Origin of the sequence: Agrococcus sp. GCM10030265, assembly GCF_042666675.1 — a bacterium.
GTDB lineage: Bacteria > Actinomycetota > Actinomycetes > Actinomycetales > Microbacteriaceae > Agrococcus.
In genome coordinates, this window is record NZ_JBHTCZ010000004.1 from 279,322 (window position 1) to 335,774 (window position 56,453).

The 56,453-nt window shown below is 73.0% G+C and carries 53 protein-coding genes (2 of these 53 only partly in view); 38 read left to right on the forward strand and 15 right to left on the reverse strand.

The features are described 5' to 3' along the window. The 5 genes in view from ACFQPP_RS13035 to ACFQPP_RS13055 are tightly spaced (each overlapping or abutting the next) and all read left to right on the forward strand, a layout consistent with a single transcriptional unit that may run on beyond the window. Positions 1-58: the final stretch of an HtaA domain-containing protein gene (locus ACFQPP_RS13035; protein ID WP_376917070.1), read on the forward strand. 2,582 nt of this gene lie to the left of the window's left edge; the window shows 58 of its 2,640 coding nt (coding positions 2,583-2,640); the start codon falls outside the window, past its left edge; the stop codon is at positions 56-58. Further along, a complete protein-coding gene (locus ACFQPP_RS13040) occupies positions 55-1,125 on the forward strand; it encodes a hemin ABC transporter substrate-binding protein (RefSeq protein WP_376917071.1) in 1,071 nt (356 codons plus the stop codon). Before ACFQPP_RS13035 ends, ACFQPP_RS13040 begins: the two co-directional genes overlap by 4 nt. Further along, on the forward strand, positions 1,122-2,264 hold the full coding sequence (locus tag ACFQPP_RS13045) for a FecCD family ABC transporter permease (RefSeq protein WP_376917072.1): 1,143 nt from the start codon (positions 1,122-1,124) through the stop codon (positions 2,262-2,264). The genes ACFQPP_RS13040 and ACFQPP_RS13045 overlap by 4 nt, the downstream gene beginning before the upstream one ends. Further along, positions 2,261-3,070: an ABC transporter ATP-binding protein gene (locus tag ACFQPP_RS13050; RefSeq protein WP_376917073.1), complete on the forward strand. Its 810-nt coding sequence runs from the start codon at positions 2,261-2,263 to the stop codon at positions 3,068-3,070. Before ACFQPP_RS13045 ends, ACFQPP_RS13050 begins: the two co-directional genes overlap by 4 nt. Next, entirely contained in the window at positions 3,060-3,713 is a 654-nt protein-coding gene (locus ACFQPP_RS13055; protein ID WP_376917074.1) for a heme oxygenase (biliverdin-producing), read from the forward strand. The genes ACFQPP_RS13050 and ACFQPP_RS13055 overlap by 11 nt, the downstream gene beginning before the upstream one ends. 58 nt (positions 3,714-3,771) lie before the next feature. Here ACFQPP_RS13055 and ACFQPP_RS13060 read toward each other — a convergent pair whose 3' ends face one another. Next, positions 3,772-4,341, reverse strand: a complete 570-nt coding sequence (locus tag ACFQPP_RS13060) for an ArsR/SmtB family transcription factor (RefSeq protein ID WP_376917075.1) — start codon at positions 4,339-4,341, stop codon at positions 3,772-3,774. Between the two features lie 66 nt (positions 4,342-4,407). Here ACFQPP_RS13060 and ACFQPP_RS13065 point away from each other — a divergent pair, with 66 nt between their 5' ends. The 8 genes from ACFQPP_RS13065 (at position 4,408) to ACFQPP_RS13100 (ending at position 14,606) form a co-directional block, all read left to right on the forward strand. Next, positions 4,408-5,673 (forward strand): MFS transporter, encoded by a 1,266-nt coding sequence (locus tag ACFQPP_RS13065; RefSeq protein WP_376917076.1) that lies wholly within the window; start codon positions 4,408-4,410, stop codon positions 5,671-5,673. Positions 5,674-5,723: 50 nt separating this feature from the next. Then, entirely contained in the window at positions 5,724-6,404 is a 681-nt protein-coding gene (gene mtrA / locus ACFQPP_RS13070) for an MtrAB system response regulator MtrA (protein ID WP_376917077.1), read from the forward strand. 9 nt (positions 6,405-6,413) lie between these two features. Continuing rightward, positions 6,414-8,018, forward strand: a complete 1,605-nt coding sequence (gene mtrB, locus ACFQPP_RS13075; RefSeq protein ID WP_376917078.1) for an MtrAB system histidine kinase MtrB — start codon at positions 6,414-6,416, stop codon at positions 8,016-8,018. Next, positions 8,015-9,667, forward strand: a complete 1,653-nt coding sequence (locus tag ACFQPP_RS13080) for an LpqB family beta-propeller domain-containing protein (protein ID WP_376917079.1) — start codon at positions 8,015-8,017, stop codon at positions 9,665-9,667. The genes mtrB and ACFQPP_RS13080 overlap by 4 nt, the downstream gene beginning before the upstream one ends. Positions 9,668-9,758: 91 nt before the next feature. Then, a complete protein-coding gene (locus ACFQPP_RS13085) occupies positions 9,759-10,415 on the forward strand; it encodes a ComF family protein (protein WP_376917080.1) in 657 nt (218 codons plus the stop codon). Between the two features lie 89 nt (positions 10,416-10,504). Next, a complete protein-coding gene (gene hpf / locus ACFQPP_RS13090) occupies positions 10,505-11,137 on the forward strand; it encodes a ribosome hibernation-promoting factor, HPF/YfiA family (protein ID WP_376917081.1) in 633 nt (210 codons plus the stop codon). A gap of 126 nt (positions 11,138-11,263) precedes the next feature. Beyond that, positions 11,264-14,128 (forward strand): preprotein translocase subunit SecA, encoded by a 2,865-nt coding sequence (secA, locus tag ACFQPP_RS13095; RefSeq protein ID WP_376917082.1) that lies wholly within the window; start codon positions 11,264-11,266, stop codon positions 14,126-14,128. Between the two features lies 1 nt (position 14,129). Next, complete coding sequence (locus ACFQPP_RS13100; RefSeq protein ID WP_376917083.1) at positions 14,130-14,606, forward strand: FBP domain-containing protein; 477 nt, start codon at positions 14,130-14,132, stop codon at positions 14,604-14,606. Positions 14,607-14,622: 16 nt separating this feature from the next. Here ACFQPP_RS13100 and ACFQPP_RS13105 read toward each other — a convergent pair whose 3' ends face one another. Next, complete coding sequence (locus ACFQPP_RS13105; protein ID WP_376917084.1) at positions 14,623-15,714, reverse strand: trypsin-like serine peptidase; 1,092 nt, start codon at positions 15,712-15,714, stop codon at positions 14,623-14,625. A 107-nt stretch (positions 15,715-15,821) separates the two neighbouring features. Continuing rightward, positions 15,822-16,565, reverse strand: a complete 744-nt coding sequence (locus ACFQPP_RS13110) for a hemolysin III family protein (protein WP_376917085.1) — start codon at positions 16,563-16,565, stop codon at positions 15,822-15,824. 72 nt (positions 16,566-16,637) lie between these two features. Between ACFQPP_RS13110 and uppS the strand changes: the two genes are divergently transcribed. From uppS to ACFQPP_RS13140, 6 genes are all read left to right on the forward strand, one after another. Next, complete coding sequence (gene uppS, locus ACFQPP_RS13115) at positions 16,638-17,408, forward strand: polyprenyl diphosphate synthase (protein ID WP_376917086.1); 771 nt, start codon at positions 16,638-16,640, stop codon at positions 17,406-17,408. Positions 17,409-17,645: 237 nt separating this feature from the next. After that, positions 17,646-18,971 (forward strand): PhoH family protein, encoded by a 1,326-nt coding sequence (locus ACFQPP_RS13120; RefSeq protein ID WP_376917087.1) that lies wholly within the window; start codon positions 17,646-17,648, stop codon positions 18,969-18,971. Between the two features lie 260 nt (positions 18,972-19,231). Beyond that, positions 19,232-19,786, forward strand: coding sequence for a prepilin peptidase (locus tag ACFQPP_RS13125; protein ID WP_376917088.1), 555 nt, complete (start codon positions 19,232-19,234; stop codon positions 19,784-19,786). 100 nt (positions 19,787-19,886) lie between these two features. Next, positions 19,887-20,792 (forward strand): MetQ/NlpA family ABC transporter substrate-binding protein, encoded by a 906-nt coding sequence (locus tag ACFQPP_RS13130; protein ID WP_376917089.1) that lies wholly within the window; start codon positions 19,887-19,889, stop codon positions 20,790-20,792. A gap of 64 nt (positions 20,793-20,856) precedes the next feature. Continuing rightward, positions 20,857-21,888: a methionine ABC transporter ATP-binding protein gene (locus tag ACFQPP_RS13135; RefSeq protein WP_376917090.1), complete on the forward strand. Its 1,032-nt coding sequence runs from the start codon at positions 20,857-20,859 to the stop codon at positions 21,886-21,888. Next, positions 21,885-22,556: a methionine ABC transporter permease gene (locus tag ACFQPP_RS13140; protein ID WP_376917091.1), complete on the forward strand. Its 672-nt coding sequence runs from the start codon at positions 21,885-21,887 to the stop codon at positions 22,554-22,556. Before ACFQPP_RS13135 ends, ACFQPP_RS13140 begins: the two co-directional genes overlap by 4 nt. Before the next feature lie 81 nt (positions 22,557-22,637). Here ACFQPP_RS13140 and ACFQPP_RS13145 read toward each other — a convergent pair whose 3' ends face one another. Together ACFQPP_RS13145 and ACFQPP_RS13150 are read right to left on the reverse strand one after the other, a co-directional pair. Next, a complete protein-coding gene (locus ACFQPP_RS13145; protein ID WP_376917092.1) occupies positions 22,638-25,109 on the reverse strand; it encodes a DUF4073 domain-containing protein in 2,472 nt (823 codons plus the stop codon). A gap of 202 nt (positions 25,110-25,311) precedes the next feature. Beyond that, positions 25,312-26,085 (reverse strand): GntR family transcriptional regulator, encoded by a 774-nt coding sequence (locus tag ACFQPP_RS13150; protein WP_376917093.1) that lies wholly within the window; start codon positions 26,083-26,085, stop codon positions 25,312-25,314. Positions 26,086-26,200: 115 nt separating this feature from the next. Between ACFQPP_RS13150 and ACFQPP_RS13155 the strand changes: the two genes are divergently transcribed. Both ACFQPP_RS13155 and ACFQPP_RS13160 read left to right on the forward strand, forming a co-directional pair. Next, positions 26,201-28,435 carry a carbon starvation CstA family protein gene (locus ACFQPP_RS13155; protein WP_376917094.1) on the forward strand — a complete coding sequence of 745 codons (2,235 nt, stop codon included), beginning with the start codon at positions 26,201-26,203 and terminating at the stop codon, positions 28,433-28,435. Next, entirely contained in the window at positions 28,435-28,650 is a 216-nt protein-coding gene (locus ACFQPP_RS13160; RefSeq protein ID WP_376917095.1) for a YbdD/YjiX family protein, read from the forward strand. Before ACFQPP_RS13155 ends, ACFQPP_RS13160 begins: the two co-directional genes overlap by 1 nt. Before the next feature lie 126 nt (positions 28,651-28,776). Here ACFQPP_RS13160 and ACFQPP_RS13165 read toward each other — a convergent pair whose 3' ends face one another. The 6 genes from ACFQPP_RS13165 to ACFQPP_RS13190 form a co-directional block, all read right to left on the reverse strand. Continuing rightward, positions 28,777-31,128, reverse strand: a complete 2,352-nt coding sequence (locus ACFQPP_RS13165) for a PhoX family protein (protein WP_376917096.1) — start codon at positions 31,126-31,128, stop codon at positions 28,777-28,779. A 199-nt stretch (positions 31,129-31,327) separates the two neighbouring features. Next, entirely contained in the window at positions 31,328-31,819 is a 492-nt protein-coding gene (locus tag ACFQPP_RS13170; RefSeq protein ID WP_376917097.1) for a tetratricopeptide repeat protein, read from the reverse strand. Next, complete coding sequence (locus ACFQPP_RS13175) at positions 31,816-33,861, reverse strand: prolyl oligopeptidase family protein (protein WP_376917098.1); 2,046 nt, start codon at positions 33,859-33,861, stop codon at positions 31,816-31,818. The genes ACFQPP_RS13170 and ACFQPP_RS13175 overlap by 4 nt, the downstream gene beginning before the upstream one ends. A gap of 104 nt (positions 33,862-33,965) precedes the next feature. Continuing rightward, positions 33,966-35,369 (reverse strand): class II fumarate hydratase, encoded by a 1,404-nt coding sequence (locus ACFQPP_RS13180; protein WP_376917099.1) that lies wholly within the window; start codon positions 35,367-35,369, stop codon positions 33,966-33,968. Between the two features lie 58 nt (positions 35,370-35,427). After that, complete coding sequence (locus tag ACFQPP_RS13185; RefSeq protein WP_376917100.1) at positions 35,428-36,054, reverse strand: DUF4245 family protein; 627 nt, start codon at positions 36,052-36,054, stop codon at positions 35,428-35,430. Further along, positions 36,054-36,359 (reverse strand): exodeoxyribonuclease VII small subunit, encoded by a 306-nt coding sequence (locus tag ACFQPP_RS13190; protein WP_376917101.1) that lies wholly within the window; start codon positions 36,357-36,359, stop codon positions 36,054-36,056. Before ACFQPP_RS13190 ends, ACFQPP_RS13185 begins: the two co-directional genes overlap by 1 nt. A 22-nt stretch (positions 36,360-36,381) precedes the next feature. Between ACFQPP_RS13190 and argE the strand changes: the two genes are divergently transcribed. Beyond that, positions 36,382-37,551, forward strand: a complete 1,170-nt coding sequence (gene argE / locus ACFQPP_RS13195) for an acetylornithine deacetylase (RefSeq protein WP_376917102.1) — start codon at positions 36,382-36,384, stop codon at positions 37,549-37,551. 26 nt (positions 37,552-37,577) lie between these two features. Further along, on the forward strand, positions 37,578-38,864 hold the full coding sequence (locus ACFQPP_RS13200; protein WP_376917103.1) for an MFS transporter: 1,287 nt from the start codon (positions 37,578-37,580) through the stop codon (positions 38,862-38,864). Between the two features lie 160 nt (positions 38,865-39,024). Here ACFQPP_RS13200 and xseA read toward each other — a convergent pair whose 3' ends face one another. Continuing rightward, positions 39,025-40,242, reverse strand: a complete 1,218-nt coding sequence (gene xseA / locus ACFQPP_RS13205; RefSeq protein ID WP_376917104.1) for an exodeoxyribonuclease VII large subunit — start codon at positions 40,240-40,242, stop codon at positions 39,025-39,027. Between the two features lie 26 nt (positions 40,243-40,268). On the opposite strand from xseA, the gene ACFQPP_RS13210 reads away from it, so the two are divergent. The 3 genes from ACFQPP_RS13210 (at position 40,269) to ACFQPP_RS13220 (ending at position 42,415) form a co-directional block, all read left to right on the forward strand. After that, positions 40,269-41,294, forward strand: a complete 1,026-nt coding sequence (locus ACFQPP_RS13210) for a 4-hydroxy-3-methylbut-2-enyl diphosphate reductase (RefSeq protein ID WP_376917105.1) — start codon at positions 40,269-40,271, stop codon at positions 41,292-41,294. 122 nt (positions 41,295-41,416) lie between these two features. Next, positions 41,417-41,752 carry a hypothetical protein gene (locus tag ACFQPP_RS13215; RefSeq protein WP_376917106.1) on the forward strand — a complete coding sequence of 112 codons (336 nt, stop codon included), beginning with the start codon at positions 41,417-41,419 and terminating at the stop codon, positions 41,750-41,752. Between the two features lie 129 nt (positions 41,753-41,881). Then, positions 41,882-42,415, forward strand: coding sequence for a hypothetical protein (locus ACFQPP_RS13220; RefSeq protein WP_376917107.1), 534 nt, complete (start codon positions 41,882-41,884; stop codon positions 42,413-42,415). A 10-nt stretch (positions 42,416-42,425) separates the two neighbouring features. Here ACFQPP_RS13220 and ACFQPP_RS13225 read toward each other — a convergent pair whose 3' ends face one another. Together ACFQPP_RS13225 and ACFQPP_RS13230 are read right to left on the reverse strand one after the other, a co-directional pair. Continuing rightward, positions 42,426-43,409 (reverse strand): hypothetical protein, encoded by a 984-nt coding sequence (locus ACFQPP_RS13225; protein ID WP_376917108.1) that lies wholly within the window; start codon positions 43,407-43,409, stop codon positions 42,426-42,428. Then, a complete protein-coding gene (locus ACFQPP_RS13230; RefSeq protein WP_376917109.1) occupies positions 43,406-44,044 on the reverse strand; it encodes a MerR family transcriptional regulator in 639 nt (212 codons plus the stop codon). Before ACFQPP_RS13230 ends, ACFQPP_RS13225 begins: the two co-directional genes overlap by 4 nt. A 65-nt stretch (positions 44,045-44,109) precedes the next feature. On the opposite strand from ACFQPP_RS13230, the gene ACFQPP_RS13235 reads away from it, so the two are divergent. After that, positions 44,110-44,469 (forward strand): DUF2834 domain-containing protein, encoded by a 360-nt coding sequence (locus tag ACFQPP_RS13235; protein ID WP_376917110.1) that lies wholly within the window; start codon positions 44,110-44,112, stop codon positions 44,467-44,469. Positions 44,470-44,521: 52 nt separating this feature from the next. On the opposite strand, the gene fbaA is transcribed toward ACFQPP_RS13235, so the two are convergent. Further along, positions 44,522-45,550 (reverse strand): class II fructose-bisphosphate aldolase, encoded by a 1,029-nt coding sequence (gene fbaA / locus ACFQPP_RS13240; protein ID WP_376917111.1) that lies wholly within the window; start codon positions 45,548-45,550, stop codon positions 44,522-44,524. 141 nt (positions 45,551-45,691) lie between these two features. On the opposite strand from fbaA, the gene ACFQPP_RS13245 reads away from it, so the two are divergent. The 11 genes from ACFQPP_RS13245 to ACFQPP_RS13295 form a co-directional block, all read left to right on the forward strand. Then, positions 45,692-47,428, forward strand: a complete 1,737-nt coding sequence (locus tag ACFQPP_RS13245) for a dihydroxyacetone kinase family protein (RefSeq protein ID WP_376917112.1) — start codon at positions 45,692-45,694, stop codon at positions 47,426-47,428. Continuing rightward, the gene (locus ACFQPP_RS13250; protein ID WP_376917113.1) at positions 47,425-47,883 is read left to right on the forward strand and encodes a ribose-5-phosphate isomerase; all 459 of its coding nucleotides are present in this window, start codon (positions 47,425-47,427) and stop codon (positions 47,881-47,883) included. Before ACFQPP_RS13245 ends, ACFQPP_RS13250 begins: the two co-directional genes overlap by 4 nt. Then, positions 47,883-48,647: a triose-phosphate isomerase family protein gene (locus tag ACFQPP_RS13255; protein ID WP_376917114.1), complete on the forward strand. Its 765-nt coding sequence runs from the start codon at positions 47,883-47,885 to the stop codon at positions 48,645-48,647. The genes ACFQPP_RS13250 and ACFQPP_RS13255 overlap by 1 nt, the downstream gene beginning before the upstream one ends. Then, positions 48,644-49,339: a GntR family transcriptional regulator gene (locus tag ACFQPP_RS13260; protein ID WP_376917115.1), complete on the forward strand. Its 696-nt coding sequence runs from the start codon at positions 48,644-48,646 to the stop codon at positions 49,337-49,339. Before ACFQPP_RS13255 ends, ACFQPP_RS13260 begins: the two co-directional genes overlap by 4 nt. A gap of 261 nt (positions 49,340-49,600) precedes the next feature. After that, positions 49,601-50,545: a sugar phosphate isomerase/epimerase family protein gene (locus tag ACFQPP_RS13265; RefSeq protein WP_376917116.1), complete on the forward strand. Its 945-nt coding sequence runs from the start codon at positions 49,601-49,603 to the stop codon at positions 50,543-50,545. Further along, positions 50,542-51,522 carry a 3-hydroxyacyl-CoA dehydrogenase family protein gene (locus tag ACFQPP_RS13270; protein WP_376917117.1) on the forward strand — a complete coding sequence of 327 codons (981 nt, stop codon included), beginning with the start codon at positions 50,542-50,544 and terminating at the stop codon, positions 51,520-51,522. The genes ACFQPP_RS13265 and ACFQPP_RS13270 overlap by 4 nt, the downstream gene beginning before the upstream one ends. After that, positions 51,519-52,286, forward strand: coding sequence for an SDR family NAD(P)-dependent oxidoreductase (locus ACFQPP_RS13275; RefSeq protein WP_376917118.1), 768 nt, complete (start codon positions 51,519-51,521; stop codon positions 52,284-52,286). Before ACFQPP_RS13270 ends, ACFQPP_RS13275 begins: the two co-directional genes overlap by 4 nt. A 153-nt stretch (positions 52,287-52,439) precedes the next feature. After that, positions 52,440-53,804, forward strand: a complete 1,365-nt coding sequence (locus tag ACFQPP_RS13280; RefSeq protein WP_376917119.1) for an MFS transporter — start codon at positions 52,440-52,442, stop codon at positions 53,802-53,804. A 133-nt stretch (positions 53,805-53,937) separates the two neighbouring features. Further along, a complete protein-coding gene (glpX, locus tag ACFQPP_RS13285) occupies positions 53,938-54,936 on the forward strand; it encodes a class II fructose-bisphosphatase (RefSeq protein ID WP_376917120.1) in 999 nt (332 codons plus the stop codon). A gap of 185 nt (positions 54,937-55,121) precedes the next feature. Further along, positions 55,122-55,787, forward strand: a complete 666-nt coding sequence (locus ACFQPP_RS13290; protein ID WP_376917121.1) for a SipW-dependent-type signal peptide-containing protein — start codon at positions 55,122-55,124, stop codon at positions 55,785-55,787. Positions 55,788-55,798: 11 nt separating this feature from the next. Beyond that, on the forward strand, positions 55,799-56,453 hold the 5' portion of the coding sequence (locus tag ACFQPP_RS13295; protein ID WP_376917122.1) for a SipW-dependent-type signal peptide-containing protein. 11 nt of this gene lie beyond the right edge of the window; only the first 655 of its 666 coding nucleotides appear in the window; the start codon lies at positions 55,799-55,801; its stop codon lies beyond the right edge, outside the window.

Sequence of the window (56,453 nt, forward strand, 5' to 3'; positions counted from 1 at the left end):
CGCCTCGCTCCTCATGGCGGGCGGCCTCGTGCTGCGTCGGAGGATCGCCCGCCCATGAGGCGCCTCGCCGCAGGCGCCGCCCTGCTCGCCGTCCTGCTCTCCGGCTGCGCCGCAGCCGGAGGGCAGGGCGCCGCCCCCGCATCCTCCACGGCCGCGCCTGCGACGTCGGCCGCCGCCGAGCCGCAGCCGACCACGGTCGATCCGCGCACGCTCACGGGCCCGTCGACGGCGCACGCCGTCGCCGAGCCCGCGCCGATCGCCGATCCCGAGCCGCAGCTGCCCGTGACCGCGACGGGCGTCGACGGCGTCACGGTCGAGGTCGCCGACGTCTCGCGCACCCTCGCGCTCGACCTGCACGGCACCCTCACCGAGACCGTCATCGCCCTCGGGCTCGCCGACGTGCTCGTCGGCCGCGCGAACACGAGCACCGAGGCGGCCGTCGCGAGCCTGCCGGTCGTGACCCAGAACGGTCACGAGCTGCAGGCCGAGGCGATCCTCGGCCTCGCGCCGACCTTCGTCATCATGGACGACACCATGGGGCCTCCCGAGGTGCCCGAGCAGCTGCGCGCATCCGGCGTGCCCGTGCTCGTCGTGTCGTCCGAGCGGGGCGTCGACCGCATCGCCGAGCAGATCCTCGTCGTCGCCGGCGCCTTCGGCGTGCCCGACGCCGGCCAGGCGCTCGTCGACGACTTCCAGGAGCGCCTCGGCGCGGCCGAGCGTCGCGTGTCGGCGCTCGCGGGCGAGTGGGAGCCGCTGCGCATGGCCTTCCTCTACGTGCGCGGCACGGGATCCGTGTTCTTCGTCATGGGCGAGGGGTCGGGCGCCGACGACCTCATCGCCGCGATCGGCGGCGTCGATGCCGCGACGGGCGCGGGCGTGCAGGACATCGCGCCCGCGACGGCGGAGGCCGTGCTGTCGATCGACCCGGAGGTCATCCTCACGATGACGGGCGGGCTCGCCTCGACGGGTGGCGTCGAGGGCTTCGTCGGCCGCCCGGGCGTCTCCGACACCGTCGCGGGGCAGGCGCAGCGCATCGTCGACATGGCCGACGGCGACGTGCTGTCGTTCGGCCCGTCGTACCCCGAGGTGCTCGTCGCGCTCGCCGAGGCGGTGTACGCGCCGTGACGACCCACGCGACGACGGATGCCGTGCGCCGCACGGGGCAGGCGGGCGCACCGCTCGGGCGCTACGGGCACGTGGCGGCCGAGCCGCGCGCCGCACGCGTGCCGCGCTCGCGCGCCGCGATCACGGCGGTCGCGCTCGTGGTGCTCCTCGTCGTCGCGGTCGTCGCCTCGATGCTCCTCGGCCAGTTCTCGATGAGCCCCGCCGAGGTCGCGGGCTCGTTCGCCCGCCGCGTCGGCGCGCTGCTCGGCGGCGCGCCCGACGCATCCGCCGCCCGCACCGACGGTGCGCTGTGGAACGTGCGGCTGCCGCGCATCGCCGCGGCCCTCGTCGTCGGCGCGGCCCTCGCGACGGCGGGCGCCATCACGCAGGGGCTCTTCGGCAACCCGCTCGCCGAGCCCGGCGTCATCGGCATCACGTCGGGCGCCGCCGTCGGCGCCGCGACCGCGATCATCGCGTCGAGCGCCGCCGTCGTCGCGTGGACGGTGCCCGCCGCGGCCTTCGCGAGCGGCATCCTCACGACGCTGCTCGTGCTCGCGCTCTCGTCGCGGCTCGGGGGCTCTGCGACGCTCGTGCTCGTGCTCGTCGGCATCGCCGTCAACGCCGTCGCGGGCGCCGCATCCGCCCTCATGATCTTCCTCGCCGAGACCACGAGCCGCGAGGCGATCGTCTTCTGGCAGATGGGCTCGCTCAACGGCACGACGTGGGCGGGGCTCGCACCCGCCGCGGTCGTCGTCGCGCTCGGCCTCCTCGTGGCGCAGCCCCTCGCGCACGGGCTCGACGCGCTCGCCCTCGGCGAGACGGATGCGCGGCGCTCGGGCCTCGACCTGCGTGCGTTCCGCGCCGTGGCCGTGCTGTGCGCGGCGCTGCTCGCTGCGGGAGCCGTCGCCATCGGGGGCATCATCGGCTTCGTCGGGCTCATCGTGCCGCACGTGCTGCGGCTCGTCGTCGGGCCACGGCAACGCGTCGTGCTGCCGCTGTCGGCCGCCGCGGGCGCCCTGCTGCTCGTCGGCGCCGACCTCGGCGCCCGCACGCTCGTGCCGTTCGTCGACCTGCCGATCGGCGTGCTCACCGCGGTCGTCGGCGGCCCGCTCTTCCTCGTGCTCGTCCGCGCACGCCTGCGCACGGCGGTGCCCGCATGAGCGTCGTCGTGCAGGGGGTGCGCGTCGAGCTCGCGGGGCGCGCGGTGCTCGACGACGTGTCGATGGTCGCCGAGCCCGGTGCGGTCACGGTGCTCGTCGGCCCGAACGGCTCGGGCAAGTCGACGCTGCTCGCCGCCATCGCGGGCGACGTCCCCGTCGCAGCCGGCAGCATCCGCATCGGCGGTGCCGAGGCGTCGTCGCTCCCGCCGTCCGCTGCCGCGCGAGCCCGCGCCGTGCTCTCGCAGCACCACGGCGTCGCGTTCGACTACCCGGCGCGCGAGGTCGTCGCGCTCGGCAGGCACGCGTGGCGCGGCGAGGAGACGTCGGCGACCCGCGACGCCGTCGCGCTCGCGGCGCTCGCGGACACCGAGGCGCACGCGTACGCCGACCAGGGCGTGCTCTCGCTCTCGGGCGGGGAGCGCTCGCGCGTGCAGCTCGCGCGCGTCCTCGCGCAGGACGCGCCCGCGCTGCTGCTCGACGAGCCCACGGCCGCGCTCGACCTGCGCCACCAGGACGCCGCGCTGCGCCTCGCACGCGACGTCGCGGCGCACGGTGGCACCGTCGTGCTCGTGCTGCACGACCTCGACGCGGCGCTCGCGATCGGCGACGCCGTCGTGCTGCTCGAGGCCGGGCGCGTGCGCCGCGCCGGCCATCCCCACGACATCGACGAGGGGGTGCTCAGCGACGTCTACCGGCATCCCGTCGAGATCGTCGAGCACCCTCGCAGCGGCAGGCGCATGGTCGTGCCGCTCAGGACGGGCGCCGACGCGCCCCGATCACGAAGGGAGGCGTCGGATGCACGCTGACCACGCCACCGAGACGCCGTCCACCCTCGCGACGCGTCTGCGCGAGGCGACCGCCGTCGTGCACGAGGAGGCGGAGCACCGCGGCTTCGTCACGGCGCTCATGAGCGGCGAGCTGAGCCTCGGCGACTACCGTCTCTACCTCGCGCAGCTCGAGCCCGTGTACCGGGCGATGGAGTCCCGCATGCCGCAGGCGGACGACCCCGCATTCCTCGCCGACCGGGCGCTCGACCGCGCGGACGCCATCCGCGCCGACCTCGACGCGCTCGGCGGCACGGCGGGCGTGCCGATCCTGCCTGCGACGCAGGCGTACGTCGCGCGCGTGCTCGCCGTGCGCGACGACGTGCCCGCCTTCACGGCGCACCACTACACGCGCTACCTCGGCGACGTCTCGGGCGGGCAGGTCATCGCGACGATGCTCAAGCGGCACTACGGCGCCGGGGACGAGCACGTGTCGTTCTACGACTTCGCGTCGGCGGGCGGACCCGTGCCCATCCGCCGCGCGTACCGCGCCGCGCTCGACGCGATGCCGTGGGGAGCGGAGGCCGAGGCGCGGCTCGTCGACGAGGCGAGGGCGGCGTTCGCGCTCAACGCGGGCATCTTCGACGCCCTGTGGGCGGTCACGTCGGCGCGCGACGCGGCGTAGCGCGTCGAGATGCGCACGGGCGCGGGCCGGCGCGGCGCATGCGTGCCCGCCGCCGCGCTCAGGCGTGCGGCTCGCCGTGTCGGTCGGACGGTCCGTCCTGCTGGCGATCGGGGTGCACCGCGAGGAAGACGCCCCACGAGGAGCGCTCGACGTGGGGCTCGGCCTCGCGCCGCGCCATGAGGTCGCGCACGATCTCCTCGGTGCGCGCCCAGTACTCGTGCAGCTCGTCCTGCGAGAGGCGCAGGCCCGCGCGCATGATGCCGACCTCGTCGGGTCGCAGCCCCTCGATCTCGTCGAGGAAGGTGCGCACGAGCACGTCCGACGTCGACGTCTGCTCGTCCTCCTCCCACGTGAGCCGCGTCGCGAGGTAGGGGATCTCGCGCGCGCCTCGCGTGCCGCGGCGCGCCTCCTGCGGAGCGAGGTAGCCCGCGTCGACGAGCGTGCGCACGTGGTGCAGCATCGTCGCGGGGTTGCGGTCGAGGAGCGCCGCGAGCTCGCGGTTCGTGCGCGGCTCGTGCAGGCACAGGCGCAGGATGCGCCAGCGGATGGGGGAGCCGAGCGCCTTCGCGCGCGCCTCGAGGCTCGCGGCCGCGCCGCGTGCTCCCTGGGTGGTCACCGGCTCGCTCACCCGCCCATCGTCGCACGCGACGGCGAGTCATTGGGAGAAGCCAATCGGTGTGCCATCATCGACGGCATGGGACGAAGCGTGTGGGGGCAGCCGGGATTCGCGCGGCTGTGGGTGGGCGAGGGCACGAGCCAGCTCGGCGCGCAGCTCGCGGGGCTCGCGATGCCGATCGTCGCCGTCACGCTGCTGCAGGCCACCGACGCCGAGATGGGCTACCTCGCCGCGGCGCAGACCGCGGCGTTCCTCGTCGTCGGCCTGCCGGCGGGCGCGTGGCTCGACCGCATGCGCAAGCGGCACGTCATGATCGCCGCCGACCTCGTGCGCGCCGCCGCCGTCGCCGTCATCCCGCTGCTCGCCATCCTCGGCCATCTCGAGCTGTGGCACCTCGTCGTCGTCGGCGCGGTCGTGGGCGTCGCGACCGTGTTCTTCGACGTCGGCTACCAGTCGTTCGTGCCCGTGCTGGTCGACGACGAGCACGTCGGCGACGCGAACGGCGTGCTCGAGGCGACGGCGCAGACGATGCGCCTCGGCGGCCCGGCGCTCGCGGGCGTGCTGCTCTCGGTGCTCTCGGCGCCCTTCGTGCTGCTCGCGAACGTCGCAGGCTTCCTCGTGAGCGTGCTCGCGCTCTCGGGCATCCGCGACCGCGAGGTCGTGCGCCCTCGCGCCGAGCGCAGGCACCTCCTCGTCGAGATCGGCGAGGGCCTGCGCTTCGTCGCCGCGAGCGACCTGCTGCGCCGCATCGTCGCGACCGTGGCGCTGTCGAACCTCGGCTCGACCATCGTCTTCACGCTGCTGCCCATCGCGATCCTCCGCATCCTCGAGATCGACCCCGCGGTGTACGGCGTCATCCTCTCCATCGGCGCCGTCGGGGGACTTCTCGGCTCGCTCGCTGCGTCGCGCATCGCACGATGGATCGGCGAGGGCCCCGCGATCACGTGGTCGACCGTCGTCTTCGCCGTGTCGGCCGTGCTGCTGCCGCTCGCGGTGCTCGTGCCCGAGGCGTCGGTCGCGCTCCTGATCGCCGGCGAGGCGATCTTCGGCTTCACGGTGCTCGTGTTCAACATCGTGCAGGTCACCGCCCGTCAGCGGCTCTGCCCGAAGCCGCTGCTCGGGCGCATGAACGCATCCATCCGCACCGTCGTGTGGGGCGTCATGCCCATCGGCGCGCTCGTGGCGGGAGCGCTCGGCACGGCCTTCGGCACCGTCGCCGCCATGTGGGTGGGCGTCGCGATCGGCGCGCTCGCCGTGCCGCCGTTCCTGCTCAGTCGCTTCCGCACCATGCGAGCGCTGCCCACCCGGCCGCAGGACGCGGATGCGGAGGCGGCCCCGGTCTGAGCGAGCGCTGAGGTGCGCTCGGGTATCGTGGCGGCGGCGAGAGGAGCCCGATGCCCACGATCCTGGTCGTCGACGACGACACCGCCCTGGCGGAGATGATCGGCATCGTGCTGCGCGCCGAGGGCTTCGACCTCGAGTTCTGCCCCGATGGCTCCGACGCGCTCGACCGCTTCCACGCGGTGCAGCCCGACCTCGTGCTGCTCGACCTCATGCTCCCCGGCATGGACGGCATCCAGATCTGCCAGCTCATCCGCGCCGAGTCGGGCACGCCCATCATCATGCTCACGGCGAAGGGCGAGACGACCGACGTCGTGCGCGGCCTCGAGTCCGGCGCCGACGACTACATCGTGAAGCCCTTCAACCCGAAGGAGCTCGTCGCACGCATCCGCACGCGCCTGCGCCCCGGCCGCGAGCCCGACCAGTCGATGCTGCAGGTCGCCGACATCACGATCGACGTGCCCGGCCACGAGGTGCGGCGCGGCGAGGCCCGCATCCAGCTCACCCCGCTCGAGTTCGACCTGCTCGTGACGCTCGCGTCGAAGCCCGCGCAGGTCTTCAGCCGCGAGATGCTCCTCGAGCAGGTGTGGGGCTACCAGTACAAGGCCGACACGCGGCTCGTCAACGTGCACGTGCAGCGCCTCCGCTCGAAGATCGAGCTCGATCCCGACGAGCCGCGCGTCGTCACGACCGTGCGCGGCGTCGGCTACCGCGCCGGCGCGGTCGCAGCCTAGGGCGTCGGGATGCAGGCGGTGGGGCAGTCGCTGCCGCAGCGCCTCGCCGGCACGTGGCGGCGGTCGCTGCAGCTGCGCATCGTCGCGACGAGCGTGCTGCTGTCGCTGCTCGCGATGGCGATCGTCGGCGGGTACATGTCGATCTCGATCGGCGCGAGCATCTTCGAGCAGCGCCGCGACGAGGCCGTGCTCGAGTCGGTGCGAGCCACCGAGGCGGCGCAGCAGGTGTTCACGGATGCCGCCGGCTCGTCGACCACGGGCGAGCTCGCCCAGCTGCAGGAGAGCGCGCTGCGCGCCGCATCCGGCTTCATCTCGAACCCGGCGCTCGCCGCCTACGCCATGCTGCGCACGACCGACCAGGCGCAGTCGGCCGTCGACCTCGGCGACACGCGCGTGCAGGGCTTCGACGACACGCTGCTGACCGACGACCTCGTCGCGCGCGTCGCGGCGTCGGAGGGCACGCCGTTCTACCAGTCGGTGCAGCTCGCCACCGTCGACGGCACCGCGCCCGGCCTCATCGTGGGCACGCTGCTCGAGGTGCCGAGCGCCGGGCAGTACGAGTTCTACATCGTGCACAGCCTCGAGGAGGCGCAGGTCACGCTGCAGCGCATGCAGACGACGATGGTCATCGGCGGCGTCGCGCTGCTCGCCCTCGTGGCGCTCGTGACGCTCGTCGTCGTGCGCATGGTGGTCGCGCCGGTCGAGCAGGCGGCGGCGACGAGCGCGCTGCTCGCGAGCGGCAGGCTCGACGAGCGCATGGCGGTCCGCGGCGACGACGTGCTCGCCCGGCTGGGGCGCTCGTTCAACGACATGGCCGACTCGATCTCGACCCAGATCACGCGCCTCGCCGCGCTGTCCAACCTGCAGCAGCGCTTCGTGTCCGACGTGAGCCACGAGCTGCGCACGCCGCTCACGACGATCCGGCTCGCCGGCGACGTGCTCTACGACCGGCGCGCGAGCCTCGACCCCGTCGCGGCGCGCACCGCCGAGCTGCTGCACACGCAGATCGACCGCTTCGAGGTCATGCTCGCCGACCTGCTCGAGATGTCGCGCTTCGACGCGGGCGCCGCGACGCTCGAGATCGAGCCGACGAACGTCGTGCGCCTCGCCGAGACCGAGATCGAGTCGGTGCGGCTGCTCGCCGAGGAGCGCGGCTCGGCGGTGCGGCTCGTCGCGCCCGGCGGCCACTTCGACGCCGAGGTCGACCCTCGCCGCATCCGCCGCATCCTGCAGAACCTGCTCGGCAACGCCATCGACCACGGTGAGGGCCGCCCGATCGTCGTGACGGTCGACTCGAACCGCGACGCCGTGGGCTTCGCGGTGCGCGACCACGGCGTCGGCATGAGCGAGGAGGAGACGAGCCGCGTGTTCGACCGCTTCTGGCGCGCCGACCCGTCGCGGCAGCGGCGCACGGGCGGCACGGGGCTCGGCCTCGCCATCAGCCAGGAGGACGCGGCGCTGCACGGCGGCGTGCTCGACGTGTGGTCGAGGCAGGGCGAGGGCACGGCGGTGAGGCTCACGATCCCGCGCGGCGGGGCGATCGACGTGACGCCGCCCATCGAGCTGCCCCCCGTCGACACGGGCGCCATCGAGATCGTGGAGGGTCGGGCATGAGGATGCGCATGGCCGTCGTCGCCGTCGTCGCGGCGCTGGGCCTCGTGGGGTGCGTGGGCCTGCCCACGTCCGGGCCCGTGTCCGCTGGCGAGGTCGAGGAGGGCGTCGACCTCGGCGACGTCGAGTTCATCGCGGAGGGACCGACGCCCGGTGCGTCGCAGGAGGAGATCGTGCAGGGCTTCCTGCAGGCGGCGCTGAGCCCGGCCGACGACTTCTCGATCGCCCGCGACTACCTCGCGGACGGCGCCGAGTGGGATCCCTCCGCAGGCGTGACGCTGCGCTCGGGGCAGCCGCAGCTCACGTCTGCCGACCAGGCCACGGTGGAGGCCGCGGTCGACGTCGTCGGCTCGGTCGACGAGCACGGCGCGTTCTCCTCGGTGGCAGGCGAGGCCGCGAGGCGCACGTACGTGCTCATCGAGCAGCGCGGCGAGTGGCGCATCGCCGACGCCCCGGACGGCCTCGTGCTGAGCAGGTACTCGTTCGAGCGCCTGTTCGACTCGCAGACGCTCGCCTGGTACACCGAGGACCGCGCGGGGTTCGTGCCCGAGGTGCGCTGGTTCCAGCGCACGACGGAGGCGCTGCCGGGGTCGATCGTCGACGCCGTGCTCGCGGGACCCGTCGCGTGGCTCGCGCCCGCGGTGTGGTCGGCTGCCGACGCCGATGCCGAGCGCGTCGGCGACGTCGCCCTCGACGATGCGGTCGCCGAGGTCACGGTGTCGTTCGAGCAGGTGCAGGAGTCGTCGAGCGTCGAGCTGAGCATGCTCGCGATGCAGGTGCAGCAGTCGATGTCGCGGCTCGGCGTCACCGAGGTCGTCATCGGCATCGACGGCGTCGACGGCTACTCGGCGTCGTCGCGCGACGCGCCCGACACGACGCCACCGTCGGTCGACGCCCGCCCCATCGTGGTCGCGGATGGCGAGCTGACCTACGTGGGGCAGGGCGCGGCGCTCGACGTCGACCTCGGCCTCGACCTCGAGGCGGCCGACGCCACGTCGCTCACGATCCGCGAGGACGACGGGCTCGCCGTCGCGCTCGCCGCAGGTCAGGTGCTGCGGCTCGTGCCCGGCATCGCGCCCACGGTGCTCGACGCCGGCGTGACGGTGGCGCCCTCGCTCGATCGCGCGGGCTGGGCCTGGTGGGTGCCGGATCCGGCGACGCAGGCGATCGTGGCTTCCGACGGCCAGCGCGAGGTCGTGCTGGGGCTGCCCGACCTGCAGGGCTCCATCCGCGACGTCGAGGTCTCGCGCGACGGCGCCCGCATCGCGATCGTCACCGAGACCGCGGGCGGCACGGCGGCGTGGGTCGCGGGCATCGTGCGCGAGGGCGGCGCCCCGGTCGCGGTCGCGCCGCCGCAGCGCATGCCGCAGGTGACGGGCACGCCGACCGACGTGGCGTGGGCGAGCCCCACGTCGGTCGCGGTGCTCACGACCGCGGGCGACGGGCAGCAGCTCGTGCTGCTGACAGTCGGCGGCGCGACGCAGCAGCTGCCCACGCCGCAGGATGCCATCACGCAGCTCGCGGGTGGCATCGGCGGGTCGGCGGTGCTGCGGGCGCGCTCGGCCGTCGGCGACCTGCTCGTGCTGCGTGGCACGCAGTGGCAGCCCGCGAGCGGCGTCGACGACGTGCGGCTCGTCGCCGTGCAGCTCTGACGCGGCGCCCCGATCCCTCCCAGGCCGCCTCACTCCCCAGGCGGTCTCGTGGGTCGCGGAGGCACGGGGCCGATGCGGCAGCCTCGCGCTCGTGCATCCCACGATCCGCGAGGCCCTCGGCGTGCTGTGGCCGCGCGAGTGCGCCGGCTGCGGCAGGCCCGACCACGGCGTGTGCGCGCGATGCGCCGCAGCGTTCGCGACGAGCAGCGCGGGCGTGCTCGGTCGAGACGACGACACGCCGGTCGTGTGGGCCGCGACGTACGAGGGGGTCGCGCGCGACGTCGTGCTCGCCGCGAAGGAGCACGGGCGCCGCTGTGCGCTGCGCGTGCTGGGCTCCGCGCTGCGACGACTCGTCGACGAGACGTGGGCGTGCGAGGCGGCGCCCGTGCTCGCCGTGCTCGTGCCCGCGAGCCGCGAGGGCACGCGCCGCAGGGGCTTCGTGCCCCTGCGCGTGCTGGCTCGACGGGCGCGCCTGCCGTGCGTCGAGCTCGTGCAGACGGGTGGTGGGCAGCAGAAGCGGCGGGGCCGCGGCGAGCGGATGCGCCGCGCGGCGCTGCGCACGCGACCCGGCGACGCGGGCAGGCTCGTGGGGGCCCGCGTCGTCGTGCTCGACGACGTCGCCACGACGGGTGCGACGCTGCGAGAGGCGGTGCGGGCGACGCGCGCGGGCGGCGCGCACGTCGTGGCGGCCGTCGTCGTCGCACGAGTGCCGCGACATGCCCGAGCCGCGGGCGGGGCCTGGACATGAGCCGCCCGAGGGCCGCTAGGCTGGCCCGCACCCAAGGCGCCGTCCGCCACCGACCGGGGGCGGATCGCCGGATCAGGTTGGAGGTCACCGTGGACATCGAGATCACCGCCCGAGGGGCACGCATCACCGATCGCTTCGAGTCGTACGCCGAGGAGAAGCTCGAGAAGATCGGGCTGCTGCTGCCCCGTGCCACCGCGATCGCGATGCGAGTCTCGCGTCATGCCGATCCCAACGCGACCGCAGGCGGTCGCGTCGAGATCACCGTGCTGGTGCCGGGGAGCGTGATCCGGTCGGAGTCCGAGGGCCCCGACAAGTACATGGCCTTCGACGCCGCGTTCCACAAGCTCATGGAGCGCGCGCGCCGCATGCACGACAAGCGCACCGACCGCACGACGAAGCGCGCCTCGGTGCGCGAGGTCGCGGCGGGTGCGGGCGGGCTCGACGTGACGCCCGCGGACGCCTCCGTGCTCACGGCCGTCGCGACGGGCGAGGTGCCGATCGCCGACGACGAGCAGGAGTGGTCGCCGGTCGTCATCCGGCGCAAGCAGTTCCCGTCGAAGCGCATGTCGACCCGCGAGGCCGTCGACCAGATGGAGCTCGTCGGCCACCCGTTCTACCTCTTCGTCGACGCCGAGACCGACCAGTGCGCCGTCGTGTACCGCCGCAAGGGGTGGTCGTACGGCGTCATCACGCTCGACGGCGAGGACGACTCGAGCGACTGAGCCCAGCAGCATCGGCGCCGGCGTTCCGCCCATGGCGGACGCCGGCGCCGGTGCGTGCAGCACGACCGGGGTAGCATGGACCCTCGGTTATCGAACCGTTACATCGATCGAACGGGAGAGACATCCGTGGCCAACGTCTTCGAGCGAGTCCTGCGCGCAGGCGAGGGGAAGATCCTGCGACGGCTCACGAGGCTCGCGCGGGACGTCGACGCCCTCGAGTCCGGGTTCGCCGACCTCACCGACGAGGAGCTCGCGGAGGAGACCGTCGAGTTCCGCGCCCGCTACGAGATGGGCGAGTCGCTCGACTCGATGCTGCCCGAGGCGTTCGCCGCGGTGCGCGAGGCGGCGAGCCGCACGCTCGGCATGCGCCCCTACCCGGTGCAGATCATGGGTGCGGCGGCGCTGCACCTCGGCAACATCGCCGAGATGAAGACGGGTGAGGGCAAGACGCTCGTCGCCGTCGTCGCCGCGTACCTCAACGCGATCCCCGGCAAGGGCGTGCACGTCGTCACCGTCAACGACTACCTCGCGAGCTACCAGGCCGAGCTCATGGGTCGCGTGCTGCGCGCCCTCGGCATGACGACGGGATGCATCGTCGCGGGGCAGACGCCCGACGTGCGCCGCGAGCAGTACGCCGCCGACGTCACCTACGGCACGAACAACGAGTTCGGCTTCGACTACCTGCGCGACAACATGGCCCACCAGAAGGAGGCCATGGTGCAGCGCGGGCACCACTTCGTCGTCGTCGACGAGGTCGACTCGATCCTCATCGACGAGGCGCGCACGCCGCTCATCATCTCCGGCCCCGCCGCGGGCGAGGCCAACAAGTGGTTCGGCGAGTTCGCCCGCATCGTCAAGCGCCTGAAGCCCGACGTCGACTACGAGGTCGACGAGAAGAAGCGCACGGTGGGCGTGCTCGAGCCCGGCATCGAGAGGGTCGAGGACACCCTCGGCATCGAGAGCCTGTACGAGTCGGCGAACACGCCGCTCATCTCGTTCCTCAACACCGCCCTCAAGGCGAAGGCGCTGTTCAAGAAGGACACCGACTACGTCGTGCTGAACGGCGAGGTGCTCATCGTCGACGAGCACACGGGCCGCATCATGCAGGGCCGCCGCTTCAACGAGGGCATCCACCAGGCGATCGAGGCGAAGGAGGGCGTGCAGATCAAGGCCGAGAACCAGACGGTCGCGACGGTCACGCTGCAGAACTACTTCCGCCTCTACGAGAAGCTCTCGGGCATGACGGGCACGGCCGAGACCGAGGCCGCCGAGTTCATGTCGACCTACAGGCTCGGCGTCGTCCCGATCCCGACGAACAAGCCCATGCTCCGCAAGGACAACCCGGACCTCGTGTACGCGACGGTCGAGGGCAAGTTCCGGCACGTCGTCGACGACATCGTCGAGCGGCACGAGAAGGGGCAGCCGGTGCTCGTCGGCACGACGAGCGTCGAGAAGAGCGAGTACCTCTCGACCCAGCTGAAGAAGCGGGGCGTGCGGCACGAGGTGCTGAACGCCAAGAACCACGCGCGCGAGGCTGCGATCGTCGCGCAGGCCGGCCGCGTCGGCGCCGTGACGGTCGCGACGAACATGGCGGGCCGAGGCACCGACATCATGCTCGGCGGCAACGCCGAGCACCTCGCGGTGCAGGCGATGGACGAGCGCGGGCTCAGCCCCGTCGACACCCCCGACGAGTACGAGGCCGTCTGGGACGAGGTCTTCGAGCAGGTCAAGGCCGAGGTCGCCGAGGAGGCCGCGAAGGTCCTCGAGGTCGGCGGTCTCTACGTGCTCGGCACCGAGCGTCACGAGTCGCGCCGCATCGACAACCAGCTGCGCGGTCGCTCCGGCCGTCAGGGAGACCCCGGCGAGTCGCGCTTCTACCTGTCGATGCAGGACGACCTCATGCGCCTGTTCGGCGGCCCCGTCGCGCAGCGCTTCCTCTCGATCGGTGCCGACGAGGACGACGACGTGCCCCTCGAGTCGAAGGTGTTCTCGCGGGCGATCCGCTCGGCGCAGGGCCAGATCGAGGCGCGCAACGCCGAGATGCGCAAGAACGTCCTCAAGTACGACGACGTCATGAACCGCCAGCGCGAGTCGATCTACGCCGACCGCCGCCACATCCTCGACGGCGACGACCTGCAGGGACGGGTGCAGGGGTTCCTCGAGGTCGCCATCAAGGAGCTCGTCGACGAGCACACGGCCGCCGGCCACTCGGACGACTGGGATCTCGAGGCGCTCTGGACCGAGCTGCGCACCATGTACCCGGTGGGCATCACGATCGACGAGGTCATCGCCGAGGCCGGTCCGCGCCTCACGTCGTCGTTCATCGCCGACGAGCTGCTGGCCGACGCCCGCCTGGCCTACGCACGTCGCGAGGAGGCCCTCACCCCGGCAGCCATGCGCATGCTCGAGCGCCGCGTCGTGCTGAGCGTCATCGACCGCAAGTGGCGCGACCACCTGTACGAGATGGACTACCTCCGCGAGGGCATCGGCCTGCGCTCGATGGCGCAGCGCGACCCGGTCATCGAGTACCAGAACGAGGGCTACTCGCTGTACCAGCAGATGATGGCCGCGATCCGCGAGGAGTCGGTCGGCTTCCTGTTCAACCTCGACGTCAAGGTGCAGCAGGGCACGGGCGGCACGCCGGCCGCCGTCGAGGGCGGCGGTCTCGACGAGGCCGAGGACGACCAGTCGAGCCTGACCTACTCGGCGCCCGACGAGGGCGGCGAGGTGGCCGTCTCCGACGAGCGCGGTCGCACGCTGCAGGGCGCCACGAACCTCGCGAAGCAGAAGTCCGGCAACCCGGCGACGGCTGCGGCCGCGCAGGCGCAGGGGCAGTCGCGGCAGCAGCGCAGGCAGGCCCCGCGGCCCGCTCCCACGCGGCCGCAGCAGCCCGCGCAGAAGGGCGCGTTCGGGCAGGCCGAGGCTGCGGATGCGGCGACGCAGCAGGCGTCGGCCAACCGCGAGCAGCGACGGAAGCAGAAGAAGCGCTGACGTGCGGCCGCTGACCGAGGAGCAGATCCGCTCGTCCTTCGTCAACGCGACCGAGCAGCAGCTCGCCCAGCTGACGATGCCGGGCCTCCACGAGACGATCTGGGAGGAGCGCGAGTACCTGGGGTGGCGCAGCCCGCACTCCGCCAGGCTCGGGTACATCGTGCAGTGGCTCGGCGACGAGCCCGTCGGCATCGTGGTGCGCTCGTCGACCGCGACGCTGCGGCCGGGCATCGCGGCGATGTGCACCCTGTGCCACTCGACGCAGCCCGCGACGCAGGTGCGCCTGTTCACGGCGCCGCGCGCGGGCGACGCCGGTCGCGCGGGCGACTCGCTGGGCACCTACATCTGCGAGTCGCTGTCGTGCTCGCACTCGATCCGCATCGTGCCGCCGTACCTCGCGAGCCCTGCGCGCATCCAGGAGCGCGGCGCCGCGATGCTCGAGCGGCTCGGCGCCTTCACGCGCCGCGTGATGGCCTGAGCGGCGCCTGGGGCGCCTAGCCCTGGATGGCCAGGAGGCCGTTGTAGGCGGTGACGCCGAGCGGCGGTCCGTACGCGTCGACGGTGCCGCCGTTCGAGTAGATGGCCGTCACGAGCCCGGCCCCCGTGGCGGGGTCGACGTTCGACACCCATCCGCTGCCCGAGGCGCCGCCGCCCATCGTGCAGTCGACGCCGAGGTTCGGGTCGCCGCCGTCGCCGTACGTCACGCTCGAGTCCGAGCACCAGCGCTGCAGCTCGCCGTCCATCGGCTCGGGCTCGGCGGGGTAGCCGACGAGCACGACGCCGTTCGTCTCGGCCTGGAAGCTGATGCCCTGGCCGCCGACGACGTCCTCGATCTCGCGCCCGTCGGCGTCGGGCGCGAGGCGCAGGTAGCCGAAGTCGAAGCCCATCCAGCCGTCGTCGTCGAGCCCGTCGAGCCAGCGGTCGTTGGCGGTGACGTACTGCTCGGGGTACCACCAGTCCTCGGCCTCCCACACCCCGAAGGGGGCGGCGCCGTCGTCGTAGGCGGGTGTGAAGGTGATGGACGTCATCTCGCTGCGGGTGTCGTCGCTGAACACGCAGTGCGCGGCGGTGATGACGACGTCCTGCGTGGCGGAGTTGATGACGGTGCCCGAGCACGTGTACTGGCCGCCGTCCTCGTCGGTCATCTCGAGGCGTCCGACCGTCGACTGCAGCAGGTCGCCGGAGGGCGATGGCGCGACGTCGGTCAGGTACTCGTCGCCCGCGTCCGACTCGGGCAGGCCGGCGGCGGGCTGCACGAGGGGCGTGCCGCGGGTCGGCTGCAGCACGACGTCGGTCGCGGCGTCGGGGGAGTAGCCGTCGCTCGTGATGGGGCTCTCGCCCGCGTAGTACTCGCCGACGTCCTCGGGCGTGGGGTCGGTGGGCGCGACGGGCTCGTCGGGCTGCACGAACTGGGCGGGATCGACGGTCTCGGTGGGCTGCGCCGTCTGCGTCGGCTGCGGCTGCGGCTGCGCGGTGGGCGGCGGGGCGGGCTGCGCGAGCGGCGGCGGCAGGATGACGCAGCCTCCGAGGGCGAGCGCGGCGAGGCTCGCGATCACGGCGACGCGGGCGCGACGAGCGTTCGACATCCTGGGGCTCCCATCCGAGACGGACGGATGCATCGTACGTCCGTGCGGTCGGGAGTCGGCCGGGTGCCTCGCGGCGTCGCGCCGCACGTCACCCGTCCGAGCGCGCGTCAGATCGCGACGAGCAGGATCGCCGTCCAGTGGCAGAGGAAGGCGATGACGGTGCACGCGTGGAAGAGCTCGTGGAAGCCGAAGTGGCCGGGGATGGGGTTCGGTCGCTTGAGGCCGTAGAAGACGGCGCCGACCGTGTAGGCGAGGCCGCCGACGCCGATGAGGATCGCGGTGGCGGGGCTCACGGCCCAGATGGCGGGCAGGTACATGACGGCAGCCCAGCCGAGGGCGATGTACAGCGGCACGTAGAGCCAGCGCGGCGCCGTCACCCAGAGCACGCGGAACGCGATGCCGAGCGCCGCGCCGCCCCACACGATCGACAGCAGGATGGTCGCCTGCTCGGTCGAGAGCGTCAGCACCGCGAGCGGCGTGTAGGTGCCTGCGATGAGCAGGAAGATGTTGGAGTGGTCGAGGCGCTTCAGCGTGATGCGCACGCGGTCGCTCCAGTGGAAGCGGTGGTACGTCGCCGAGATGCCGAAGAGCAGCAGGCTCGAGGCCATGAAGACGGCCGACGAGACCCGGCCCGCCGTCGTGTCGGCGAGCGTGAGGAGCACGACGCCCGCGATGAGCGCGAGCGGCGCCATGACGAGGTGGATCCAGCCGCGCCAGGAGGGCTTCTCGTCGTGGGCCGACGCCGAGGCGGCGTCGCCTGCGGCTGCGACGAACGGCAGGTGGGGGAGCGCCTCCGCGTCGGCGTCCGCCTCGGCGGTCGCCGGATCCCGGCGCGAGGAGTCGGTCTGCATGCTCTTAGCGTACGACGTACGCAATGCGGGGGCCAGCATGGATGCGGGGCACGAGGGTCGTACATTGGAGGGATGGCGATCAGGCGAGGCGGCACCGGCATCCTCTACCGGGCCTACGAACGCCAGCTGCGACGCGAGCTGGCCGGCCAGCCCGTGCCGACCCACATCGCCATGATCATCGACGGCAACCGCCGGTGGGCTCGGCTCAACGCGCTCGACTCCGTCGGGCACGGCCACCGCGCGGGCGCGGCGAAGATGCACGAGTTCCTCGAGTGGTGCGACGAGCTCGGGGTCGAGGTCGTCACGCTGTACCTGCTCTCGAACGACAACCTCGCCGGCCGCGACGCCGACGAGCTCGTCGAGCTCTGCGCCATCATCGCCGACCTCGCCGACGCGCTCTCGACGGGCACGGGGTGGCGCATCCGCCACGTCGGCTCGGCGAAGGCCCTGCCGGATGCGCTCGCCGACGCCGTCGCCGGAGCCGTCGAGCGATCGCGCGACGCGCCGGGGATGCAGGTGAACCTCGCCGTCGGCTACGGCGGCCGCCACGAGGTCGTCGAGGCCATCCGCCGCATCCTCGAGAGCCACGAGGGCACCACGCAGGAGCTCGCCGAGCGCCTGAGCCCCGAGCTCATCGGCGAGCACCTCTACACGACGGGCCAGCCCGACCCCGACCTCGTCATCCGCACCTCCGGCGAGCAGCGGCTCAGCGACTTCATGCTGTGGCAGTCGGCACGCAGCGAGCTGTACTTCATGGAGGCGCTCGGGCCCGACATGCGCGAGGTCGACTTCCTGCGGGCCGTGCGCGACTACGGCCAGCGCTCGCGGCGCTTCGGCCGCTGAGGCCCCGGCGCGCGCCGTCGCAGCGCCGTGCGATCCGCAGGGCGATGGGGCGTCCTGCGGCATCCGCATGACGCTCGTGTGAACACGCCGAACGCGCCGCGTGTCGTTGCGCGCCCTCTCGGAGGCCGGGCGTAGCGTCAGCCTCAGTCGGGCACATGCCCGACGACCCACCGCGGCCGCGACGCCGTGAAGGGAGGCGGCCGCCTGAGTTCCCGACCGAGTCGGTGAGGAGCCCACGTGCCCGAGGCCATCCACGCCCCCGAGATCGACGACCGGCTGCAGACCGCGCAGCGCACCTACGTGCTCGACACGTCCGTGCTGCTGTCCGATCCCGGCGCGATCCATCGGTTCGCCGAGCATGCCGTCGTCATCCCGGTCGTCGTCATCGCAGAGCTCGAGAAGAAGCGCCACGATCCCGAGATCGGGTACTTCGCTCGCACGGCGCTCCGCAACCTCGACGACCTGCGCGTCGCGCACGAGCGACTCGACTTCCCCGTGCCCACCGAGGGCGGCGGCTCGCTGCGCGTCGAGCTCAACCACTCGAACCAGCAGGTGCTGCCCTCCGGCCTGCAGCTCGGCGACAACGACTCGCGCATCCTCGCGGTCGCGTGCAACCTCGCGGGCGACGGCCTCGACGTGTGCGTCGTCTCGAAGGACATGCCGATGCGCGTGAAGGCCGCGTCGATCGGCCTCGCCGCCGAGGAGTACCTCGCCGAGCAGGCCGTGGAGTCGGGGTGGACGGGCACGGCCGAGATCGCGCTCTCGGGCGAGGAGATGGCCGCGCTCTACGAGTCCGAGCGGCTGACGACGCAGCTCGTCGACGGCCTGCCGATCAACACGGGCCTCGTCATCACCTCCGAGCGCGGCTCGGCGCTCGGCCGCGTCACCGCGCCCGGCGTGCTGACGCTCGTGCGCGGCGACCGCGACGTGTTCGGCGTGCACGGGCGCTCGGCCGAGCAGCGGCTCGCGATCGACCTCCTGCTCGACGACGAGGTCGGCATCGTCTCGCTCGGCGGCTCGGCGGGCACGGGCAAGTCGGCGCTCGCGCTCGCCGCGGGCCTCGAGGCCGTGCTCGAGCGCCGCCTGCACAAGAAGGTCATCGTCTTCCGCCCCCTGTACGCCGTGGGCGGCCAGGAGCTCGGCTACCTGCCGGGCGACAAGGACGAGAAGATGAACCCCTGGGGCCAGGCGATCTACGACACGCTCGGCGCCCTCGTGAGCGACAACGTGCTCGAGGAGGTCGCAGCGCGCGGCATGCTCGAGATCCTGCCGCTCACGCACATCCGCGGGCGATCGCTGCACGACGCGTTCGTGATCGTCGACGAGGCGCAGTCGCTCGAGCGGGGCGTGCTGCTCACCGTGCTCAGCCGCATCGGGCAGAACTCGCGCGTCGTGCTCACGCACGACGTCGCGCAGCGCGACAACCTGCGCGTCGGCCGCCACGACGGCGTCGCGAGCGTCATCGAGACGCTGAAGGGCAACGCGCTGTTCGGCCACGTCACGCTCATGCGCAGCGAGCGCAGCCGCATCGCCGCGCTCGTCACGAGCCTGCTCGACCGCTAGGTCGCGCGTCCGAGCCGTCCGCCACCGCCGACCTCACGCACGGGAGCCCGCATCCGCCACGGATGCGGGCTCCCGCGCGTCGGCCCGTGGATGCGCGCCAGCCCGTGGATGCGCACCGGCCTGTGGATGCGCGTCGGCCTGTGGATGCGCGTCGGCCTGTGGACGCGCGCCGGCCCGTGGATGCGCGTCGGCCCGTGGATGCGCGCCGGCCTGTGGACGCTCGCGGCCGCCGGGGGATGGCGCGCGGCTAGCGTCTCCGCGTGCTCGTCGACGCCCGCATCCCCGCCCCGCCACCGCGGGCACGCCCGTCGGATGCCGTGCTGGGGGCGGTGCTCGCCGCGGGCGTCGTCGCGCTCGCGCTCGGGGAGGGGTGGCACGAGTCGCTCGGCGCTGCCTGCCTCGGCGTCGTCGCGGCGGCGCTCACGGCACCTGCCCTGCGTCGCATCGACGTCGCCGAGCATCGCCTGCCGAACGCGCTCACGGTGCCGCTGCTCGCGATCGGCCTGGTCTGCGCGGCGCTCGCAGCAGCCCGCGGCGCGTGGCTCGGTGCGGGGCTCGCGCTCGTCGTCGCGGTGCTGCTCGGGAGCCTGTGGTGGCTCGGCGGCATGGGCGCGGGCGACGTCAAGCTCGGCACGGCGCTCGCGCTCGCCGCCGCACCCATCGCATGGTGGCTGCCGCTCGCGGGCCTCGCGGCGGCATTCGTGCTCGGCGGCATCGCCGGGCTCGTCGCGCGTGCCGGTGGCGCCCGCTCGGTGCCGTTCGGGCCGTGGCTCCTCGCCGGGGCGGGTGTCGCGCTCGTGCTCGCCGCCGCGTGACGCCGTGCGTTGCGTCATGTGACGACGCGATTCGTCGCGCGGGGACCGCGCTTCCTAGCGTGAGGTGCACACCCACGGATCCCTCTCCAGGAGCACCAGCATGTCGACCCTCGCTCGATCCCTCGCAGCGGCCGCAGCCGCATCCACCCTCCTGCTCGCCGGCTGCGCCTCGGGCGGCTCCGGCAGCGACGCCGAGGCCGAGCTCGGCACCGAGGGCAACCCCGTGCGCCTCGGCGTCGTCGGCGAGTCCGACCCGTACTGGGCGGTGTACGCCGACGCGGTCGCCGAGGCCGGCATCGAGCTCGAGATCGTCGACTTCACCGAGTACACGCAGCCGAACCCGGCGCTCAGCGCCGGCGACCTCGACCTCAACCAGTTCCAGCACATCCAGTACCTCGCCGACTACAACGTGTCGTCGGACGACGACCTGCAGCCGATCGGCGCGACGGCGATCTACCCGCTGGGCCTGTACTCGACGCAGTACGACTCGGCCGACGACATCCCCGACGGCGAGACGGTCATCGTGCCGAACGACACCGTGAACCAGGCGCGCGGCCTGCTCGTGCTGCAGTCGGCGGGCCTCATCGAGCTCGAGGACGGCGGCTCGCCCTTCTCGACCCTCGAGGACATCGTCGAGGACGGCTCGCGCGTCGAGGTGCAGGCGGTCGACGCCGCCATCACGGCCGGCTCGCTCGGCGAGGCAGCCGCGGCGATCGTCAACAACGACTTCCTCGAGGCCGCGAACCTCACGGAGGACGAGGAGATCGCCGCCGACGACCCGTCGGACCCCTCTGCGCTGCCCTACGTCAACATCTTCGCCGCGCGCGCCGACGACGCCGACGACGAGGTGCTGCAGCAGCTCGTCGAGATCTACCAGACGACGCAGGACGTCACCGACGGCGTCGTCGAGCACTCGGGCGGCACGGCCGTGCTCGCCACCACCCCCGCCGACGAGCTGCAGGCGTCGCTCGCCGACGTCGAGCAGTCGATCCGCGATCAGCAGTAGCGACCCACGCGTGCGCGGGCGTCGAGATCCGACGCCCGCGCTCACGCGTGTCGAGAGGAGCAGCATGCCGCACATCGCGATCCGCGACGTGACGAAGACCTATCCGGGCAGGCGACGAACGGATGCGCCCATCACGGCCGTCGACGGCGTGAGCCTCGACGTCGAGCGCGGCGACGTGTTCGGCGTCATCGGCTACTCCGGCGCCGGCAAGTCGACGCTCGTGCGGCTCGTCAACGGCCTCGAGCCCGTGACGAGCGGCGCGATCGAGATCGACGGCGTCGACGTCACGCGGCTCGACGCGAAGTCGCTGCGCGAGGTGCGGCAGGGGATCGGCATGATCTTCCAGCGCTTCAACCTGCTGCGGTCGCGCACGGTGCGCGCCAACGTGGCCTACCCGCTCGAGGTCACGGGCACGCCTCGCGCCGAGCGGCGAGCGCGCGTCGACGAGCTGCTGCGCTTCGTCGGCCTCGACGACAAGGCCGACGCCTACCCCGAGCAGCTCTCCGGCGGCCAGCAGCAGCGCGTGGGCATCGCCCGCGCGCTCGCGGCGAACCCCGGCATCCTGCTCGCGGACGAGGCGACGAGCGCCCTCGACCCCGAGACGACCGACGAGGTGCTCGACCTCCTCGCGCGCGTGAATCGCGAGCTCGGCGTGACGATCGTCGTCATCACGCACGAGATGGACGTCATCGCCCGCATCGCGACGAAGGTCGCCGTCATGGAGCGCGGCCGGGTCGTGGAGTCGGGGCCGACGTACGACGTCTTCACCCGCCCGCAGACGGACACGGCGCGCCGCTTCGTGCGCACCGTGGTGCGCGCGCTGCCGGACGGGGATGCGCTGACGGCGCTCCGCGCGCAGCACGATGGCCGCCTGCTCACGATCTCGTTCACCGACGAGGGTGCGAGCGAGGCGCGCGTGTTCGGCTCGCTCGCCCGCGCCGGCGTCGACTTCCACCTCGTGCACGGCGGCGTCGACGACATCCAGGGCCGCGTCTACGGCCTGCTCACCATCGCGGTGCGCGGCGACGACGCGGCCGTCGCCGACGCGCTCGCCGGCATCGGCCCGGGCGTGACGATCACGGAGGTGACGGCATGAGCGACCTCGTCCAGCAGATCCAGCAGCTGCTGCCCGCGCTGCTCGAGCAGACGGGCATCACGCTGTGGCTCGTCGCGGCGTCGCTCGTCATCGGCGGGTTCGCGGGACTCGTGCTCGGCACGGCCGTCTACGTCACGCGTCGCGGCGGCGTCCTCGAGCAGCCCCTCGTGTACTGGGTGCTCAACATCGTGGTGAACACGTTCCGACCGGTGCCGTTCATCATCCTGCTGGCAGCGCTGCAGCCCGTGGCGCGAGCGACGATCGGCACGGGCCTCGGCAACGACATGGCGATCTTCGCCATCTCGATCGCCGCGACGTTCGGCATCGCCCGCATCGTCGAGCAGAACCTCGTGTCGGTCGACCCCGGCGTCGTCGAGGCTGCGCGCGCGATGGGCGCGGGCCCGTGGCGCATCATCGCGACCGTCATCCTGCCCGAGGCGTTCGGGCCGCTCGTCCTCGGCTACACGTTCGCGGTCGTCGCGATCATCGACATGTCGGCCGTCGCCGGCATCATCGGTGGCGAGGGCGTCGGCAACTACGCGATCGCGTACGGCTTCCGGCAGTTCGACCCCGTCGTCACGTGGAGCGCGCTGGTCATCATCGTCATCGTCGTGCAGATCGTGCAGGCGCTCGGCAACCTGCTGGCTCGCCGCATCCTGCGGCGCTGACGCAGGATGCCGCGCGAGGCGCTCGCGCACGCGACGAGGCCCGGCCGTGCGATGCACGACCGGGCCTCGTCGCGTGGAGCGCTACGCGCGGCGGCCGCGGCGCCGCGTCAGCAGCCCGCCGCCGATCGCGGCGAGGGCCGCAGCCGCGAGCGCGACGAGCCACGCGACGTCGGCACCCGTGCGCGGCAGCGAGCCGGACGAGCCGCCTGCCGCATCCGCCTCGTCGACCGGCGTCGGGGTCGACGTCGGCTGCGGCTGGTCGGAGGGCGCGGGCTCGTCGGTCGGCTGCGGGTCGACCGGAGGCTCCGGCGACGGCACGACGTCGGCGACCTGCTCGTCGAACGGCACGAGCGGGTTCGGGATCGTCACCTGCTGCAGCTGGGCATCGGCGGCGAAGTCGTACGCCGTGACGACGAGGCGGTCGTCGTGCACCTCGAGCACGCTGCCGCGGTTGACGTCGCCCGTCGTGACCTCGGTGCGCGTCGCGGTGTCCTCGCCGACGGCATCCCACTCGACGTGCATCGCCATGGTGTTGATCGACCAGAAGCCGTCGGCGTGGCCGTCGTCGGTGCGACGCTGCATCGCCCAGTCGCCCTGCTCGGCCGGGTAGTGCGTGTGGCCGGAGAGGACGACGGCGTTCGGGTGGTTGCCGAGGATGCTCGTGAGGCGGTCGTCCATCTGGTGATGCTCCGAGTAGTTCGGCGCCCACGTGCCCGACGTCGTCTCGCCGAGCGGGAAGTGGGTGAGGACGACGACCTGGCGGTCGAGCGCGGTCCAGTGCGCGAGGCGCTCCTCGAGGAACGCGACCTGCGCGTCGCTCATCGCGACGTCGGTCGGCTCCGCCAGCTCCTGGCCGAGCACGATGACGGGCACCTGCCCGCCCGCTCCCTCGAGCACGTACTCGTCGTAGACGCGGTCGCGCTCGGCGAATGCGAGGAAGCGGTCGCGGTTGGCCTCGAAGCCGCCCGCGGCATACCGCTCGTGGTTGCCGATCGCGGCGATCGTCTGCTCGGGTCGCACGGCGGCCGTCGCATCCATGACGTCGTGCACCTCCTGCCACTCGGCGACGGTGCCCGAGTGCACGATGTCGCCGACCATGAGCAGCCCCTCGGCGCCGGGCGCGAGCTGCGCGAGGTCGCCGATGCCGTGCTGCAGGTCGGCGGGGTGCCCCTGGATGTCCGAGACCACCCACGCCTGCGTCGGCGCGCCCTGCACCTCCTGCTGCACCTGGTGCACCGTCGCCGAGTCGATCGCCCAGTAGCGACCGCCCTCGCCCGCCGTGAGCGTCCATGTGAACGCGACCTCGCTCGCACCGGCGGGCACGTCGAGCACGACGTCCTGACGCGCGTTCATCTGCGTCTCGTCGTAGCCGCTGACGACCGTGGTCTCGTCGAGGCGCAGCACCTCGGTCGGCTCGCCGCCGTCGAAGCTCGCGAGCACGACGCCCGCCTGGCCGGCCGCGCCGCGGTAGTGGCTGTCGAACGTGAGGCGCACGGCTGCGAGCCCCGAGACGTCGACGGGAGCGAGGCCGAGCGTCGCCGAGAAGGCGATGCCGCCGGCCTGCTGCGCGTCGGCGACGGCGATGTCGCCGTGCGCGCGCGAGAAGCGCCCGCGCATCTGGTCGACCTCCGCCGTCCACTCGCCGCGGGTCATCGTGGCCCAGCCGTCGGCGAGCGCGGCCGTGGCGTCGGATGCGGGCGCGTCGAAGCCCTCGCGTGCGAGCACGCCGTCGGTCGACACGTCGGTCGCGACGGGATCGATCGTCACGGGCGCGTTCGGATCGCCCGCGACGGGCGCCGCGGGGTCTGCGACGACGGAGATCGCGACGGGGCCGGCGAGGACGTCGTAGCCGTCCTGCGCCAGGTAGAAGAGCTCGTAGTCGCCGGGCGCGAGGTCGAGCACGAGCGCGAGCGTGCCGCTCGCACCCGGCGCGTAGTCCCAGACGCGCGACGGCACGGGGCCGGGCGTCTGGCCGGCGACGTAGACGCCGATCCAGTTCCGCTCGTGCGGGGCGTCCGTCGAGTACGCGACCGAGAGCGTCTCGCCTGCCTGCACCGCGTCGGCGCTCGGCGCGAGCGCCGACTCGGTCACCCCCTCGGCCTCCTCGATCGTGAACGCGACGGGGGCCGCCAGCTGCTCGTAGCCGCCTGCGTGCAGGTAGTGCAGCTCGTAGTCGCCGGGTGCGAGGCGCGCGTCGCTCGCGAGGTCGAAGACGTGCTCGCCGGTCGCGCCGGGGGTCGTCGACCAGATGATCGACGGCGTGCCGCCCGCGCCGCCGCTCGGGGTCTGTCCGGGCCGGTAGATGCCGATCCAGTTCTCGGCGTGGTCGCGATCGGTCGCGTACTGCACGGCGAGCGAGCCGCCGTGCGTCACGGCGGGCTGCGCGACGGCGAGCGACGATCCGGCGGCGGCGACGTCGACGGCCGCGAGGGGCGCGGGGGCAGCGGATGCGGGGGTCGTCGCGACCGTCGGCACGGCGACGAGGGCGGCGAGCAGCGCGCCCACCCCGAGGAGCCTGCCGGCGCGACGCGCGCCGGGGGTGCTCTGATGCATGGGGGATTCCTCTCTCGCGCACGCCCCACGGCGCGCGCATGCCGAGCGTCGCCGGTGCCGGCCAACCGCAGGTGAACGGTGGGCGACGCGACGGCGCCCGGGCATCCGCTCGCCGCGACTCGAGGCGGACGGCTGCGCGCACCTGTCCACGCGCCGGCGCTCGGGTGCGTGCAGCGCGCCCGCCGTGGGCAGCCCGAGCGCGTCAGCGCTGGGATGCGTCGGCGTGCGCCTGCACCTCGAAGACGACGGTGCCCGGCACGTAGCGGTCCTCGCTGACGTCGAGCGTGCGGCCGTCGCGGGCGAGCGCGTGCCGGTCGACGAGCAGCAACGGGCTGGAGCGGGGGACGCCCAGCAGGCGTGCGTCGTCGCTCGACGCGGCGACGGCGTCGAGCCGGTGCGTCCCCGAGGCCTCGCGGTGGCCGGCGTCGGCGAGCACCGCGGCGATCGACGGCACGTCGTCGGGCAGGTCGCGCAGCAGGGGCGCGACCCACGACGGGTAGATGGAGCGCTCGACCATGACGCGTTGTCCGTCGAGCGTGCGCACGCGCGTGAGGCGCAGCACGACGTCGCCCGCCGGGATGCGCATGCGGCGTGCCAGGGGAGCCTCCGCGGGCCCCTCGGCGCGGGCGACGACGAGCCCACCCGGCTCCATGCCGCGAGCCCGCGCCCACTGCGCGAACGTGCGGAATCCGACGAGCCCCTGCGCACGCACGGGCGACTGCACGATCCAGCCCGATCCGCGCTGCGGTGCGACGACGCCGCGGCGATGGAGCGTGGCGAGCGCACGGCGCACCGTGCCGCGCGCGGCGCGGTACCGAGTCGCGAGCGACTGCTCCGACGGCAGGCGGACGCCGGCGGGGAACTCGCCGGCCGCGATGCGGCGATCCAGGTCGGCGGCGACCTCGCGGTAGCGCAGCCTGCTCGTCTCGGAGCCGGCGATCGGCGGCGTCGTCGCCCTCGCGTCCGCCTCGCCCACGGCCCCCATCCTCCCATCGCGACGTGCCGCCTCGAGCGTGGGCGCACGCCCATGACGTCCCCCGGTCCCGATGCGTAGGCTGTGCATCGGCCAACGACGTCATAGGAGACCTCGCATGAGCACCGACGCCTCGCACACCAAGGACCGCCAGCTGCCACCGGTCGCCGCACCCGTGACGCGCACGCGGTGGACGCCCGCGACGATCGCGCTGTGGGCGGGCATCGCCCTGCTGGGCGGCGTGGCCTGGGTCATGCTCGCCGTGGTGCGCGGCGAGACGGTGAATGCGATCTGGTTCGTGTTCGCGGCGGTGTGCACGTACCTGATCGGGTATCGGTTCTACTCGAAGGTGATCGAGCGGCGCATCGCGAGGCCGGACGATCTGCGGGCGACGCCTGCGGAGCATCTGGCGAACGGGAAGGACTTCGTGCCGACCGACCGTCGGGTGCTGTTCGGGCATCACTTCGCGGCGATCGCGGGTGCCGGTCCGCTCGTGGGCCCCGTGCTCGCGGCGCAGATGGGGTACCTGCCCGGCACGATCTGGATCATCGTGGGCGTCGTGCTCGCCGGTGCGGTGCAGGACTACCTGGTGATGTTCTTCTCGATGCGTCGCGGCGGCAGGTCGCTGGGGCAGATGGCGCGCGACGAGCTCGGCCGCGTCGGCGGGACGGCTGCGATCGTGGCGACGCTGCTCATCATGATCATCATCACCGCGATCCTCGCGCTCGTGGTGGTGAACGCGTTGGGCGAGAGCCCGTGGGGCGTGTTCTCGGTGGCGATGACGATCCCGATCGCGCTGTTCATGGGCGCGTACCTGCGGTGGATCCGGCCGGGCCGGATCACCGAGGTGTCGATCATCGGGTTCGTGCTGCTCATGGCCGCGATCATCGGCGGCGGCGCCGTCGCCGAGACCCAGTGGGGCCAGGACGTCTTCACCCTCGACCGCACGACGCTCGCGTGGGCGATCATCGTCTACGGGTTCATCGCCGCGGTCCTCCCGGTCTGGGTGCTGCTGGCGCCGCGCGACTACCTGTCGACGTTCATGAAGATCGGCGTCATCGGCATGCTCGCCGTCGCGATCGTCTTCGTGCGGCCCGAGATCGAGGTGCCGGCCTTCACGGCGTTCGCGGGCGGCGAGACGGGTCCCGTGTGGGCGGGGAGCCTGTTCCCGTTCCTGTTCGTGACGATCGCGTGCGGCGCCCTGTCGGGGTTCCACGCGCTCATCTCCTCGGGCACGACGCCGAAGATGGTCGAGAAGGAGCGCCAGACGCGGTTCATCGGCTACGGCGGCATGCTCATGGAGTCGTTCGTCGCGATCATGGCCCTCGTCGCCGCGGTGTCGATCGACCAGGGCATCTACTACGCGATGAACGCCTCCGCGGCCGCGACGGGCGGCACGCCCGAGGGGGCCGCCGAGTTCGTGAACGGCCTCATGCTCGCGGGCGTGCAGACGAGCCCGGAGGCGCTCGCGCAGGCCGCGCAGGACGTGGGGGAGGAGTCGATCGTGTCGCGCACGGGCGGTGCGCCGACGCTGGCCTTCGGCCTCGCGCACATCCTGCAGCAGTGGATCGGCGGGGCGTCGATGATGTCGTTCTGGTACCACTTCGCGATCATGTTCGAGGCGCTGTTCATCCTCACCGCCGTCGACGCGGGCACCCGCGTCGCGCGCTTCATGCTGCAGGACTCCATCGGCAACGTCGCGAAGCGCTTCAAGGACACCTCCTGGAGGCTCGGCGCCTGGATCTGCACCGCCATCATGGTCGCAGGCTGGGGCGCCGTCCTCCTCATGGGCGTCACCGACCCCCTCGGCGGCATCAACACCCTCTTCCCCCTCTTCGGCATCGCCAACCAGCTGCTCGCCGCCATCGCCCTCGCCATCGTCCTCACCATCGTCGCCCGCCGCGGCACCTGGCGATGGCTCTGGATCGTCGCCCTGCCGTTGGCGTTCGTGACCGTCATCACCGTCACGGCGTCGATGCTGAAGATCTTCTCCCCGGTGCCCGCCGTCGGCTACTGGGCCAACCACATGGCCTTCCGCGACGCCCTCGCAGCCGGCGAGGAGTCGTTCGGCACCGCAGGCACCGTCGAGGCCATGGAGGCCGTCGTCCGCAACACCGCCGTGCAGGGCACCCTCTCCATCATCTTCGTGACCCTCTCGATCGTCGTCATCACGACGAGCGTCCTCGCCGTGCTCCGAGCGTGGCGATCGCGCGAGATCGTCGACCACGAGGACGCACCCGTGCCCTCCCGGCGCTTCGCACCCGCAGGCGTCCTCGCGACGAAGGAGGAGCGGGCGATCGAGCGCGAGTGGGCGGCGCTGCCCGAGGATCAGCGGCCCGCGAGGGGGCACTGATGCCCGAGCTCGCCGGCTCGGCAGCGCGTGCCCTGGGGCGCGCGTGGAGGGCGACGGCCTGGTACGCGCGAGGGCTCACGGGGGAGTCGCGCTACGAGTCGTACCTCGAGCACGAGCTCGCCGCGCATCCGGAGCGCGAGCCGCTCGATCGGCGCGCGTTCTGGCGCGACTACCACCGGTGGCAGGACTCCAACCCGCAGGGGCGCTGCTGCTGACCGCGCCACTCGCCGGGCGCGTGCGGCCGTAGCGGCCGTGACCGCTCGGGCGAGGGGCGGTGGATGCGCAGAGGCCCGCAGGCGCAGCGCCTGCGGGCCTCTCGGCGTGGGGGTGCGTGCGAGGGTCTACGCCTCGCCGGATCCCGCGTCGGCGTCGGAGCCCGTGCCGCGCATCCGCGCCACGAGGCCCGCGCCGACCGCCAGCGCCGCAGAGGCGCCCGCGACGAGCGGTGCGACGAGGCCGGCACCGGTCTGCGGCAGCGAGCCGCCCGATCCACCGGTGCCGCCCGTCGGGGCCGGCACCGCGGAGCCCGAGGGGCTCGCGCCGTCGCTCGGCGAGGGCACGACGGGCGGCGCGCTCGGCGAGCCCGACGGCGGCGCCGAGGGGCCGGGCTGCGACGGCGTGGGCTCCGACGGCCCAGGGCTCGGCGCGACGGGCACCGGCAGCACCTGCACGACCGAGGGGCGGGCGCCGTGGAACACGCCCTCGACGCCGCTCGCACCGGCGGGGGCGTAGTCGGGCCACAGCGACGACGGCGTCTCGAACAGGCCGTCCTCGCCGGGGTGCTGCACCGCGACGAACACGTGCCACTCGTCGTCGTGGATGACGGGGCCGCAGGTCTCGGACTCCACCGGCACCGACAGGAACTGCTCGACGAGGCCGCGCTGCGCACCCTCGAGGCGCACGCGGAAGAGACCGTCGTTGTAGCCGATGCCGTCGGGTGCGCCGTCGGTCGAGACCCAGAGGTTGCCCTCCGAGTCGAACGCGAGGTTGTCGGGGCACGAGATCGGCGACACCTGGTCGACGGGGAAGCCGGCGAAGTACGTCTGGTCGCCCTGCGCCGGATCGCCGCACAGCATGAGGATGCTCCAGCGGAACGTGGTGCCCGAGTGGTCGCCGCCGTCCTCGGCGATCTCGATGACGTGGCCGTCGCGGTTCTGCGTGCGGGGGTTCGCCTCGTCGGCGGGCGCGTTCGTGCCCGTGCCGCGGTTCGAGTTGTTCGTGCAGGCCACGTAGACGAGCCCGGTGCGCGGGTTGGGCTCGACGTCCTCGCAGCGGTCCATCTTCGTCGCGCCCACGAGGTCGGCGGCGCCGCGCGTGTTCACGAGCACCTCGTCGACCGCCCATCCGGCGACCTGCGACGCGCCGCCGACCACGAGCGGCAGCCAGCGGCCGACGCCGTCGAAGGCACCGTCGCTCGGCACCGTGCCCGAGCCGTCGATCTCGACGGTCGAGTTGCCCTCGAGCTGCGCGACGTACAGGTCGCCCGTCTCGAGCAGCGTCATGTTCGCGGCGCGGTCGCCCTCGACGTAGGTGCCGGCCGAGACGAACTTGTAGAGGTAGTCGAAGCGCTCGTCGTCGCCCATGTACGCGGCGACGCGGCCGTTCGTGCCGACGTGCACGTTCGCGCCCTCGTGCTTCATGCGGCCCATCGCGGTGTGCTTGCGCGGCGTCGACGTGGGGTCGAAGGGGTCGATCTCGACGATCCAGCCGAAGCGGTTCGCCTCGTTCTCGTAGCCGGGGTTGCGGGTGTCGAAGCGCGGGTCGTCGAGCTCCCAGCCGCGCGCCGTCGCAGGCGCGGTGAGGCCGTAGCGGCGGTCGGCGGCCGTGGCGCCGGCGGCGGCGAAGTAGCCGTTGAAGTTCTCCTCGCCCGAGAGGATCGTGCCCCACGGCGTCGTGCCGCCTGCGCAGTTGCCGAGGGTGCCGAGCGCGACGGTGCCCGTGGGGTCGGCGACGGTCCGCAGCAGCGGCGAGCCCGCGGCCGGGCCCGTGATGGCGTACGGGGTGTCGTCGAGGAACCGGCGGTTGCGCCGCCCGCCGACGACGGGCTCCCACGCCTCGGCGTCGTTCGCGCGCGTGAGCTCGACGACCGACAGGCCGTGCGCAGCCCGGGCGACGGCGCGCACGCGAGCCGGATCCTCGGCGATCTGCGCCGCGGGGAACATGATCGTCTCGTTCGTGTACTCGTGGTTCACGAACAGCAGCGCGGTGGTCGCGTCGATGCGCAGGATGTCGGTGTAGTCGCAGTTGTAGCCGAACTGCAGCCGCTGCTTCGCCTCCGTCTGGTCGAAGGCGTCGAACGCGGGGGAGTCGAGGAAGAGGGGGTCGCCCCAGCGCAGGATCGGCTGGTACGTGAAGCCCTCGGGCACGGTGAGCTCGTCGACCGTCGCGGCGACGGGTGCGATGGGCGTGAAGCCGAAGGCGGCGCCGGGCACGGGCGCGGCGGCCTGCGCGGGCGCGGCGGCGCCGATGGCCTGCGTCGTCAGCAGCGCCACGGTGCCCGCGACGCCGGCGCCGAGCAGCGCGCGGCGCGAGAGCTCGGCGTCGACGATGTCGCGCAGGTAGGCGTTCCTCGACGTGTTGCACACGTCGCCGAGGCATGCGTTCGCGCACTTCAGCTGGCACGTGACCGCGCTGCGCTTGCCGCGCACGTGCGCAGCCATCGGCAGCAGTGGACGGCGTCGGACATCGACCATCAGGAGCCCCCTCCTCGAGCGCCGACCCGAGCGGAGGGCGCACCCGCATCACGGAACCGTCAGGAGGTGGACGGCAGGTGTCGTGTCGGTTGCGTGGCGAGGGCTCGGTCGAGGCGCGCGGACGAACGTCCTGTGCGACCGCGCGGGGGACACCGCGCGCGCGGCACGTCGGCCGTGGCGAGGCCGAGCAGCGGCGGCGCTACGCGCGGTGTCGCGGCGGCTCGGGCAGGTCGGCCGCGTAGGCGCGCACCGAGCGCCGGTACGACGGCAACGAGGGCTCGAGCGCCTCGACGAGCAGCCGCACGGCCTCGCCGCTGCGACCGGCGTCATGCAGCGCGAGAGCGAGGAAGATGGCGCGAGCGTCGCCGACGGCCTCGTGGTCGGGTGCGTGCGCGAGCACCTCGATCGCCTCGTCGACGCGGCGCAGGGTGCGCAGGGTGGAGCCGTGCTGGATCGCCAGTCGAGCGGCGCGCTCGTCGTCGAGCCCCATCTCGAGCGCGCGCCGGTAGTGTGCGGCCGCGACCTCCTCCATGCCGAGCGCGTCGAAGACGCCGCCGAGCTCGAACGGACCGCGCGCGTCGTCGGGTCCCAGCTCGGCGACGAGGCGCCGCATCTGCTGGATCATCGCCTGCGGGCGCTCCTCGTCGAGCGCCGCCCAGAACGCGTCGATGCGCTCCTGCCAGTCGCTCACCGGCCCACCGCGGCCTCGGCGAGCCCCGTGTGATGCGCTGCGAAGGCCAGCTGGTCGGCGAACTCGAGCGCCGCGGCGTCCTTGGGCTTGCCCATGCCGTGGCCCGCCCGCGTGTCGACCGACAGCAGGATGGGTGCGTCGGCGCCCGTCGCAGCCTGCGCGCGCTGCAGCTCGGCGGCGAACTTGAACGAGTGCGCGGGCACGACGCGGTCGTCGTGATCGCCCGTCGTCACGAGCGTCGGCGGGTAGGCGACGCCCTCCCGGATGCGGTGCAGCGGCGAGTAGGCGAGCAGCGCCGCGAAGTCGTCGGCGTCGTCGGGATCGCCGTAGTCGCTCGTCCACGCCCACCCGATCGTGAATCGGTGGAAGCGCAGCATGTCGAGCACGCCGACGCCCGGCAGCACGGCGGCCCACAGCTCGGGCCGCTGCGTGAGCGCCGCGCCTGCGAGCAGGCCGCCGTTCGATCGGCCGTGCAGCGCGAGCTGCGCGCTCGTCGTGATGCCCGTGGCGACGAGATGCTCGGCGACGGCGTACAGGTCGTCGAACACCTGCTGCTTCGCGCCCTTCGTGCCCTGCTTGTGCCAGTCGGAGCCGAACTCGCCGCCGCCGCGCAGGTTGGGCACCACGAGCACGCCGCCCGCATCCACCCAGGCGGCGAGCACGGCTCGGAACCCCGGGTTCATGGGGATGTTGAAGCCGCCGTAGCCCCACAGGAGCGTCGGCCGCGGAGCCGTGCCGTCGTCGCCCGCGGGGCGCACGACGAAGGCGGGCACCTCGGCGCCGTCGGTGCTCGTGGCACGGATGCGCGTCGTCGTCGCCGCAGGGGCTGCCGGGCCGGGCGTCGGCAGCGTGCGATGCGACACGAGTCGTGCGCCGTCGGTCTCGACGACGTGGCGCGTGCCGCGGTCGACGAACGACGACGTCGTGACGAAGACCGACGACGACGTCGCGCGCGTCGCCGCGCCCGTGATGCTCACGCCGTCGCCGAGCGGCACGTCGTCGCCGAGCGCGCCGTCGTCGGTCGCGAGCTGCATGCGGTGCGCGGCGTCGTGCGAGTACTCGAGCACGAGGCCGCGCTCGGTGAGGGATGCGTCGAGGAGCACGTCGGTCGGATGCTCGGGCACGATGGTCGTGCGCGCACCGGTCGCGAGGTCGAACGCGTCGAGCCGGTAGCGGGGTGCGCCGTCGTCGGTGACGACGAAGAGCCGGTCGCCGCGCGTGCCGATCGCGTTCCACTCGTGCTCGTGACCGTCGACGAGGCGCACCCATGCGTCGTCGCCGTGGCGCCTGGCAGCGAGGTCGTTGCCGCTCGACGAGCCGGTGTCGGTCGACAGCACGAACCAGCGGTCGTCGCGCGGCCAGTGGCGCGCGAACGTCCGAGGCTCCTCGGGCCGCTCCCACAGCACGGCGTCGGCGTCGGCGGGCTCGCCCACGACGTGGGCCATGAGGCGCCCCGCGCCCATCTCGTCGGTGAGGCCGTTGCCGCCGGGGGCGTCGTAGCGCCAGTACGTGAACGAGCGGCCATCCGGCAGCCACACGGGCGAGTTCCACTTCGTCCACGGGATCTCGTCGGCGAGGTCGAGGCCCGTCACGACGTCGCGCACCCTGAGCGTGCGCCAGTCGGAGCCGCCGTCGGCGACGCCGTACGCCAGCAGCTGGCCGTCCGGGCTCACGGAGGCAGCGGTCACCGACACCGTGCCGTCGTCGGAGAGCGCGTTGGCGTCGAGCAGCACCCGCGCATCCTCGAGCTCGTCGACCGAGTCGGCGACCGTGAGGACGTCCTGGTTCTGGCCGTCGTTGCGCCAGGCGAACACACGGCCGCCGCGCTCGAAGGGGCACCCCCGCGTCGGTGCCGACAGCAGCGTCGCGACGCGGGCGCGGAAGGCCTCGCGCGCAGGGAGGGCCGAGAGGATCGGCTCGGCGAACGCGTTCTGCGCCGCGACGAACGCCGCGGTCTCGGCCGAGTCCGCGTCCTCGAGCCAGCGATACGGGTCGGCGACGCGCGTCCCGTGCAGCTCGTCGACCGTCTCGTCTCGCCTCACCGCGGGGTACGCAACCATGGCGTCCACCCTGCCAGAAGACCGATCGAGGTTCTCGGCCGCATCCCGCGCCGGATGCGGCCGAGGACCTCCGTGCACCGGCGGTGCTAGCGGGCGACGCCCGGGTGCGTCATCGACAGCAGGTCGAGCGCCGTGTCGAGGTCGGTCTCGGTCAGCTCGCCGCGCTCGACGTAGCCGAGGTCGACGACCGCCTCGCGCACCGTGATGCCGGCCGCGACCGAGTGCTTGGCGATCTTCGCCGCCGCCTCGTAGCCGATGAGGCGGTTGAGCGGCGTCACGATCGAGGGGCTCATGCCCGCGAGCGCCGCCGCGCGCTCGACGTTGGCCTCGAGGCCGTCGATCGTCTTGTCGGCGAGGACGCGCGACGCGTTCGACAGCAGGCGGATCGACTCGAGCAGCGCGGTGCCCATCACGGGGATCTGCACGTTGAGCTCGAACGAGCCGGACGCGCCGGACCACGCGACGGTCGCGTCGTTGCCGATGACGCGCGCGCAGACCATGAGCACGGCCTCCGGCACGACGGGGTTCACCTTGCCGGGCATGATCGACGAGCCGGGCTGCAGGTCGGGGATCGCGAGCTCGCCGAGCCCCGTGTTCGGGCCCGAGCCCATCCAGCGCAGGTCGTTGCAGATCTTCGTGAGCGACACGGCGATCGTGCGCAGCGCGCCGGACGCCTCGACGAGCCCGTCGCGGTTCGCCTGCGCCTCGAAGTGGTCGCGCGCCTCGGTGATGGGCAGGCCCGAGGATGCAGCGAGCTCGGCGATGACCTGCTCGGGGAAGCCGAGCGGCGTGTTGATGCCGGTGCCGACGGCCGTGCCGCCCTGCGGCACCTCGGCGACGCGGGGGAGCGCGGCCTGGATGCGCTCGATGCCGTAGCGCACCTGGGCGGCGTAGCCGCCGAACTCCTGGCCGAGCGTGACGGGCGTCGCATCCATGAGGTGCGTGCGGCCGGGCTTCACGGCGTCCTTCCAGAGGGCGGCCTTCGCCTCGAGCGCCGCCGCGAGGTGCTCGAGCGCCGGGATGGCCTGCTCGAACAGGGCACCGGTGACGGCGACGTGCACCGACGTCGGGAAGACGTCGTTCGACGACTGCGACGCGTTCACGTGGTCGTTCGGGTGCACGGCCGCGCCGCGGTGGCGCGTCGCGAGCGTCGCGAGCACCTCGTTCATGTTCATGTTCGACGACGTGCCGGAGCCCGTCTGGTACGTGTCGACGGGGAACTGGTCGTGGTGGTGGCCAGCGACGATCTCGTCGGCGGCGGCGACGATCGCGTCGGCGACGTCGGCCTCGAGGATGCCGAGGCTCTCGTTCGCGATGGCCGCGGCCCGCTTGATGCGGGCGAGGGCGACGATCTGCGCAGGCTCGAGGCCCGAGCCCGAGATCGGGAAGTTCTCGACGGCGCGCTGCGTCTGCGCGGCGTACAGCGCGTCGACGGGCACGCGCACCTCGCCCATCGTGTCGTGCTCGATCCGGTACTCGGTCATGCTCATCGGCCTCTCTGCTCGGTGGGTGCTGCTGATCGCTCAGCGAATGGTTCGAAGGGGTGGCTCAGTCGAGCTCGGCCGTGGTGGCCTCGACGAGCGCGCGCATCTCGTCGTCGTCGGCCGTGCCCGCGACGACGATCGTCGACGCGTCGGTCGTCGTCCACGCGACGTACTCGAGGTTGCCCGCGCCGTCGAGGTCGCGCTGGTCGGCCAGCGTCCACTCGACGCCGTCGACGTCGAGCGTGCCCGTCTCGACCGCCTCGCGCGTCGTCGCCGCGAGCCACGTGCCGTCGGCGCCGATCCCCTGCGTCACCGACGCGAACTGGTCGTCGGCCGTGATCCATCCCACGAACCACTGCGAGATGCCCGCGGGGCCGTCGCGCAGCTCGGCGACGTTCGCGGCCCAGCCCTCGGGCACGTCGGGGTCGACGACCGGCACATCGAGCGCGGCCGCGGCGTCGGAGGCGGCGCTCGTGACGTCGACGGGCTCGTCGGCGGGCGGATCGGGGCGCATGACGAAGACGACGATGACGACGACGAGCGCGACGGAGGCGAGGAGCGACAGGACGAGGTTCACGGCCGTCTGGTTCGCGTAGTGCTTCGCGCGGTTCGCCGCCTTGCGCGCCGCCGTCTCGTCGGGCGTCTCCGGCCGGCCGAGCTCGGCGACGACGCGGGGCTCCTTGCGCGCCATCAGGCGTCGCCCTCGGTGCCGCGCGCGGCATCCAGCCGGGCGCGCGCGCCCTGCAGCCACTGCTCGCAGCGCTCGGCGAGCGCGTTGCCGCGCTCCCACAGGGCGAGCGACTGCTCGAGCGTGGAGTCGCCGGACTCGAGCGCCTGCACGACGCGCACGAGCTCGTCGCGCGCGGCCTCGTAGCCGAGGTCGTCGGCGGGCGTCTGCCCGATGGGCGCAGCGGTCTCGCTCACAGGGGTCGATCCTACCGGCGCCCCACCGACATCGGGGTGCTCCCGACGATGCCAGGATGGACGGATCCCCATGCTGTGACCGAGAGGATCCGCCGTGCCCGCACCATCCGACGCCGCCATGGAGGAGATCCGCACCCTCGTCGCCTTCGACACGACGAGCCGCGACTCGAACCTCGAGCTCGTCGCGCACGTCGAGCAGCGACTCGAGGCGCTCGGCATCTCGTCGACCCGCATCCCGAACGCCGAGGGCACGAAGGCCAACCTGCTCGCGACGATCCCCGCCGCCGACGGCTCGACCGAGGGCGGCATCGTGCTCTCCGGCCACACCGACGTCGTGCCCGTCGACGGCCAGGCGTGGTCGAGCGAGCCCTTCGCGCCCGAGGTGCGCGACGGCCGCCTCTACGCGCGCGGCTCCGCCGACATGAAGTCGTTCCTCGGCGTCGTGCTCGTGCAGGCTGCCGACATGGTCGCTCAGCCGCTCGCCGAGCCCATCCACCTCGCGCTCTCCTACGACGAGGAGGTCGGATGCGTCGGCGCCGTCGACCTCGTCGACGAGCTCGCGAGTCGTGGCTCGCTGCCGCGCGGGTGCGTCGTGGGCGAGCCGACGAGCATGCGCATCGTGCGCGGCCACAAGTCGATGAACGTCTTCCGCATCGACGTGCGCGGCGTCGCCGCCCACTCGTCGCTCACGCCGCAGGGCGAGAACGCGATCGTCGCCGCCGCCGAGCTCGTGCGCTTCGTGCAGTCGGTCGCCGACGAGATGCGCGTCGACGGGCCGTTCGACGACGGCTACGTCGTGCCGTACACGTCGGTGAGCGTCAACCGCATCGACGGCGGCATCGCCGTGAACACCATCCCCGCCGAGTGCTCGATCCACTTCGAGTTCCGCGCGCTGACGACCGTCGACCACGAGGCGCTCGTCGCGCGCTTCGCCGACGAGTGCGCTCGCGTCGAGGCCGACATGCGCTCGCGCTTCCCCGAGGCGTCGGTGACCCTCGTCACGACGGCCGCGGCACCGGGCGTCGACACGCCCGCCGACGCCGAGATCGTGTCGCTCGCGGCGCAGTGGGGCGCCGTGCCGAGCGACGACAAGGTCACGTACGGCACCGAGGCCGGGCTCTTCGCGAACGCGGGCATCCCCACGATCGTGTGCGGCCCCGGCGACATCGCGCAGGCGCACGCGCCCGACGAGTTCATCGAGCTCGAGCAGATCGCGGCGTGCGAGGCGTTCGTCGCCCGGCTCGTCGCCGACCTGCGCGCCTGACGACCACGACCCATCCCAGGAGCACCATGAGCACCAGCACGTCCCAGCAGGCCCGCGAGGTGACGCCCGAGCGGCTCGCCGCAGCGCGCAAGGCCGTCATCTCGTCGTCGATCGGCGCGGCCCTCGAGTGGTTCGACATCATCGTCTACGCCTCGTTCGCCGTCGTCATCACGCGCATCTTCTTCCCCGACGCCGGCGAGTACGGCCTGCTGTACACGTTCGCGACCTTCGCGACGACGTACCTCGTCCGCCCGCTCGGCGGATGGCTGCTCGGGTCGTACGCCGACCGCAAGGGCCGCAAGAACGCGCTGACGCTCACGCTGCTCATCATGATGGTCGGCACGCTGCTCATGGCCGTCGCGCCGACGTACGCGATGGTGGGCGTGTGGGGCGGCGCGGTCATCCTGCTCTCGCGCCTGCTGCAGGGGTTCTCGGCAGGTGGCGAGTTCGGCACCGCCACGACGTTCCTCATCGAGACGGCGCCGCACAAGAAGATGTTCTACGCGTCGTGGCAGATCGCGGCGCAGGGCGCCTCGATGCTGCTGGCGTCGGCGTTCGGCTTCGCGCTCAACACGTACCTCACCACCGAGCAGCTCGACTCGTGGGGCTGGCGCGTGCCGTTCTTCGTCGGCCTCCTCATCGGCCCCGTCGGCCTCTACATCCGCGCCCGCCTCGCCGAGCCCGACGAGCTCGGCGACCACGAGCGCGCGACGTCGCCCATGACGACGCTGCTCACGCAGCACCTGGGCCGGATGCTCGCGGGCTCGGCCGTCATCGGCGTCGCGACGATCTCGGTCTACATGATCCTGTTCATGCCGACCTTCGCGATCACGAACCTCGACATCGCGCCGGAGGCCGCGTACCTCGGCGGCGTCGTCGCGGGTGCGATCGCGCTCTTCGGCTCGCCGCTCGTCGGCAGGCTCGCCGATCGCGTGGGCCCCGCGCGCGTCATGACGTGGGCCGCGATCGCGGCGCTCGTGCTCGCGTGGCCGATCTTCCAGCTCATCGTGACGCTGCGCTCGGTGCCCGCGCTCATCGGCTCGATCGCGATGCTCGGCCTCATCATGGCCTTCTACTTCGCGCCGCTGCCCGGCCTGCTGTCGACGATGTTCCCCGCCGAGATCCGCGGCACGGGCCTGTCGATCACGTACAACGTCGGTGTGACGCTGCTCGGCGGCATCGCGCCGCTCGTGCTCACGTGGCTGCTGCAGGTCACGGGCAACCTCAACGCGCCGAGCTTCTACTACATGGCGATCGCGGCGCTGTCGCTCGTGGGCCTCTTCTTCGTGCGGAGGACGTTCCAGCAGCGCTGACGCGCGCGCTCTGCGCGCGGCGTCTCGCGCCTCCCGCTTCGCGTCTCGCATCCTCGCAGGCGATCCGGGTGGGCGGAGGGAAGATGCCCCTCTGCCACCCGGGATCGCCTGCGAGACGCGACCGCGCCGCAGCCGTTCGCGCGGGCGGGGAGGGCGCGGGTCAGGAGGCGGCGGGACGCGGCTCGGTGACCTCGGCGGCGACCGCGCCCGACGCGAGGGTCACGAGCAGCGCGTCGCCGGCGGCCGCATCGGCCGCGGAGCGCAGCACGCCGCCCGACGCCGTCTGCACGACGGCGTAGCCGCGGTCGAGCGTCGCCTGCGGGCTGAGCGCGCGCAGTCGGTCGGCGAGGCGGTGGATGCCGTGCTCGGAACGCTCGACGACGCGGGCCGTGAGGTCGTCGGCGCGCACCGCGAGCTGCCGCACCTCGGCCAGGTGGGCGTCGAGCAGCGACTCGGGTCGCGCGAGCGAGGGCCGCGAGCGCACGGCGGCGAGGCGCTCGACCTCGTGGGCGACCCGCTGCGTGATGCGCGAGCGCATGCGGGCTCGTGCCTGCGAGACCATGTCGAGCTGCTCGGCGACGTCGGGCACGACGCGCTTCGCGGCGTCGGTGGGGGTGGATGCCCGCAGGTCGGCCACGAGGTCGAGCAGCGGGCGGTCGGCCTCGTGACCGATGGCCGACACGATCGGCGTGGTGGCGGCCGCGGCGGCACGCAGCACGCGCTCGTCGCTGAAGGCGAGCAGCGCCTGGAAGTCGCCACCGCCGCGCGCGACGACGATGACCTCGACCTCGGGGTCGGCGTCGAGCCGTTCGATGGCGCGCACGACGTCGCGCGGCGCGGCGTCGCCCTGCACGGCTGCGTACGCGATCTCGAAGCGCACGCCCGGCCACCGCAGCCGCGCGTTGCGCAGCACGTCCTGCTCGGCGTCGGAGTCCTTGCCGGTCACGAGGCCCACGCCATGCGGCAGGAAGGGGAGCCGGCGCTTGCGCGAGGGGTCGAAGAGCCCCTCGGCCGCGAGTCGCTGCCGCAGCTCCTCGATGCGGGCGAGCAGCTCGCCGAGGCCCACGTGCCGCATCGCGCGCACCTGCATCGACAGCGTGCCGCCCTTCGCCCAGTACTCGGGCTGCACGAGCGCGACGACGCGATCGCCCTGCGCGAAGGGCTCGCGCAGGCTCGAGGTGAAGGCCTTCGCGTCGATCGTGAACTCGCCGTCGACGTCCTTCACCTTGCCGAAGACCATGCCGCGCCGCACGTTCCACTGCGTGAGCTCGCCCTCGACCCACACGGCGCCGAGGCGCGCGACGTACGACTGCAGCTCGGTCGCGAGACGCTGCACGCTCCAGGGCTCGTCGGGCGTGCCCGTGACGCGGTCGCTCATGCGCCTCCGAACGTAGAATCCCTCGCGTGACGATCTCGAACGGCCGGATCCCGCTGGCCGCGCCTCGCGCGCCCATCGTCCGCAACAGGCTAGTCGACCCCGGCGACACGGGCCCGAGGCGCCTGCTGCTCGCGAGCCCGCGCGGGTACTGCGCCGGCGTCGATCGCGCCGTCGTCACGGTCGAGCAGGCGCTCGCGACGCACGGCGCGCCCGTCTACGTGCGCAAGCAGATCGTGCACAACCACCACGTCGTCGCCGAGCTCGAGCGCGCAGGGGCCGTGTTCGTCGACGAGGTGGATGCCGTGCCCGAGGGCGCGCTCGTCGTCTTCAGCGCGCACGGCGTGAGCCCCGCGGTCGTCGCGCACGCCGCCGAGCGCGGCCTCGCCGCGATCGACGCGACGTGCCCGCTCGTGACGAAGGTGCATCGCGAGGCGCAGCGCTTCGCGCGGGACGGCGCGCACATGCTGCTCGTCGGGCATGCGGGCCACGAGGAGGTCGAGGGCACGATGGGGGAGGCGCCGGACCGCATGACGCTCGTGCAGTCGCCGCAGGAGGCCGACGTCGTCGAGGTGCCCGCGCACGAGCGGCTCGTGTGGCTCAGCCAGACGACGCTGTCGGTCGACGAGACCATGGAGACGGTGCGTCGCCTCCGCATCCGCTTCCCGCACCTCGAGGATCCGCCGAGCGACGACATCTGCTACGCGACGCAGAACCGGCAGGTGGCGATGAAGAAGATCGCGCCCGCGTGCGACCTCCTCGTCGTCGTGGGCAGCGCGAACTCGTCGAACACCGTGCGGCTCGTCGACGTCGCGCTCGAGGCGGGCGCGCGAGCGGCGCATCGGGTGGATGCGTCGACCGAGATCCGCCAGGAGTGGCTCGAGGGCGTGTCGACCATCGGCGTCTCGAGCGGCGCGAGCGTGCCGGAGGTGCTCGTCGACGAGGTGCTCGCCGAGCTCGCGGACGCCGGCTGGCGCGAGGTCGAGCACGTGCGCACCGCCGAGGAGGATCTCGTCTTCTCGCTGCCGAAGGAGCTGCGCCCGTCTCGCCGGTGACGCGGCGCGCGGACCCTACCCCCTTCGCGAGCCGACGCGCATGCGGCTGCGATCGCCGCCCGCCGAGGTGCATGGTGGATGCACGGCGCCGATCGGCGGCGCCACCGACGCTGGAGGGGACCATGAGCGACGAGACCGTGCAGGACGCCGGAGTCGAGAGCACCGAGGACTGGAGCGACGAGGTCGCGACGGGCGAGGACTTCGACGAGACCGTGGGCGACGCCGTCGAGGATCCCGCACCCGTCGGCGTCGACGACTCCGACTCGATCACGGCGGAGGACGTGCCCGACGGCTTCGAGGACCGCGACGAGGACGGCGCGGACGACGACCCCGCCGACATCCCCGACGAGCACGGCGGCTCGTCGTGGGCGATCGACACCGACGGCAATGGCGTCGACGACACCGTGCTGCCCGAGGGCACCGACTCGATCGTCGACGAGAACGCCGACTGGGAGTAGGCGCACGTGCCGCCCGGTCCGGGCGGCTGCCGGCGGAGAGCCGCCGAGCGCACCGGCTCGGCACGGCGGGCCGGGATGCGCGCTCGCACGTCGAGCGCGCATCCAGGTTCGCGGGTGCACGATGACGCGATGCGACGTCAGCCACTCCTCCTCCGCCTCGGCATCGCGAGCCTCGTCATCGGCGGCTTCGCGCTCGTGCGCAACCTGCTCTCGACGTGGCAGACGCTCGAGGACTACCCGAACGCCCGGTTCCTGCCCGTCTTCCTCTCGACGCAGGGCTCGACCGGCGGCGAGACCTTCCTCTTCACGTTCTTCGTCTGGGGACCGCTCGTCTTCGGCGGCCTCGGCATGGCCCTCGTCGTGGCGCACCTCGTGACGCGTGCGGCGCGTGCAGGCGCGGGTGCCGCGCTCGTGGGCGGCGCAGCGGGGGCGGCAGAGCACGCGTGGCAGCAGCCGCTGCAGCAGGCGCAGGGATGGCAGCCGCAGGGCCACGGTCCTCAGCAGCCTCAGCAGCCTCAGCAGCCTCAGCAGGGGTGGCAGCCGCAGCCGCAACCGCAGCCGCAGCCGCATCCGTGGGGGCCGCAGCAGCAGGCCGGCCCCGTGCAGCCGCTCGGCGGCACGCAGCCGCCGCCGCCGAACGCGGGCGACCGCATCCAGCCCTGACGCGCGCAGGTCAGGCGACGACGGCCGCTGCGGCTCGGCCGCGCCGCACGCCGCGCAGCAGCACGACGGCCGCGCTCGTCACCGTCGCGACGCCGAGCGCGACGCCTGCGGCGAGGATGCCGCCGGCCGGCGCGACGATCGACTGCCCGGCGAGCGCCTGCACCGTCAGGAGGCACAGCAGCAGCGCGAACGCCGCCGTCGCGACCGCCACGAGCTCGAGGCGCGCGCGAGGGTCGCGCAGCACGCGGATGCGGTGCGCGGCGAGCTCGAGCCCGAGCGCGAGCAGCGGCAGCAGCTGCAGGGCGTGCATGCCCACGAAGTGGGGCACGCGGAGGTCGCCGCCCTCGGTGCTCCAGCCGACGAGCGGCAGGCCTGCGCCGCCGTCCGGCACGCCCACGGCATGCGCGCCCGCGACGCCCTCGAAGTCCTGCAGCTGCGCCGACGTCGGCCCGGTCATGAGGAAGGCGAGCGCCATCCCGACGAGGCCGAGGGCGACCCCCGCCCGCAGCGAGCGCGTGCGCGCGGCATCGGGCATGCGCGCGATCGCGAGGGCGATGCCCACGAGGAGGGCCGCGATCCACAGCACGACGATCGAGACCGCCATCGCACCCCAGAGGGCGGTGGCGAGCGGCGTGGACACGTTGAAGTGGCTCGTCGTGCCCGCGGTGGCGGCGCCGACGATGATCGCCATCTCGACGACGACGGCGATCGCCGTGACGGTGCCCGCGGCGTCGGCGATCCGACGCCAGCGGCGCAGCTGCCCGATCATCCAGGCGAGCGTGAGGGCGTAGAGGCCGAACGAGAGCGCGAACTTCAGCGGCTTGAGCCAGGCGACCTGGCCCAGGATCTCGCGCGGGTCGACGAGCGCGAGCACGGATGCCAGGAGCGCGAGCACGCCCATCGCGGCGGCGAGCAGCATGAGGGGCCGATGCCAGCGGTCGGGCGCCGGGAGGCTCGCGAGCGGCGGGCGGACGGGCGTCTGCGCGGTGGTCATGCGGGGTCCCGCGGGTCGGCGCCGGGTCCGGCGCTGCGTGAGACGTGCTCCTGGGCGATGCGGCGAAGGCCGGCGAGCAGCGCGTCGCCGAGCGCCGTGCCGACCACGACGGTCTCGGCCATGCGGTCTCGGTCGCCGTCGTCGGCGGCGACGGCGGCGAGGTCGCCGCGCGCGATGTCGAGCACGGGTGGCGCGGAGCGCTCGAGCATGTCGCCGAGATCGTCGCGGCCCATGTCGGCGAAGCGGTCGAGCACCTCCGCGCACTGCACGATGCCGGGGTTGTCGTCGCACACGCGCCAGCCTCGATCGCGGACGAGGCGGCGCACGCGTGCGAGCGCATCCATCGACGGGGTCGCGTCGGCGCGGGAGACGGCCCGCTGCGATGCCGACAGCACGTGCGCGACGGGGAGGGCGCGGTCGTCGATCGCGGCGAGCACCGACCGCGTCGCGGCGACCGAGAGGCCGCCCGTGTCGAGGAGCGCGCGGATGAGGTGCAGCCTGCTCTCGTGGGCGTCGCCGTAGGCGGTCTGGTTGTAGCCGACGCGCTCGCCCGCTGGCAGGAGCCCTTCGCGGACGTAGTGCTTGATGGATGCGGAGGTGACGCCGGTGCGGCGACTGAGCTCGGCGATGCGCATGTCGGTATCATCACTATCGATAGTTCCGATGTCAATGAAGAGTAGTCATGGATCGTCGTGACGGCATGACGAGGGACCGGCACCGCGCGCTCGCGGTCGCGTGCTTCGCGCTGAGCGCCATCGGCCTCGTCGGCACCTGGGCGTGCAACATCGCCTTCCTCGTCGACCCCGGCGGGCTCGGCTACCTCGAGGGATGGTTCGCGAACGCCGCCTCGGCGTCCGCTTCCATCGACCTCCTCGTCACGGCGGCAGCCGCGGGGATCGTCATGCTCGTCGAGGGTGCGCGCCTGGGCTGGCGGCGCTGGGTGTGGGTGCTCGTGCCGCTCAGCCTCGTGACGGCCGTCGCCTGCGTCTTCCCGCTCTTCCTGGGGCTCCGCGAGCTCGCGCTCGCTCGCCGCGAGGCCGCCGCAGCCGCCTCCGCATGACGAACGGCCCCCTGCCGCGTGGCAGGGGGCCGTCGGTCAGCGGGTCAGCGCCTCAGCGACCCGACCAGCCGGCCGAGCCGAGCTGCTTCGTGGCCTCGACGACGCGCGCCGCCATCGCCTTCTCGGCCGCCTTGCCCCACGCGCGGGGGTCGTAGACCTTCTTGTTGCCGACCTCGCCGTCGACCTTCAGGAAGCCCGCGTAGTTCGAGAGCACCGAGTCGGCGACGGAGCGCGAGTACGCGTACTGCGTGTCGGTGTCGATGTTCATCTTGATGACGCCGTTCGCGACGGCCTCGGCGATCTCGGCGTCGGTCGAGCCCGATCCGCCGTGGAAGACGAGGTCGAGGGGCTTCTCGCCCGTGCCGTGCTTCGCCGCGATGCCAGCCTGGATCTCGCCGAGCAGCTCGGGGCGCAGCTTGACGTTGCCCGGCTTGTAGACGCCGTGCACGTTGCCGAAGGTGAGCGCCGCGATGTAGCGGCCCTGCTCGCCGAGCCCGAGGGCGTCGACGGCCTGCTCGACGTCGCCGAGCGTCGTGTACAGGGCCTCGTTCGAGCCCTCGTGGCTCACGCCGTCCTCCTCGCCGCCGACGACGCCGATCTCGACCTCGAGGATGATGTCGAGGGCCTTGAGGCGGGGGAGGAGCTCCTTCGCGATCTCGAGGTTCTCGTCGAGCGGCACGGCCGAGCCGTCCCACATGTGCGACTGGAAGAGGGCGGGGCGACCGGCGGCCACCTCCTCCTCGCTCGCCGCGATCAGCGGGAGGAGGAACGAGTCGAGCGCGTCCTTCGGGCAGTGGTCGGTGTGCAGCGCCACCGTGATGGGGTACGCCTTCGCGACCTCGGTGACGTACTTCGCGAAGGCGATGGCGCCGCCCGCGCGGTTCTTCACCGACTGACCCGCGAAGAAGTCCGCGCCGCCCGTCGTCACCTGGATGATGCCGTCCGAGCCTGCCTCGGTGAGGCCCTGCAGGACCGCGTTGATCGTCGACGACGACGACACGTTGATCGCGGGGTAGGCGAAGCCGTTCGACTTGGCCTTCTCGAGCATCTCGGCGTACTGGGCTGGGGTGGCGACGGGCATGGGCATCTCCTTCGAGCGGACGGCGTCGTGCCGAGTCTAGGAGCGTCGGGATGCCCGGCGCAGGGGCTGCCGCGCACCCCGGGGCCGCTCGGGGCTGTCCTATAGGGTCGACAGCGTCGCATCGAACCGAGAGGGGACGCGATGACGCGCCTGTTCAACGAGCCGTCGGCATTCGCCGACGAGATGATCGAGGGCTTCGCAGCCGCATCCGCGCGATGGGTCACGGCCGTGCCGGGCGGCGTCGTCCGCTCCACGCGTGCCGCAGAGGACACCGTGGCGCTCGTGATCGGCGGCGGCAGCGGCCACTACCCGGCGTTCGGCGGGCTCGTCGGCCCCGGCATCGCGCACGGCGCCGCGATGGGCAACCTCTTCGCCTCGCCGTCGACGCAGCAGGTCTACGCCGTCGCGAAGACCGCCGACCAGGGCAGGGGCGTGCTGCTGTCGTACGGCAACTACGCCGGCGACGTGCTGAACTTCACCGAGGCGCAGGAGCGCCTGCGGGCGGAGGGCATCGACGTGCGCACGGTGCTCGTCACCGACGACATCTGGAGCGCGCCCGCCGATCGCAGGCACGAGCGCCGCGGCATCGCGGGCGACCTCGCGGTCTTCAAGGTCGCGGGCGCCGCCGCCGAGTCGCGCGCGTCGCTCGACGACGTCGAGCGCGTCGCCATCCTGGCCAACGAGCGCACGCGATCGTTCGGCGTCGCCTTCGGCGGCTGCACCTTCCCCGGCGCCGACGCGCCGCTCTTCACGGTGCCCGAGGGCAAGATGGCCGTCGGCCTCGGCATCCACGGCGAGCCCGGCATCGACGAGGTCGACGTGCCGACGGCTGCCGAGCTCGCCGAGCTGTTCGTGGCGAGGCTGCTCGAGGAGGTGCCCGAGGGCGTCGAGGTCTCCGGCGCGCACGTCGTGCCCCTGCTCAACGGCCTCGGGTCGGTGAAGTACGAGGAGCTCTTCGTCGTCTACCGCACCGTGCACCGCCTGCTCGAGGAGCGCGGCATCGTCGTGATCGAGCCCGAGGTCGGCGAGCTGTGCACGTCGCTCGACATGGCGGGCTGCTCGCTCACGCTCGTGTGGCTCGATGACGAGCTCGAGGAGCTGTGGACGGCGCCGGCGGACACGCCCGCCTACCGCAAGGGCTCGGTCGCGCCGCAGGAGCGCGCGGAGGTCGTCGTCGCAGGCGTCGCCGCCCAGGACATCCCCGAGGCGTCGCATGCATCGAGGGCGGTCGCACGCACGCTCGGCACCGTGCTCGTCGAGATGGCGAACGCCATCGACGGCGCCGCCGACGAGCTCGGCCGCCTCGACGCCGTCGCAGGCGACGGCGACCACGGCATCGGCATGCAGCGCGGCGTCCACGCGGGGCGCGACGCCGCCCTCGCAGCCGTCGACTCGGGTGCGGGCGCCGAGACGACGCTGCGCCACGCGGCCGAGGCGTGGGGCGACCGCGCAGGCGGCACGTCCGGCGTCATCTGGGCGACGATGCTGCGCTCGGTCGCCGCCTCGCTGGGCGACGCGGCCGACGTGACGCGCACCGAGGTCGCCGCCGGCGTGGATGCCGCGCGCGACGCCGTGACCGCCTTCGGCAAGGCCAAGGTCGGCGACAAGACGATGATCGACGCGATCGTGCCCTTCGCCGACGAGCTGCGCGATCGCGTCGCGGCGGGCGACTCGCTCGTCGACGCGTGGTCGCACGCCGCCGGCGTCGCCGAGGAGGCCGCGCAGGAGACGGCGGCGCTGCAGGCGACGCTCGGCCGCGCGAAGTCGCACGGCGATCGTTCGATCGGCACGCCCGACCCGGGCGCCGTGTCGTTCGCGCTCATCTGCACGACCATCGCGGACGTGCTCGGACAGACCCTCGAGGAGGATGCATCGTGACGCTTCGGCTCATCGTCGGCTCGGACAAGGCCGGCTTCGACTACAAGGAGATCCTGAAGGCCGACCTCGAGGCGAACGACCTCGTCGCGAGCGTCGTCGACGTGGGCGTCGCGTCGGACGCCGACGGCACGAGCTACCCGAACGTCGCGATCGAGGCCGCCGAGCGCATCGCGCGCGGCGAGGCCGACCGGGCCCTCCTGCTGTGCGGCACGGGCCTCGGCGTCGCCATCTCGGCGAACAAGGTCGCGGGCATCCGCGCCGTCACCGCGCACGACTCGTTCTCGGTCGAGCGCTCGATCCTGTCGAACGACGCGCAGGTGCTGTGCATGGGCCAGCGCGTCGTGGGCATCGAGCTCGCGCGTCGCCTCGCGAGGGAGTGGCTCACGTACACCTTCGACCCGACGAGCCACTCGCAGGCCAACGTCGACGACATCGTCGCCTACGAGGGCGCGTGATGGCCGCGAGGTTCGTCATCGGCTCGAGCCTCAAGATGTACTTCGGCAAGGCGGCGACGGAGCGCTGGACGCGCGAGGTCGCCGCCATCTGCCGCGGGCATGAGGCGGTGGCGCGCGGCGTCGTCGAGCCGTTCGTCATCCCGACGTTCCCCTCGATCCCGGCCGTCGTCGCGCTCGCGGCGCCCGCGGGCATGACGGTCGGCGCGCAGGACGTCCATTGGGAGCCATCCGGCGCCTACACGGGCGAGGTCGGCGCACCCGAGCTCGTCGAGCACGGCGTGCGCATGGTCGAGATCGGCCACGCCGAGCGCCGGGCGATGTTCGGCGAGACCGACGAGACGGTGGCGCGGAAGGTCGTCGCCTCCCTCGACGCTGGCCTCGCGCCCGTGCTGTGCATCGGCGAGCCCGTGCACGACGACCCCTCCGCCGCCGCCGCGGCGTGCGTGCGGCAGCTCGAGGCATCCCTGCGGCTCGCCCGCGAGCGCGGCGTCGGCGGCAGGCTCGTCGTCGCCTACGAGCCCGTGTGGGCCATCGGGGCACCCGAGCCGGCGGGGGAGTCGCACATCCGCGGCGTGACGAGCGTGCTGCGCGACCACCTCGCTGGCGACGCGCTCCTGCCGGATGCGCAGGTGATCTACGGCGGATCGGCCGGGCCGGGCCTGCTGCCGCGCATCGCGCCCGACGTCGACGGCATGTTCCTCGGCCGCTTCGCGCACGATCCGAGCGCCTTCGGGCGCATCCTCGACGAGGCGCTCGCCGCATGAGCGAGGCCGGGCGGCCGCTCGACGTGCAGCGCACCGCGCTGCGCGACCAGGTGCACGACCGCATCCTCGCCGCGCTGCTCGACGGCAGGGTGCAGGCGGGGGAGCGGCTGTCGATCGACACGCTCGCGCGCGACCTCGCCGTGTCGCCGACGCCCGTGCGGGAGGCGCTCGTGCAGCTCGAGCGCACGGGCCTCGTCACGCGCGAGGCGCTCAAGGGCTACCGCGTCGCGCCGCCGCTCGATCGCACGCAGCTCGCGGAGCTCTTCGACGCGCGCATGCTGCTCGAGGAGCGCGCCGCCGAGCTCGCGGCGCCCCATGCGAGCGTGCTGCTGCCCGCGCTGCGCGCCGCCCACGACGCGCACGAGGCGGCGAGCCACGACGTCGTGCACGCGCACGCGATCGGCGAGGTGCCCCTCGAGGTCACGCAGCGGTACTTCGAGGCCGACGGCGCCTTCCACGCCGTGATCTTCGAGCACGCCGGCAACCGCTACCTGCAGCAGATGCACGCCTCGCTCGGCGCGCTCACCCACCGGCTGCGGCAGGCCGCCCTGCGAGGTCCGAGCGACGTCATCGACGCCATCGCCGAGCACCGCGCGGTGCTCGACGCGTTCGCGGTGGATCCCGCGACGGCGCGCGGGCGCATGCGCGACCACATCGCGGGCGTGCGCGACCGGTCGCTCTCCGGCCGCTGAGGCCACGCGTCCGACCGGACGCATCGCGGACGCGGCGCTCGCGATCGCGCCTCGGCCACGTCGCGCCATGCTCGCCGCCGTGCCGCCGTGCCGCGGTGCCGCCGTGCCGCCGTGCCGCCGTGCCGCCGTGCCGCGGTGCCGCCGTGCCGCCGTGCCGCCGTGCCACCACGCGGATGCGCCCGGCCCCGGCCTCGGGCGCTTGACGGGATTCCTAGATCCTATAGGATTCTGACGACCGACCCCGAGCGATGGAGCCCACCGGTGCCGACGACGACGCCCCCCTTCACGGCCGAGACCTGGCCGATCGCCACGTGCCTCCACGGCTTCCCCACGGTCGACGCCGCAGGCGTCGCGCTGCACGACGCGACGCCCGAGACGTGGGACGACATGCTCGCCCAGGTGCAGGACGCCGGGTTCGCGATGATCGAGCTCGCCGACAGCCACATCCGCCCCGCCGACCTCGAGGCGTCGCGTCGCGACGAGCTGCTCTCGATCGCTCGTGCTCGAGGCATCGCCATCCCGAGCGTGCACCTGCAGCGGCAGAGCGTCATCATGCCGGGGCACGAGGAGCGCAACCTCGCCTACGCGCACCGCACCATCGACGCCGCGGCCGAGTGGGGCATGCAGGTCTTCTCGACCGGCCTGCACCAGCCGTTCTCCGAGGCGCAGCGCCGCGCCCTGTGGTTCTGGACGGCACCGGGCCCGAAGGACCCCGACGACCCCGAGGTGTGGGACGCCGCCGTCACGCGCCTGCGCGAGCTCGGTGCCCACGCGGCCGACGTGGGCCTGCGGATGTCGCTCGAGATGTACGAGGACACCTACCTCGGCACCGCCGACTCCGCCGTGCGCCTCGTCGAGGAGATCGGGCTCGACAACGTCGGCCTCAACCCCGACGTCGCGAACCTCATCCGCCTCCACCGCCCCATCGAGGACTGGCGAGAGATGCACGCGAAGACGCTGCCCTACGCCAACTACTGGCACGTGAAGAACTACCAGCGCGACGAGGCCGCCGACGGCTCGTGGGCGACGAGCGTGCCGACCTCGATGGAGGCCGGCCTCATCAACTACCGCCAGGTCGTGCGCGACGCGCTCGCGCTCGGCTTCGACGGCATCTTCCTCATGGAGCACTACGGCGGCGACAGCCTCGGCAACTGCTCCACGAACCAGCGCTACCTGCGCTCGCTCCTCCCGAAGGGACACGCATGACCACCTACGACATCGCCGTCGTCGGCTCCGGCTACATGGGCGGCGGCATCGCCCAGGTGCTCGCGCTCGCCGGCCACCGCGTCCGCATCGCCGACGTCTCGGCCGAGATCGCCGAGCAGAGCCTCGCCCGGCTGCTCGACGAGGCCGAGCGCTTCGTCGCCGACGGGCTCCTCCCCGACGATGCGGTCGAGCGTCTGCGCTCGACCCTGAGCGCCGCCGCGTCGATCGAGGAGGCCGTCGCCGACGCCGACTTCATCGAGGAGGCCGTGCCCGAGCGCATCGAGGTCAAGCACGAGACGCTGCGGCGCATCGCGGCCGCGGCGCGCCCCGACGCCGTCATCGGATCCAACACGTCGACGATCCTCATCGGCTCGCTCGCCGAGGCCGTCGAGCACCCCGAGCGCTTCCTCGGCGTGCACTTCTCGAACCCCGCGCCGTTCATCCCCGGCGTCGAGCTCATCTCGCACGACGCGACGAGCGAGGATGCCGTCGCGCTCGCCGAGGCCATCGTCTCGTCGACGGGCAAGGTGGCCGCGCGCGTGGGCGACGCCACGGGGTTCGTGCTCAACCGCCTGCAGTACGCGCTCTTCCACGAGGCGACGCAGCTCGTCGAGGAGGGCGTGGCGACGCCGACCGACATCGACACGATCGTGCGCACGACGTTCGGCTTCCGCCTGCCGTTCTTCGGGCCCTTCGCGATCGCCGACATGGCAGGCCTCGACGTCTACGCCTTCTGCTACGCCTCGCTGCAGACGCGGTGGCCCGAGCGCTTCGCCACCCCGGCATCGCTCGCCGAGCACGTTGACGCGGGACGCTTCGGCACCAAGTCGGGGGCCGGCTACCTCGACGTGCCCGCCGAGCGCACCCCCGAGCTCGTCGCGTACCGCAACAAGGCCTACGTCGCGATGCAGCGCCTGCTCGACGAGCTCGGCCCCGCGCCCATCGCAGGCGCGGCAGCGGGGGAGGAGCGCGCATGACCGCCTTCCCCGACGACCGCACCGTCATCCTCACGGGTGCCGCGTCGCCGCGCGGCATCGGCCGCGCCACGGCGCACCACCTCGCGGAGCGCGGCTGGCACGTGGGCATCGTCGACCTCGACGACGCGGCGGCGAGGGCCGTCGCCGCCGAGGTCGCCGAGCAGCACGGCGTGCGCGCCGCCGGCGCGGGTGCGAACGTCGCCGACGCCGCGCAGGTGCGAGCCTCGATCGACGAGCTCGAGGCCGCGCTGCCGCAGCTCGTGGCGCTCGTCAACCTCGCGGGCGTCTCGAGCCCCGTGCCCTACCTCGAGGTCGACGACGACGAGTGGCGTCGAGTGCTGTCGATCAACCTCGACGGCGTCCACCACGCCACGCGACGCGCGGTCGAGTCGATGGTGCGCCACGGCGTCGGCCGCGTCGTGAGCCTGTCGTCGGTGTCGGCGCAGCGCGGCGGCGGCACGTTCTCGAAGACGGCGTACTCGGCGGCGAAGGCCGGGGTCATCGGCTTCTCCCGCTCGGTCGCGCGCGAGCTCGGCCCCCACGGCGTGACGGTCAACGTCGTCTCGCCCGGACCCATCGACACCGACATCATGGGCGGCACCCTCACCGAGGAGCGCAAGACGGCCATGGCGGCCGACGGCGTGCTCCCGCGCATCGGCACGCCTCGCGACATCGCCGCCGCCATCCACTACCTGATCTCCGAGGACGCCGGATTCGTGACGGGCCAGACCCTGAACGTCGACGGCGGCCTCTACATGCACTAGGAGCGCACATGGCCGGCTGGTCGAAGTCCCGCATCGCCTTCCTGCTGCTCGGCATCGCGCTCGTCGTGCTCGCCGGCATCTTCCTCGTCACGTCCCTCTAGCACCGCCCCACCACCCAAGGCGGCTCGCCGCCGGTCCGCAAAGGAGCGCACCATGTCCGACCTCGCGAAGGCGATCGACTCGACGGCGGATGCGCCGGCGCTGGCGTCCGCCATCAAGAAGGCAGCCAGGCATCTCATGCCGATGCTGATCATCCTGTACTTCGTCGCCTTCCTCGACCGCACGAACGTGGGGTTCGCGGAGGAGGCGCTCGAGATGGATCGCGGCATCTCGGCAGCCGCGTTCGCGTTCGGCGCCGGCGTGTTCTTCATCGGCTACGCGATCTTCGAGATCCCCTCGAACCTGCTGCTGAAGCGCTTCGGCGCCCGCTTCTGGCTCGCACGCATCGCCGTCACGTGGGGCATCGTCGCGTCGGCGTTCGCCTTCACCACGAACGACACGATGTTCATCGTGCTGCGCTTCCTGCTCGGCGTGACCGAGGCGGGGCTCTTCCCGGGCGTCATCATGTTCCTGTCGGAGTGGTTCCCCAACAAGGTGCGCGTGCAGATGTTCGCGCTGTTCTACCTCGCGCAGCCCTTCTCGCAGATGCTCGGCGCGCCGCTGTCCGGCGGCCTCATCTCGTTCGGCGACCAGGTCACGCCGTGGCACGGATGGCAGGTGATGTTCTTCGTCGAGGGCATGATGGCCGTCGTCGCCGGCATCGCGGCCCTGTTCCTCCTCACGAACTCGCCGCAGCAGGCGAAGTGGCTCACCTCCGAGGAGAAGGGCGCCTTGACGAGGGTGATGGCCGCGGAGGACGAGGTGCGCAGCGCAGACGGGCCATCCGGCATCTGGAAGGCGATGGCCAGCTGGAAGGTCTGGTACTTCACGGTCATCTACTTCTGCCTGCAGATCGCGGTGTACGGCACGACCTTCTACCTCCCGCAGCAGGTCGCGGGGCTGCTCGGCCAGTCCGTCGGCTGGCAGGTGGGGCTCGTCTCGGCGATCCCGTGGCTCGTCGGGCTCTTCGCCTGCTACTTCTTCGGGCGGCGCGCCAACACCGTCGGGCGACGGCGACGCTACGGCACGCTGTTCTTCGCCCTCACGGGCATCTTCATCCTGGGCTCCGCGCTCGCCGGTGCGATGCAGCAGCCGATCATCGGCATCCTGTGCATCACGATCGCCGTGGCGAGCTTCCTCTCGGTGGGCCCCATCACGTGGTCGTTCCCGACGGCGTTCCTCACGGGCGCCGCGGCTGCCGCGGGCATCGGCCTCATCAACTCGCTCGGCAACCTCGGCGGCTTCGTCGCGCCCATCATGCGCACGGCGGTCAACGAGGCGGCGCCGACGGACAGCGGGGCATGGGGCGTCGTATCGCTCGGCGTCTTCGCATTCGTCGCCGCCGCGATGTTCGCCGCCACGCGGCTCTTCAAGGCGAAGTCCGACTCGCTCCTCGAGGAGTCGGCGCCGCAGCACTGAGCCGAGGCGCCCCGCGCCTCCCACGAGCCTCGACGCCGAGCGGGTCCAGCGACACCCCGCTCGGCGTCGAGCACGTCCGCGCCCGATAGCCTGTGGTCAGCTGGCCCCTGCCACCCTGCCGAAGGAGCCATCGATGGCCGACACCGTCTTCCAGCATCCCGATCGCAACCTCGCGATGGAGCTCGTGCGCGCGACGGAGGCAGCAGCCATCCGCGCCGTGCCCTTCATCGGTCGCGGCGACAAGAACGCAGCCGACAAGGCGGCCGTCGACGCGATGCGCACCTTCCTCGGCACCGTCGCATTCGACGGCGTCGTCGTGATCGGCGAGGGCGAGAAGGACGAGGCGCCGATGCTCTTCAACGGCGAGCACGTCGGCAACGGCCGCGGCCCGTCGTGCGACATCGCCGTCGACCCCATCGACGGCACGTCGCTGACGGCTGCCGGTCGACAGAACGCGCTGAGCGTCATCGCCGTCGCCGATCGCGGCACGATGTACGACCCGGTGGATGCGTTCTACATGGACAAGCTCGTGTGCGGCCCCGAGGGCAAGGGCGTCGTGTCGCTCGGCCAGTCGATGGGCGACAACGTGCGCGAGCTCGCCCGCGCCAAGGGCAAGGACGTCGCCGACATGGTGGTCGCCGTGCTCGACAGGCCGCGCCACGCGGCGCTCATCGACGAGATCCGCGCCGCCGGCGCAGGCACGCGGCTCATGCTCGACGGCGACGTGGCCGGCGGCATCAACGCCGCACGATGGGAGTCACGCATCGACATGTGCGTCGGCGTGGGCGGCACCCCCGAGGGCGTCATCACCGCGTGCGCCATCAAGGCGCTCGACGGCTTCATCGAGGGTCGCCTGAACCCGCAGTCGGCCGACGAGCACGCCAAGGTCGTCGCCGCCGGGCACGACCTCGAGCGCATCCTGTCGGTCGACGACCTCGTCACGAGCGACAACACCTACTTCGTGGCGACGGGCGTCACCGACGGCGGCCTCCTCGACGGCGTGCGTCGCAAGGGTCCGCTCATCCGCACGGAGTCGCTCGTGCTGCGCTCGAAGACCGGCACGGCGCGCCGCGTGATCGCGGAGCATCTCGCGTCGAAGTGGCTCGATCGCGACGCCGAGCGCGTGCGCTGACGCCGCGATCGTCGCATCGCATCCGGACCCCGGATCGCCTCGAGCGATCCGGGGTCCGTCGTGTCGTGCGCGGTGCGACACGCGCATCGCACGGGCCCGTGAGCATCCGATGCTTGACGAATGGGGTACAGGCACAGGACACTTGAAACGTCCTCATCTATCCCTCGCCCCTCGGGAGTGCACCCATGTCCATCAACGACGTCGAGGCCGTGGCCTCGCCCGGCCGCTCGAGCCGCGGACGCAAGGTCCGCGCCATGCTCGCCGGCGGTCTCGTCCTCGGCGTCGGCGCCGCGATCACCCTCGCCGCCTGGACCGACAGCGAGTTCGCGACCGGCACGTTCACCGCCGGCGCCTTCAACCTCGAGGGGTCGACGACCGCCGCGGACAGCGGCTACGACGACCACAACGTCGAGGACGGCGACGCAGCCGCCAGCCTCGAGTTCACGCTCGACCTCAACGCGAACCTCACCCCGGACGACGTCACGTACGCACCGTTCTGGGTGCGCCTCGACGCCACCACGACGACGGCGGCCACGCTCGACCTCACCTCGATCGTCGCCGTCGACGGCACGCCCGGCAACGCCGCGAACCTCGCGTGGACCGTCGTCTCGCTCGACGACGGCGACGCGTGCGACGCAGCAGGCGTCGCAGGCGGCACCGTGATGGGCTCGGGCGGCACGCTCACGACCGACGCGGCCGTCGCAGGCGCGACCGAGCCGCTCGCGATCGGCACGACGCCCGGCACGGCCGGCGCACCCGTGCCGCTGTGCTTCGCCGTGACGGCCGGCCCCGACCTCGTGCAGACGGGCTCGGCGACGGGCACGTGGCAGCTCCTCGCCACCTCGATCTGATCGGACCGACGTTGGCACTGCACCGCGCGCCGAGGGCGAACCGCCGCCTCGGCCTCAAGATCCGCGCCATCCTCGCCGGCGGCCTCGCCCTCGGCGTCGGCGCCACCGTGACCCTCGCGGCATGGAACGACTCCGAGTACGCCACGACGACCGTCACGGCGTCGACGTTCAACATCGTCGGCAACATGTCCGGCCAGACGGGCGGCACGGCCTTCACCGAGCACGACACGACCGCCTCCGCGGGCGTCGTGACCTACTCGCCGGCCGTCACCGGCATGTCGCCGAACACCGTGTCGTACGGCACGGTGCAGATCCAGACCACGGCCGCGACGAACGTCGGTGGATCGGTCATCGTGCAGCAGTCCGGCGCGGCACCCGCCACGCCGCTCGCCGGCGCGCTGCGGTACGCGATCCGCGTCGCGCCGAACCAGGCTGCGTGCGCCGAGGCGCTCTTCACCTCGACGACGCCACCGGCGGGCTCGGTCATCGTGCCGAACGCGACGCCGTTCTCGACGGGCATCGTGACCGCCGGTCAGACGACGCAGTCGTTGAGCGCCGCCGCGGGCAACACCGTGACGTACTGCGTGCGCATCGAGCTGCCCGCCGGGGCGCCCTCGACGCTGCAGGGCGGCACGGCGACCGCGACCTGGCAGTTCCTGGCGACCT

Bases quoted from the DNA above. Each gene is read 5' to 3' on its own strand.
- mtrA (WP_376917077.1), top strand. From the start codon at position 5,724: ATGCCCACGATCCTGGTCGTCGACGACGACACCGCCCTGGCGGAGATG.
- fbaA (WP_376917111.1), bottom strand. From the start codon at position 45,550: ATGCCCGTCGCCACCCCAGCCCAGTACGCCGAGATGCTCGAGAAGGCC.
- mtrB (WP_376917078.1), top strand. From the start codon at position 6,414: ATGCAGGCGGTGGGGCAGTCGCTGCCGCAGCGCCTCGCCGGCACGTGG.
- ACFQPP_RS13130 (WP_376917089.1), top strand. From the start codon at position 19,887: ATGTCGACCCTCGCTCGATCCCTCGCAGCGGCCGCAGCCGCATCCACC.
- ACFQPP_RS13155 (WP_376917094.1), top strand. From the start codon at position 26,201: ATGAGCACCGACGCCTCGCACACCAAGGACCGCCAGCTGCCACCGGTC.
- ACFQPP_RS13280 (WP_376917119.1), top strand. From the start codon at position 52,440: ATGTCCGACCTCGCGAAGGCGATCGACTCGACGGCGGATGCGCCGGCG.
- ACFQPP_RS13220 (WP_376917107.1), top strand. From the start codon at position 41,882: ATGCGACGTCAGCCACTCCTCCTCCGCCTCGGCATCGCGAGCCTCGTC.
- ACFQPP_RS13225 (WP_376917108.1), bottom strand. From the start codon at position 43,409: ATGACCACCGCGCAGACGCCCGTCCGCCCGCCGCTCGCGAGCCTCCCG.
- ACFQPP_RS13290 (WP_376917121.1), top strand. From the start codon at position 55,122: ATGTCCATCAACGACGTCGAGGCCGTGGCCTCGCCCGGCCGCTCGAGC.
- ACFQPP_RS13255 (WP_376917114.1), top strand. From the start codon at position 47,883: ATGGCCGCGAGGTTCGTCATCGGCTCGAGCCTCAAGATGTACTTCGGC.
- ACFQPP_RS13275 (WP_376917118.1), top strand. From the start codon at position 51,519: ATGACCGCCTTCCCCGACGACCGCACCGTCATCCTCACGGGTGCCGCG.
- ACFQPP_RS13145 (WP_376917092.1), bottom strand. From the start codon at position 25,109: ATGCATCAGAGCACCCCCGGCGCGCGTCGCGCCGGCAGGCTCCTCGGG.
- glpX (WP_376917120.1), top strand. From the start codon at position 53,938: ATGGCCGACACCGTCTTCCAGCATCCCGATCGCAACCTCGCGATGGAG.
- ACFQPP_RS13185 (WP_376917100.1), bottom strand. From the start codon at position 36,054: ATGGCGCGCAAGGAGCCCCGCGTCGTCGCCGAGCTCGGCCGGCCGGAG.
- ACFQPP_RS13180 (WP_376917099.1), bottom strand. From the start codon at position 35,369: ATGAGCATGACCGAGTACCGGATCGAGCACGACACGATGGGCGAGGTG.
- ACFQPP_RS13105 (WP_376917084.1), bottom strand. From the start codon at position 15,714: ATGTCGAACGCTCGTCGCGCCCGCGTCGCCGTGATCGCGAGCCTCGCC.
- ACFQPP_RS13140 (WP_376917091.1), top strand. From the start codon at position 21,885: ATGAGCGACCTCGTCCAGCAGATCCAGCAGCTGCTGCCCGCGCTGCTC.
- ACFQPP_RS13270 (WP_376917117.1), top strand. From the start codon at position 50,542: ATGACCACCTACGACATCGCCGTCGTCGGCTCCGGCTACATGGGCGGC.
- uppS (WP_376917086.1), top strand. From the start codon at position 16,638: ATGGCGATCAGGCGAGGCGGCACCGGCATCCTCTACCGGGCCTACGAA.
- ACFQPP_RS13080 (WP_376917079.1), top strand. From the start codon at position 8,015: ATGAGGATGCGCATGGCCGTCGTCGCCGTCGTCGCGGCGCTGGGCCTC.
- ACFQPP_RS13215 (WP_376917106.1), top strand. From the start codon at position 41,417: ATGAGCGACGAGACCGTGCAGGACGCCGGAGTCGAGAGCACCGAGGAC.
- ACFQPP_RS13055 (WP_376917074.1), top strand. From the start codon at position 3,060: ATGCACGCTGACCACGCCACCGAGACGCCGTCCACCCTCGCGACGCGT.
- ACFQPP_RS13190 (WP_376917101.1), bottom strand. From the start codon at position 36,359: ATGGGGATCCGTCCATCCTGGCATCGTCGGGAGCACCCCGATGTCGGT.
- ACFQPP_RS13160 (WP_376917095.1), top strand. From the start codon at position 28,435: ATGCCCGAGCTCGCCGGCTCGGCAGCGCGTGCCCTGGGGCGCGCGTGG.
- ACFQPP_RS13135 (WP_376917090.1), top strand. From the start codon at position 20,857: ATGCCGCACATCGCGATCCGCGACGTGACGAAGACCTATCCGGGCAGG.
- ACFQPP_RS13245 (WP_376917112.1), top strand. From the start codon at position 45,692: ATGACGCGCCTGTTCAACGAGCCGTCGGCATTCGCCGACGAGATGATC.
- xseA (WP_376917104.1), bottom strand. From the start codon at position 40,242: ATGAGCGACCGCGTCACGGGCACGCCCGACGAGCCCTGGAGCGTGCAG.
- ACFQPP_RS13260 (WP_376917115.1), top strand. From the start codon at position 48,644: ATGAGCGAGGCCGGGCGGCCGCTCGACGTGCAGCGCACCGCGCTGCGC.
- ACFQPP_RS13040 (WP_376917071.1), top strand. From the start codon at position 55: ATGAGGCGCCTCGCCGCAGGCGCCGCCCTGCTCGCCGTCCTGCTCTCC.
- ACFQPP_RS13200 (WP_376917103.1), top strand. From the start codon at position 37,578: ATGAGCACCAGCACGTCCCAGCAGGCCCGCGAGGTGACGCCCGAGCGG.
- ACFQPP_RS13230 (WP_376917109.1), bottom strand. From the start codon at position 44,044: ATGCGCATCGCCGAGCTCAGTCGCCGCACCGGCGTCACCTCCGCATCC.
- ACFQPP_RS13050 (WP_376917073.1), top strand. From the start codon at position 2,261: ATGAGCGTCGTCGTGCAGGGGGTGCGCGTCGAGCTCGCGGGGCGCGCG.
- ACFQPP_RS13165 (WP_376917096.1), bottom strand. From the start codon at position 31,128: ATGGTCGATGTCCGACGCCGTCCACTGCTGCCGATGGCTGCGCACGTG.
- ACFQPP_RS13065 (WP_376917076.1), top strand. From the start codon at position 4,408: ATGGGACGAAGCGTGTGGGGGCAGCCGGGATTCGCGCGGCTGTGGGTG.
- ACFQPP_RS13110 (WP_376917085.1), bottom strand. From the start codon at position 16,565: ATGCAGACCGACTCCTCGCGCCGGGATCCGGCGACCGCCGAGGCGGAC.
- ACFQPP_RS13235 (WP_376917110.1), top strand. From the start codon at position 44,110: ATGACGAGGGACCGGCACCGCGCGCTCGCGGTCGCGTGCTTCGCGCTG.